The sequence below is a fragment of the Shewanella sp. 10B genome (genome assembly GCF_023475885.1).
GTDB lineage: Bacteria > Pseudomonadota > Gammaproteobacteria > Enterobacterales > Shewanellaceae > Shewanella > Shewanella mangrovisoli.
In genome coordinates this window covers 115,343-173,013 of sequence record NZ_JAMDJO010000005.1, presented here as the reverse complement: position 1 = coordinate 173,013, position 57,671 = coordinate 115,343, and the positions used below count along the sequence as shown (strand labels likewise).

The window sequence follows — 57,671 nt, the reverse complement described above, 5'->3', positions numbered from 1 at the left end:
TAGCGCGAATAGCGACACTCGGTTAAGGGTAAATCCCCACGCCCAGGAGGCGAACAGGGTGATCGCCAAGGTGATAATAATGGCGACACCGACCACCAGTGACTCGCGGGCGCCCATGGTTAAAAATACCAATACGACAACGGCGCTGGTGGCAAAAATCAGCTTAAGAATAAGGGTGTTAGATTTATCCGCCGCCGTTTCACCATAGTTGCGCGAAACAGTCACTTCGACATTGCTTGGGATCAACACATTCTTGACCTTAGCAATGCGCGCGAGGGTCGCATCGGCAATATCGACGGCGTTTTGTCCCGGCTGCTTACCAATGGCTATGGTTACTGCGGGGTAAATATCCGTCTTGTCGCTATGCCAAACGCTTTGGGTGGGAATATCACTCTTTAAACTGATGTCGGCAATATCGGCCAAATAAACGGGGATAGGTTTACCCTGTTTATCCAGAGAAATACTCACTACCAGCTGTTTTACATCGTCGATGGATTGTAAGAACTGGCCAGCTTGAACCTTAATCTCTTGATTACCTTGCACTAAAGACGTAGGCATCGAGATGTGATTATTGTCATTTAGGCTCTGTCTCAACTTGTCGTAGGTGAGATTGAAGCTGTTCATCTTGGCGGGATCGATACGTACATTGGCTACCATCTCATGCTGGCCAACGGTGTAAATCTCCCGCGTACCCGGGATCCGCTTGATTTCGGTTTCAAGTCCTAACGCCACATGGGTCAACTGTTCGGCCGAGACCTGTTTGTCCTTGGACCAGAGTGTTAGGCTGACAATCGGCACATCATCGATACCGCGTGGTTTAATCAATGGCTCACCGACACCCGCGCCCTGCGGCAGTTTATCCATATTGGAATAAATTTGGTTGTAGAGACTGACAATGGCATCGTTGCGGGTTACGCCGACCTTAAAGATCACAATGATCATCGCGCCATCGGGCTGGGAGAAAGAATAGAGCGTGTCTATCCCTTTGAGCTCTGAAATCACTTGCTCTGCGGGCAGGGTGACTAAGTTCTCGACTTCGGTCGGGGTCGCGCCGGGGAAAGGGATAAAGACGTCGGCAAAGGTGACGTCAATCTGCGGTTCTTCTTCCTTTGGGGTCACCAAGATGGCAAATAAGCCGAGTAACAAGCCCAGCAGTGCCAGCAGTGGCGTAATGGCACTGTTTTGAAATGCGGCCGCAATCCGGCCTGAAATGCCAAGTGACGTCGAAGATTCAGTAGCGTGTTTCATTCAACAACCTCATCAAGTTGATATCGCTAGGGAATTTATTGCTTTTGTTCAAGCAACACTTGGTAAGCATCCATGGCGACAATATCACCAGTTCGCAGTCCCGCGAGGACTTCTACTTCACCACCGACGGGCTCAGAGACGCGCACCTGGGTGAGCACAAATTGCTCGCCTTTTTTCAGGTAGACACTGCTAAGTTCATTCATGGTGATAAGCGTCGAGGTCGGCAGTTGGATTTTTTCCCGCTCGCCATTTTTAAACAGCGCCTTGGCCCAAGTACCGGGTTGCAGGTTGGGTTCATCCTTTGGCAGGTTAATCCGTACCTGATAGCTGTGGCTCACTGGGTCGGCAAAGCTAAAGATGGTGAGGTCCTTGGAGGTGAGTTCACGGCCATCACTTAAGCGCACCATAAACTCAGGCGCGTTTTTCAGTTGCTGGATATAGCGCTGTGGCACTTGGGTGATAGCGCGCATTTGGCTCGGTGAAAACCCCGATAGCAGTGGCTGACCGACACTCACGGTTTCACCCAACTCAACTAAACGCTCGGTAACAATGCCGCTAAACGGCGCCGATACCACAGTATATTTGAGGGATTCAGTGGCTTTGATGACCCGGGCTTTGGCGGCACTCACGGCTTGCTCGGCGGCCTTGGCATTGGCGGTCGCTTCATCCATGGCACCTTTTGAAATCGCGCCTTGTGGGAAGAGTTCTTTATAGCGTTTGTATTGGGCCTGCGCCTCCACATTCAGGGCTGTGGCTTTGGCGAGATCGGCCTCGAAGCTTGCCAGTTCTGCGCCTTGCTCTTTGCTGGTGATCTCGAGTAATGCCGCGCCTTCTGGCACAACATCATTAACGTCGTAGTTGAGCTTAACGATACGCCCTGAGGTTTGCGCCGAGACAGTAGCCGCTTTGACGGCCTCGATACTGGCGTCTAAGGTCACCCAATTCGCGTACGGTTTGCTCATCACCTCGAGGGTCGCCAAGGGCGCAGCCTGGGTGGCGAAGGGGGAAAAAACGAATAATGTGAATAGAGTACGTGAGATTGCAGCCATACCAAATCATCCCAAAAATAATTCATGAGTAAATTCTAATGGAGTTGTTTTGATTAGGCAATCAATATTTATTAGAAAAATTTAATGTAATCGGTTTCGCTAATATAGGGAAACGGCGAATGAATCTTCCCTTACATCAATCGCCATGTCATCACTCTTAGGTCCTTGTCCTGCTTTAAATATCAGTCGTTTAAATAATAGGTCAGCGTAGACACAATGCGAATTTGTTTTATGTAAGGCGTGCTGCTGTCACGATCGGAAATCGTAAACTGGCCTTGGCTGGCACTCTTAATCTTACCCAGACGCGATTGTGAGTCCTTGGCAAACTTTTCGGCCACTTCCCGCGCATTTTGCGTCGCTTCCTGCACCATGGTCGGTTTCACATCATTGAGCGCCGTAAATAAAAACTCGGTGCGGTTTTCATAATCTTGGCTACCGATGGCAATGCCTTCTTTAACCAAATTTATCATTTGCTTACGCGTGCTGAGCATTAAATCAATCTGTGGGGTATAGACAGAAAGATTCACCTTAGCCGAGTAACGATACCTCACGTTCGGGTCGACGTAGCCTTGGGCCTGCCTGTCTTCTATCGTCGGCAGTGATACTGTAATTTCGTTGTCGCTAAACCCCTGTTCCTTGAGAAAGGCAACCACTCTGTCGGTTTTTTGTTGCACTGTGTCGTAGAGTTTAGGCAGGTTATTGTCGACTTCGGTGAAGTTAATCGGCCAGATGGCGATATTGGCTTTCACCTCCTTTTCGGCCAGCCCTTTAACTGTGACTGTGCGCTCTAGGGCTTTCATCTCTAACAGCGCCGAGCTGGCGCTTTGTCCTACATAGACCATGCCTGCACATAAAAAACCGCCAAGCACGAGGGCGGGGAGTAAGTAACTCTTTTGCATAACTGATTCTCTCGATGGGATGCCTTTCGCTACCATACTGCAATTAGATGATTTTGGGCATAGGCGAAGGCGCAAAGCTGAGCGCTTAATACTAAATGCTCAGCTGCTATTCAGGATTGAAAAGCTGTTGTTGCAAAGTGGCTTATAACTGAACAGCTTAATTCGCGGGCGGCGTTGGACTTGGCTGCCATAATTCGACTTTATTGCCATCGGGGTCGATAAACCAACCGAAACGGCCAAATTCCGAGTCTTCAATCTCCCCAATCTGTTTACCGCCGCCCTGAGAGACTTGCTGTAGGGCCTGCTCCAGATCGTCAACGATAAAATTGACCATAAAGCTCTTATCCGTCGGGGCAAAATAGCTAGTGTTATGGTCGAAAGGGGTCCACACATGGTAACCGGGGGTCGGTTTATCGTTGTGATAAAAGGCGGCGCCGCCCCAGTTTTCAATTGGTATTTGCAGATGGTTTTGATACCAAGTGGCTAACGCGACGGGATCAGTACTTTTAAAGAAAATACCACCAAGTCCAATGACTTTTGCCATAAGGGTGACAGTTTAAGTGGGGGATGGATTAACTTTAGGCAATAAATACGTAAGATACAAAAAAGCCGCAAAAATGCGGCTTTTTTGAGTTCGAAACAGCTTAGAACTGGTAGCTGTACTGTACTGAGTAGTACATACCGCTTGATTCAGTTACCGCGTTCACAGGGCCTGTGATTGCGCTGTTTTCGATCAGGTGAACTTCTTCACCTTTAATGTATGCGATACCGAAGTCAACGGTGTTTTGTGGATTGAGGTGGTAGCTCATACCCGCTGTGAACCAGTTACGGTCAGAGTCTGGGAATGAAATCGAGCTGATTTCGTCCACAACGCCTTGGTCATGCATGTAACCCGCACGAACGGTGAATTGTTCGTTAATGGTGTAAGTACCACCTAGGCTGAATAACCATGAATCTTTCCATTGGTATTCTTTCAGTGCGACATCACCAGCTTGCAGTTGAGTACCAGCACCCGTTTGGCCTGGCATGATAGTGGCAACGCCATCTTTGGCAGTGATTTGATCAAAGTTGCCCCATTGGGTGTACTGCGCAGTGTAGTGCAGTGCAAACTTAGGCGTGATCTGATGGAAGCCTGCAACTTGGAAAATATCCGCTAACGGTACATCTAAGCTATCAAAGCTTGTAGCGAGCATCGTTTTTGAACCTAAACCAACAGCAGATAAATCTTTCGTGGTGATAGTATTGATGTCGCCTTTAACGTTAACCGTTGGGCTGAAACGGTAGCTGATACCGAAACGGTTATCTTTATCTAATTCAACAGTGGCACCCACGATACCACCAAACGCCCAACCATCAGCGTCTACGTCAACCAGAGGCGTAGTGCCCATATTACGGGTTAAGCGGCCTTCGCCATAGACGGCATCCAGACCCGCACCGATACTGAACATATCGTTGATGCGGTATGACACGCTGGCGTTGAAGTTAACTGTAGTGACTTCAGTTTCACCAAGTAGGTCATAAGGTGCTGGTGAGCCTGCTGGCAAATTCTTCGAAAGTGAGCTGGCATCGGTACCTGTGCCGAAGTTAGAGAATGCCGCAAAACCTACGGCGAATTTATCGTCGATTGGATGAATGTAGAAAATGTTCGGGATAACTTTAGAGCTACCCGCATCGTCGATGCTGCCTAAGTCATAGGCGCCACCAGCAAAGTTAACGTCTTTAACGTCAACAGTAATATCGGCATAGGTTAGGCCAAAAGAGATTGCATCTTTATCAAAGAGTGCCATTGCTGCTGGGTTACGAGATAACACAGAGGCGTTATCGGCGATGACTGCATCACCAGCAAAAGCACGGCCCATACCTGTGGCTGATTGGCTGTTTAATTGGAAACCTGATGCGAATGTTTGTGAACTCGCCAGTGCAACGGCAACGGCAAGCAGTGTCTTGTTGAATGATTTCATTATTATTCTCTCATTATTTTGGTATTGGATTTTGTTCGGTCCTAGTTGCCAGAACAAGGCGCAAATCCTTTTATAATCTTCGGCATGGTAGGGATTGTGTGTAACCTCAACAAGTCCGACCAGATTTGAAATTTGTTAATTAACAGTTAATTAAAACAGGGTCGCACTTTAGCATGAACGAATGGTCGGGCCAGATGCTTGGTATCTTTGGTTTTTATTGGGGAAGGAAGTTTTAATTGAGGTTAATATTTTGTAACGAGGAGGAGGTTAATAAATTTAAACAATTTGTAAAAAGCGTACACATGTACGCTTTTTACAATTAGGGACAGAAAATTAGCTGTTATAACGAGGATTTAAATTGCTCAAATTCTGCGGTAATGGCTTCGGCAGGGCGTGACATTTTACTGACGATGACACCAGCAATAATCGCAAACACAAATCCGGGTAAAATTTCGTACAGGTTGAAGATCCCGCCAGACAGTTGTTTCCAAATTACCACGGTTAATGCGCCGACAATAATGGTCGCAATCGCTCCGTTACGGCTGTACTGCTTCCAGAAGAGTGATAGCAGTACGACAGGGCCGAAGGCGGCACCAAAACCTGCCCACGCATAACTGACTAGACTTAATACACTGCTTTCAGGATTCAGGGCAATGATCCCCGCGATCACGGCAATGGCCAGCACGCCCATACGACCTACCATCATCAGCTCGCGATCGTCGGCTTGAGGGCGCAACCACTTGCGGTAAAAGTCCTCGGTGATCACGCTCGAACACACCAACAACTGCGAATCAATGGTACTCATAATGGCCGACAGAATTGCGGCGATCAGTAATCCGCCAATCCAAGGGTTAAAGGCGGCTTGGGCTAAATGAATAAACACGGTTTCGGCATTGGCCAAGGGTTGATTGGCAAAATACAGTGAACCCGCTAAGCCTGTGGCTAACGCGCCGATGAGAGATAACATCATCCAGCTCATGGCGATACGGCGTGACAGCGGCAGTGCATCGGCGCTGCCAATGGCCATAAAGCGCGACAAAATATGGGGCTGACCGAAATAACCCAGTCCCCATGCGAGCAGTGATAACAAGCCAATCACTGTGGTTTTATCACTGATCAGTGCCAACATGGCTGGATCGATAGAATCGATTCCCGCATGGCTCTCAGGGTGCGAGAACACCGCAAAGGGGATGATCAGCAGGGCTATTAGCATTAAACAGCCTTGGAAGAAGTCGGTCCAACTCACGGCAAAAAAACCGCCAATAAAGGTGTAACCCACAATGATGGCCGAGCCAATCACTAAGGCAACGTTATAATCGAGGCCGAAGACTTTTTCGAACAGAATGGCGCCTCCCACCATGCCGGAGGAAGCATAGAAGGTGAAAAACACCAGAATCGTGACCGCAGAGACGAGTTTGAGATAACCCTGTTTATCGTGAAAACGCTTCTCGAAGAAGTCGGGCAGGGTGAGGGCGTTGTCTGCTAATTGGGTGTAAATGCGCAGGCGTTTAGCCACAAACAACCAGTTCAGCCAAGCGCCGACCACTAAGCCAATCCCAATCCATGCTTCGCCTAAGCCGCCTAAGTAAACGGCGCCAGGTAAGCCTAAGAGCAACCAGCCTGACATATCGGAAGCGCCCACGCTGAGCGCGGTTACGGCGGGGCCCATTTTACGGCCGCCTAAAATATAATCATCAACAGTATCGGTGGCACGGTAAGCCCAAAATCCTATGCCCATCATCAATACTAAATAGCCAACAAATGTGATTAAAATCGGGGTTTCAATCGTCATATTGTCTTTATCCCATCTTGTTATTATTCAAAGTGGCAAGCATGCTACCAGATGTTTGAGCAAGAACCCATTAGTAGATAAAGATGTGATCGAAATCCGACCTCCGAGCATGAGAAAAGATCGGAGGTCGTTAAAAGAAAGGATTTACTATTAATAGGTTAGATAAAGGTGTTCTTGATTTCGTCTTTTACGAAGCTAAGGTCAGTCTGATCTTCACCCACAAGCAAAATGTATGCATCACCGGCCTCAAAGCCCATGCCCTGATATTTACCATCGGCAAAGGTGTTATCCAGCACCATGCGTTTTTCGATGGGCACAATAAACAGAGTCACTTTCCCCTTTTCAGCTTGCAGCACTAAGTGCAGACTCTTAACCCCTTGAAAATCGCAGTAAGAGGTGTAGTAGACCTTACCGGGCTGCTCAGTAAATTTAGCGTGGCCGAGGTTTTTTAAGGAAGCGAGCTGCGCGTTCACTTGGCTAAAGTTGACATTTTGGTCTACCTGCAAGGCTACGCCTTCATGGTAAACATGGGCTAAGGCATGCTCGGCTAAATCGACAGGACCTAAGCGCAATAAACTGAAACTGATCCCCACAATAAAGGCAATCGACGCGGCCATGGCGACTAAAAAGCCCGTTTGTCGGCGCTGTTTATGGTGCTGCTGCAATTGTTGGCGCAGAATAAGTTTGTCGGCCAAGTCCTCTGGCACATCCACTTTTAACGCATGAGTGATTTTGGCATCGAGGCCCTTAAGCTCTGCGACGAACGCCTGATATTCGGCATTCTCTTGCATTTGCGCAACAAACTCGGGATCTTGATTATGAGGATCTTCATAAGCTTGACGCCTAAATTTAAGCTCATCCATTGGATTGACCTCTCACATCGGTTTTCTCAAGTAGTTCTTTCAATTGGTTCCTCGCCCGAAATAAGCGCGTCATGACAGTGTTGCGGTTTAAGTCCAACAGTTGGGCGATTTCATCACCGCTAAAGCCACCGATTAACTGCAGCAATAGGGGCTCCCGATATTCAATATCCAGCTTAGCGATTTGTCGCCTTAACCAGTACTGCTCGGTTTGCTCTTCCGTGCTGGAGGCAATGTGATCTTCTAAGCTGTCTTGTTCGACATCGGCGTAATCAAATTGTTTGCGCTCGAATCGACGGGCATTTTCGCGCCTCAGAATCGTGATCAGCCAAGCCTTCGCCGCTTTATCATCCTGTAGGGAATCTAAAGAGCGCCATGCCCGCAAGAAGGTTTCTTGGGTGATGTCTTCTGCCACCTGCTTATCGCCGCATAACCAAAAGGCATAGCGGAAGATATCGGCGTGCAGCGCCTTGACTAGGCTGTTGTATCGTCGTTGTTTGCTCAGCATGTCAGAAGAGACCGCAGGCTCGACGGATTTCTTTCGCCAGTTAGCAAACATTTTTTCGATATTTTCTTTTTATTTTACGATTCAAAAGATTACACCTTACTTATTCGATTAAGCCGTGCGTCGATTTGTCCGTCGAGTTTAACCATTAGGATTCAACGGGCGTAATGGCGTGGATTGCTGCGCCATGGGGTGTAACTTGCCGCTTTTCACCGCGCTTAACAATGCTTTTACCGCGCTTGCCAGTTGGGCATCGCTATTGGCTTTACCGCCGTAGGCTAAGGCTTGCAACTGACGAATCGCCTCTGCTAACTCGCTCGACTGCGCGGCAATTTTATCGAGTGTCATAGGGCGAGCGGCCTGCTCACTACAGTATTGCTGCAATTGCTGCAAAATATCACTGACATTACCTTTAGCACAGGCTTGCTCTAACCCCTTAAGGCCAGTACTAAGAACGAGCGGTTGCGCTGTGACTTGTGTATTGACCGTTGCTTGGCGCTTAAGCGCGCGTCGCCAAGCGACAAAAGTGACGGCCCAAGCAACTAATGTCACCAGCCACAGCAGGGCGAACAGATTCGCGCTCCAATGACTTTCACTGTTCGTGCTGGTATTTGCCTGCCAGTTGGGTTCGATGGGGGTATCGACCACGGCGCCACCTTTTACTTGAATGGTGCGGGCGGGTAGGGTCGCTATTTCTTGGCGTTTAAGATGCGGATTCCACCAAGGCACTTTCACTTCGGGTAAGATAAAAGTGCCCGCCTTACTGGGGACTATGGCCGAGGTAATGCTGTACTGTGACACTATCTGCGCGTCGCGCACAAAGCTCTGGCGCTGGGGTTTTTCGGGATAGGATTTGAGCTCAGGCGGCAAGTTTTGCACGATATCCGGCAAGCTATTTTCATCGGCATTGGAGGCCAATAACGTAAGCGTGCGGGTGATGGGGCTACCGACGGTAAACTCTTTTACATCCTCAGGAAAACTTTCTTTTAAGGCCACTAAATCGGCCACAAGCCATTGGCCTTGGAAGCTCGTTGGCGCAGGTTCGACTTGAATGCTTAAGGAAGGCGCGCCAGCCTGCATTGGCCGGCTCTCGTTAAAGCCAAACATACCGCCACGGCGTTGGGATTCCACTAATACATCGCCAGAAAAGGTCGCGCCTTTGATGTTCACTTGGCCGGGTAAGTCGGGAATGATGCCATAGGTGCGCTCAATCACGCGGTAACGACGGCCTTCGATGATCTCTGAGCCGTCTTTGTCTTCGCCAATTTGCTTAATCTGCGCGCCTTCGATAACGGGGGCATTGAGCACACCGCGTTGCAGTTCGACCGCAAGATAAAGCTTTACTTTATAGGTGATAAGTTGGCCGACGTAGGCCTCATCGGTCGAGACTTTGGCATCGATAAACAGATTCTTGGCCTGCTCAGGTTGTGCGCCCGCTTCGACGACCTTGAGGGGGATTTCGGCGGAGCTGACGCCATCAATGCTAAAGGATGGAATCGTGAGTTGGCCCTTTTGCTTTGGGGCAAGCAGTACTTGCCAGCGGGTCTCTTTAACCGCATCGAAGTTCATTATCTGGGTGCTGCGACTCACACTGGTGCGACCCACGATGAAATCCTTAAGCAGGATAGAGGTATCGAGTTTACCCGTGTCGACTTCATCGTCAGCACTGACATTGAGCACAAAGTACTCTCCTTCCATCACCGGATTACGATCGACCGACGCCTCGAGTTTGCTCAGAGCAAAGGCGGGCTGAATGACCGCGATGTAAAGCGTGAGGAGGATAAAAAATTGTCTGATCACCACTGTTCGTTATCCCTTGATATTTGGCCATTTTGACGGCGTTTTTGATATTCGAGTTGCATCTTGTTACGCAACAACACCTGTGGATCTTCGCTCACGCCCCGCAGTGCTCGCTGCATTTCCGCGGGCAAAGGCTCGCTGTTGCTCGGCGGCGCTTCAACAGACTCAACAGCGGTGTCTGGGTTGTTATCCGCCTGTGACTGTTTCTCTTTATCCGCTTTTGACGCTACGGCCTGTTGCTGTTCTTGCTTGGCTTTGGACTTATCATCCTCGACCTGTGCCTGCATTTTGGCCTCGTTGCTGGCTGGATCTTCTTTATCTTCAGCATTGTTATCGGCGCGGTTTTGCTGATTGGCTTGTTGCTCGGCCTGCTGTTGTTCCTGCTGTGCATCTTGCTGTTCTTGCTTGGCTTTATCATCACTCGCTTGCTGTTTATCCTGTGCGTCTTGCTCAGGATTATTCTGCTCGGGTGAAGACTCTTGCTCCTGCGACGGTTTTTCGTCTGCTTGGTCAGGATTATTTTGCTGTTGGGACTGCTGCTCTTGAGACTGATCTTGAGCTTGGTCGTGTTGCGAGGATTGTTGCTCTCCCTGCTGCTGGTTTTGCCCCTGCTGCTGATCGTTCTGGTTCTGTCCCTGTTGGTTTTTATCGCCCTGAGACTGCTTATCTTGATTGTCAGCATTTTGCTGCGATTGTTGCTGGTTCAGCAATTTCTCTGCTAACTCAAGGTTGGCTTTGGCCTGTGGGAACTCGGGCTGCTTGTCGAGTGCGGCCTGATAACGCTCCTTGGCTTTATCGGGTTTGCCGAGTTGCATCAGCGCGTTGCCTTGGTTGTACAGGCCATTAGCAGAGCTATCTTGCTCAAAGCTTTTTAGCGCCTGTTCGTACTCGCCCGCCTTGTACTGCGCAGCGCCTTGCCATTGTGGCGTTTCGAATTGTTGAGCGGCATTGGCGTAATCCTCGGCTTGATAGGCCTGCATCGCCTGTTGCTCTTGGGTGTGCCAGAGCGAGTCCCATGCGCTGGCATGGGCATTCTGCGGCGCAGCACCGAGCACTAGGCCAGTCAATCCCATCAGTAGCCAGTTGGCGAGCATGCCTTGCCTAAAGCTCAGCAGGGTAGGGATGAGTAAGAGTAAGGTGAGGTAAGGGCCGAGATCCTGCCAGGTTTCCCCATCGAGATCCGTGGCCTTGGCATCGCCACTGTCGCTTAACCAATGTTGCAACTGCACTAGATCCTGACCATCGGCACGATTGGGGATCATGATGCCATTATGGTTATCGGCTAATTTTCGCAGTAAGCCAAAGTCGGTTTTGGCGACTACCACTTCATTGCTGCTGTCCCGCTGTAATTGGCCATCGGGTAAGCGGATTGGTGCGCCTTGGGGGCTACCAAATCCCATAATCGCGAGCCGATATTGGCTACCAGCTAAGGCTGAGTTAGCCTCATCGAATTGCCTCGGGGTAATGCCATCTGTCATCACAATAATATCACCCCGTAAGTGCCCGCCCTGTGCCAGTAGATTCTTGGCTTGGGTTAGGGCTGTCGCTAGGTTTGAGCCCAACACGGGCATAATCTCAGGGCTTAAGGTGGGCAATAAATTAAGCAGCGTGCCCGTGTCTCGAGTGAGCGGGCTTATAGTAAAGGCATCGCCAGCGAAGGCGATAAGGCCGGTTTCGCCTTCTTTTAAGCCGCGGAGCAAATCCGTCGCTCGAAACTTGGTTTGGGTTAAGCGGTTGGGCGCCAGATCGGTGGCAAACATGGAGATAGACATATCCATCACCAACACTCGACCTTGCTCGGCGGCAAAAACGGGCAAAATTTGCTTATTGAGGGCGGGGCCCGCTAAGGCCAAGGTGGCAATCACCCAAGTGAAAGCCAAGATATGCAGTGGTCGACGGGATTTTTGCGTGCCCTCTGTGACCAATATTTTGGCCAAATGTGGCGCAATATAGCGGTTCCAAGCACTGTTACTCTGGTGTTGACGCCATAGCCCCCACAGTATGATGGTGAGTGGCAACAGGGCGAGTAACCATTCTGGACGAATAAAATGTAGGCTCATTAACGAACATCCCCCCGTGGTGTTGCTGATGGAACAGGGTTTTTAGTCCGCGAAAACAGTGATAACTGACCCAAGGCTATCCAAATACTGGTGAGCAGCGCGAGGGCGAGTGGCCAATAGAATAGCTCCGCTTGAGGACGATAGCTGAGTTGATCGCGACTCACGGGCTCCAGTTTGTCAATTTCTTGATAAATCTGTTCCAGCTCTTGGCTATTACGGGCGCGGAAATAGCGGCCATGGGTAACATCGGCAATATGCTTGAGTTGGTTTTCATCGAGATCCATCGACGGATTGACGCGCTCACGACCAAACAGGGTACGTCTTTCCATGACATCGGCACCCACGCCCACGGTATAAATCGTCACTTTGCGATTAGCGGCGATTTGGGCTGCTTGCTCAGGATCGATATTACCGGCGTTATTTGATCCGTCAGTCAATAAAATCAATACTCTGTTACTCTCATCCATTTTGTCGAAGCGCTTGACCGCGAGCGCAATCGACTCGCCGATCGCCGTTTGTTTACCGACAAGGCCAATCTGCGCCTCCTTTAAAAACTGGGCGACAGAGCGTCTATCTTGGGTGAGTGGTGCCTGTAGATAGGCGTGATCGGCAAATAAAATCAAACCGATACGATCACCTTTGCGACGCTCAATAAACTCACTGACCACGTGTTGGATCAGGGTAAAACGGTCGACCACTTTGCCGTTAATCACCATATCTTCAATCTGCATACTGCCGGATAAATCCACCGCTAGCATCAGATCCCGCCCTTGGCTTGGCAGTTCAACCGGATCGCCGAGCCATTGTGGGCGGGCGATAGCAAGCACTAACAAGCTCCACATTAACCAATAACGTTTGCGGCTTTGGCGACTGTGGCTAGTGATATTGGCCTTGCCCGTTTGACTAATACCGGGCAATTGCAGGCGGCCACCTTCGGCTTGCACCGTTTGGCGACGCCAAAAAATAAAAGGTAAAGGCAGTAAAATCAATGCCAAAGGCCATGCGACTGTTAACATTGCTCCTCCGCAGGCTTAGCTGGAGTCGGTGTTATTGCTGCTGACGGCGTCGGGTTTTGGTTTGCAGCAGTGTGCATTATCGGTGCGCTTAATTTGGCTTTTGAGGCAAACCAGCTGCGGGCCAGGGCCTGTAACTCAAGGGCCTCCCCGGCGCTTAATGGTTTCGCTTGGTGGCGTTTATCTAATAAAGGCCCAATGCGGCCACGCTGCTTTGCGGGCAAATGGCTATCTAACCAAGTTGCCCACGCGGAGCCGTCGAGTTTCGCTATCACTTCCCTTGGCAGATAACTTAAGGCGGTGCGCTTTAACAGCTGATTCACGTCAGAGGGATACTGGTTCGAATGAGGATCAAGTGCTGAAAATAAACCTTGGGCGGCTTTTTTAGGCGCTAAGTAGGCGGCACGTTTTTTGAGCCAAAGAATCGCAGCAATCAACAAAACTAACAGTATAGCGAGTGCTAACCAATAACCTATGGCCCATGGCCAAGCCCCAATCGGGTCGGGGAGAATAATATCTTGTAAATCCGCCAAAGCGGGATTTGGCGTGGCAGCCTTATCCAAGGCTGGATTTAGAGTTTGTGGGTTCACGCTTTGGACTCACTTATGCTTTATGTTGCACTGTCTACTATTACTCACTTATTTGCCGTGCTGTTATTGCAGTAAGGCTAACTGCTGCGCGAGGGGTAAACCCGCGTCGATAAATTGGGTACGCACCTTTAGCTTTTGCATCATGGCGATAAAGTCATTCTGCTGCTGTTGTTGCTGCCCAAGCCATGCTTGATAACTGTCGCGAGTCAGCACTCGATCTTGGTCTCCTTCGCGAACGGGCAAACTAAACTGCTTGGGTAAGTTGAGGTTGCCCTGCCTGAGTGGGTCGGTCACCAGATAGGCGCCAATATCACAATGGCGCTTAAGTTCTGTCAGCGGCGCGATACATTGCGGCGTAAAATGGCTGCCATCTGTGATAATCCAAATCAATGAGCCCGGTTTCGCGATACGTTGCAAGCGCTGGCAGGCGCGCAGGATATGATCAGGATCCCGAGGATGACTGCCGAGCTGATTGAGTTGTTGCTCGTGCACTCGGCGCAATCCTGAAATGAGCTGCAATATCCCTTGGCGGCGACTGCGGGGTTTTAACTCTAGATGTTCAGATTCGCAGGCGATTAAGGCGCCGAGTCTGTCACCGTGGTTGATGGCATTCCAACCTAGCGTGGTCGCTAAATGCCCCGCTTGTACCGACTGTAATAATAAACTCGAGCCAAAATACAGGCTCTGGCTTAAATCGAGCAGTAACAGAATAGGGCGCTCGCGCTCTTCAATAAATAGCTTAGTGTGGGTTTGCCCAGTGCGGGCGGTCACGCGCCAGTCTATGGTGCGAACATCGTCGCCCTGTTGATAGTGACGCACTTCGGCAAATTCCATCCCGCGGCCTTTGATTAAACTGCTGCGATGCCCCGCCATATTGGCACGTGCTCGGCTGTGACGCTCAGGTATCGCCCGCGCAATCGTCTGGCAAGCGAGCAGTTCTTTCTCGGTTAAATGCAGCCCGTCGGCAAACAATGGCAAGCCATGTAGATTGCCATCACTGTGTTGGGATGCGTTTAGCGCACTGTTATTCATTCAAAGCTACTCATACAAAGCGATTCAGTTACCAAGGATTTATCAGCCAGTGTATTCAGACCAGCCATGCGATTAAGGGACGGCCACCTGAGTCAAAATATGGTTGACCACTTGGTCGCGGCTGACACCTTCGGCCTGCGCTTGATAACTCAGCAGCAGTCTGTGTCTTAACACATTGGGCGCAACGGCTTGAATATCCTCGGGAGAGACAAAATCGCGCTCGTGTAACCAGGCTCTGGCACGGGCGCAGCGCTCAAGCGAAATTGTCGCGCGAGGGCTCACACCGTACTCTAACCATTTTGCCAGCTCGTCACTGTAACGCGCGGGTTGGCGGGTCGCCATAATGATTTCGACTATGTATTTTTCTAGCGGTTCGGCGAGATAAATCTCCATCGCTTCGTCACGGGCGGCAAAAATATCGGCCTGGGCAATCGGCTCCGCAGTCGGCAACTCATGGGTGAGCGCTTCTTGACGGGATTGGCGCAGAATTTCGATTTCAGTGTCACCGCTTGGATAATCTAAATTCAGGTGCATTAAAAAGCGGTCGAGCTGGGCTTCTGGCAACGGATAAGTGCCTTCGTTTTCTAAGGGGTTTTGTGTTGCCATCACGAGGAAGAGCGGCGGCAACTTATAACTATTTTTCCCAACGGTCACTTGACCTTCTGCCATGGCCTCTAATAACGCCGACTGCACCTTAGCGGGGGCGCGGTTGATTTCATCGGCGAGGATCAGATTGTGGAAAATCGGGCCAGCCTCAAATTCAAAGGTGCCAGTTTGTGAGCGATAGATATCCGTACCCGTAAGGTCGGCGGGCAGCAGGTCAGGGGTAAATTGGATCCGGTGAAAATCCCCTTCCACACCGTCGCAGAGGGCTTTAACTGCACGGGTTTTAGCAAGACCTGGTGGGCCTTCTACTAATAAATGGCCATTGGCAATGAGGGCAATGAGCAGGTTTTCGGTCAAAACTGGCTGCCCTAAAACAACCTTATTGAGGTAAGTGCGTAATGCGTGGAAGCGACTCAAAGGCATGATGCTACTCGTTTTTTAGGTTGAAAATATCGATTGAAAATACGTGTGTGGGCTATAGACAACGAATATGGTAAAGAATTCCCTAAGGGTTTGGCTAGTGTTAAAAAAACAAACAGGTGTTTAAAACTTGCTGACAAGAAGTTAGAATCAGATCACACTTTAATGGTCAGACCTGTTATTGGGCTTTTTTTTGTGCCAAACAGCAGGGCAAACATGGAAATCGATAGCGCCGCCTGAAATCTCTCAGCGATAGCGCACATAAAGAGGGTGACAAATGAGTGATAGACAACAGGTAACTAACGCAAAGGGTGAGCGTATCGCCATTGTGGCTGGCTTAAGAACGCCATTTGCGAAACAGGCGACCGCATTCCACGGTGTGTCGGCGCTCGATATGGGCAAAATGGTCGTTAACGAGCTGCTGGCCCGTAGCGAACTGGATCCTAAATTGATTGAGCAACTGGTGTATGGCCAGGTGGTACAAATGCCAGCGGCACCCAACATTGCCCGTGAAATCGTGTTAGGAACTGGCATGGATGTGTCAACCGATGCCTACAGCGTGACCCGCGCCTGTGCGACCAGTTTTCAATCTGCGGTGAATGTGGCCGAGTCAATCATGAAGGGCAATATCGAGATTGGTATTGCCGGCGGCGCAGACTCCTCATCGGTATTGCCTATTGGCGTATCTAAAAAGCTTGCCCATGCCTTAGTCGATCTGAATAAAGCCCGCAGCTTTGGCCAAAAACTACAAATTTTCCGCCGTTTAGGCATTAAAGATTTATTGCCTGTGCCACCTGCCGTTGCTGAGTATTCTACGGGATTGTCCATGGGGCAAACCGCTGAACAAATGGCCAAGACGTATAATATCAGCCGTGCTGACCAAGATGAGCTGGCACACCGCTCCCACACGTTGGCGAGTGAAACGTGGGCTTCAGGTCACCTACGTGACGAAGTGATGGTGGCCCATGTTCCACCTTATAAACAGTTTATCGATCGCGATAATAACATTCGTGAAAACTCCGATTTAAGCTCTTACGCTAAACTGCGTCCTGCTTTCGATAGAAAACATGGCAGCGTGACAGCCGCTAACAGTACGCCGCTAACCGATGGTGCCTCCGCGATCATTTTGATGAGCGAAGGTCGTGCTAAAGCCTTAGGTTATCAACCTATTGGTTACATTAAGAGCTACGCATTTACCGCGATTGATGTCTGGCAAGACATGCTAATGGGGCCGTCCTATGCAACGCCATTGGCATTAAAACGCGCAGGCATGGAATTAGAAGATTTAACTCTTATCGAAATGCATGAAGCCTTTGCGGCACAAACCTTAGCCAACATGCAGATGTTTGCCTCAAAGAAATTTGCCGAAGAAAAACTAGGGCGTAATCGTGCCATTGGTGAAATCGATATGAGCAAATTTAACGTGCTCGGTGGCTCTTTAGCTTACGGTCATCCTTTTGCGGCCACAGGTACGCGTTTAATCACTCAGGTTTGTCGTGAGCTTAAACGTCGTGGTGGCGGAACGGGCCTGGCAACGGCCTGTGCTGCGGGTGGTTTAGGGGCTGCAATGATTGTGGAAGTGGAGTAATGGCGATGGAAAAGACATTTAATTTAACCCGCCGTGAAGACGGTATCGCCATTCTAACGATGGACGTACCCGGCGAAACCATGAATACCCTCAAGGCAGAGTTTGGCCCAGAGATCAGTGAGATCCTGTCTGAGATTAAAGGCGATAGCAGTATCCGTGGCCTAGTGCTGATTTCGGGTAAAAAAGATTCCTTCGTAGCAGGGGCGGATATTTCTATGCTCGACGCTTGCCAAACGGCCGGCGATGCGAAAGCCTTATCCCAACAAGGGCATGTGGTGTTTAACGAGTTAGAAGCCTTGAATATCCCTGTGGTTGCCGCGATACATGGCGCCTGTTTAGGGGGCGGTTTAGAGCTTGCACTCGCCTGCCATCAACGTGTCTGTAGTGATGATGGCAAGACCATGCTGGGCGTACCCGAAGTGCAACTCGGTTTATTACCCGGTGGCGGCGGTACTCAGCGTTTACCTCGTTTAGTGGGGATTACCACTGCGCTAGATATGATGTTGACGGGTAAGCAAATTCGCCCGAAACAAGCGTTAAAGATGGGCTTAGTTAACGATGTAGTACCACAGACGATTTTACTGCAAACCGCAGTGGAAATGGCGCTCGCGGGTAAACGCGCGGCGAAACCGGTTAAAAAATCGCTGGTTAATCAATTACTCGAAGGCACAGGGTTCGGTCGTAACATTATTTTCGATCAAGCCGCCAAGCAAGTCGCTAAGAAAACCCAAGGCAACTATCCTGCGCCGGCAAAAATTATTGATTGCGTGCGCCAAGGTATGGCGAAGGGAATGCAAAAAGGGCTTGAGGTGGAAGCCAGCCATTTTGCAGAGCTGGTGGTGTCGAAAGAATCTGAGGCGCTGCGCAGTATTTTCTTTGCCACTACAGAGATGAAGAAAGAAACTGGCGCCGAAGGGGCGACACCACGTAAAGTCAAAAAAGCCGTGATCTTAGGTGGCGGTTTGATGGGCGGTGGTATTGCTTCGGTCACGACGACTAAGGCTAAAATTCCTGCGCGGGTAAAAGACATTAACGAAAAGGGCTTAAGCAACGCGCTTTCTTACGCCTATAAGTTATTGGATAAAGGTGTTAAACGTCGTCATATGACGCCGGCCGTTCGCGACAATTTAATGGCACTGATGACAACGACGACCGAATATAAAGGCGTTAAGGACGCTGACATTGTTGTTGAAGCCGTATTTGAGGATTTAGCGCTTAAACATCAGATGGTTAAAGATATTGAGCGTGAATGCGGCGAGCACACGATTTTTGCATCTAACACCTCATCTTTACCCATTGGCCAAATTGCACAAGCGGCCAGCCGTCCTGAAAATGTGATTGGCTTACATTATTTCTCACCAGTAGAAAAAATGCCGCTGGTGGAAGTGATTGCCCATGCGAAAACGTCTCCTGAGACGATTGCTACCACAGTGGCCTTTGCTCGCAAACAGGGTAAAACGCCAATCGTGGTACAAGACGGTGCCGGTTTTTATGTTAACCGTATCCTCGCGCTGTATATGAACGAAGCAGCACAATTACTGCTGGAAGGCCAGAGTATTGAGCACTTAGACAAAGCCTTAGTGAAGTTCGGTTTCCCCGTTGGCCCTATCACTTTGCTCGATGAAGTGGGTATCGATGTCGGTGCTAAAATCGCTCCAATCCTTGAAAAAGAACTGGGCGAGCGCTTTAAAGCCCCAGCAGCCTTCGATAAGTTACTGAGCGATGATAGAAAAGGCCGTAAAAATGGCAAAGGTTTCTATCAATATGCTGCTGGCAATAAAGCGTCGAGCAAGAAGAAAGCCGTGGATGAAAGTGTTTACGCAGTACTTGGCATCAAGCCAGGTATGGACAAAGACTTAAGTGCTGTGGCCGAGCGTTGTGTGGTGCAAATGCTCAATGAAGCAGTACGTTGTTTAGATGACGGCATTATTGCTTCCCCGCGTGATGGTGATATTGGCGCCATTTTCGGTATTGGTTTCCCACCATTCTTAGGTGGCCCATTCCACTATATTGATACCCTAGGTGCCGATAACTTGGTCAACATACTGGAACGTTATCAAGCTCAATACGGCGACCGATTTGAGCCATGCCCACGTCTTAAGGCGATGGCGGCAGAAAAGGCTCGTTTCTTCTAAGTGCACAAATAGAGGCTGATTAAAAAAGCGGCAATATGATGCCGCTTTTTTATTGCCTCAAGGCTAATTTTTGCCTAAAAAATGTTCACATTTGTTTGAGTGATCTTGTATTATGGCGTCCCTATTTACGGCAGTTGTGCCGTGACACCGTCTGTGTAGATGTTGCTTAGTGCTGATAAATAGCCTCGCTCAGAGTCTATTTATATTGAGAACGGCTATTTTTTGATTTGCACATAATGGCTTAGCCGATAAAGAGGTTGCTGTGGGATTCATGTTTTATGTGGTTGTCGCCTTATCGGTGAGTTGTTCCTGGTGTTTTGGTGTTGCGGCTTTTAGAGTAGGACTTTCGGTAAGCTATTGGGCTGTAATGGGATTTATACTGGGGCCTTTAGCGTTTCCACTGTTTTCCTCCCATAAACGTATTGCGCTAAGCAGAATGCGCCGGACTTCTGACGCTAGTCTAACCGCTTAATGTTGATATGATTTGTCGTAAATGTGGCTAATAAAAAGGAGCATTTAGCTCCTTTTTTATTGACCTAGGCCACGCGCTAGCAAATGGCTCTAAGCTTTGCGAACGGTATATTTCCGCCTGAAGGTGAAATTAATTCCACCAACCCTTTGCAGGGATCACTTCAAGGTGGTTTAAGCCTTCTGGTAATTTCACTTTTTTACGAACAGGCTTTGCGAAACCAAGTGCTTTTTTGATTGAATTTAACATAGACACTCTCCTTCACCTGATTAATGTTATGCGATTTCTGTGTTAATGAACTTAACGCATGGATGTCCAGCGACTTCAAATGGCTTGAATTTAACTGCAGGATGTCCAGCGACTTCAAATGGCTTGAATTTGACTGCAGGATGTCCCGCAACTTCAACGGATTTAAATTTCACTGCAGGATGTCCAGCGACTTCAAATGGCTTGAATTTAACTGCAGGATGTCCCGCAACTTCAACGGATTTAAATTTCACTGCAGGATGTCCAGCGACTTCAAAGGGCTTGAATTTAACAGCTGGATGTCCTGCAACTTCAACTGATTTAAATTTCACTGCGGGATGTCCAGCGACTTCAAAGGGCTTGAATTTGACAGCAGGATGTCCGGCAACTTCAACAGATTTAAATTTGACAGCAGGATGTCCGGCAACTTCAACAGATTTGAATTTGACAGCAGGATGACCAGCTACTTCTGGATTAACGTCTTTAGTCGCTTCGGATGATACAACAGTTTGAGAAAGGCTTTTCTCTACAGTTGTTTCAATGGCGGCGGCTGTTGTTACAAAGCCGATTGTAGACAGTAATGCTGCTGCAGTTAGAATTCCTTTCATCATTTTATCTCTCAGGGTAGTTGATAATGTTTTATTTTTTGACACTGGACACCTTAATGCAGATGTTGTGCCAATGTATCAAACTACCGATTGAGAGATAATTTTATGATCAAATAATCTTGTGGTGGGGCATGAATTTACTCCGATCCTCTTGGAGCAACTGAGTAAATTCGGTTTCATTTATCGCTTTGCTAAAGATATAACCTTGTATTTCTTCGCAGTTAAGGGCCCGAAGGATATTTAGCTGCGCGGCTTGCTCTACACCTTCACCGACAACCGACAGACCCATATTGTGGGCGATGGTAATGATCGAATCGACCATCTTCAAATCCCGGTCTGATTTATCAATATCATCGACAAAGGCTTTATCGATTTTGAGCGTATGAATTGGGAACCGTTTTAAGTAAGAAAGCGAGGAATAACCCGTACCGAAGTCATCTAACGCTAGGCTCACTCCCATCTTAGCTAATTGCTGCATAACGGTTATAGCCATTTCTGGCTGCTTAATAACCGTCCCTTCAGTGATTTCAAGTTCCAGGTGAGAGGCCGGTAATTGCGTTAAGCGTAAAATAGATTCTATGCGTTGCTGTAGATCGGGTAGGGCAAACTGACGTGACGATAAATTGACGGCGACTCTTCCTTTGAAGAGCCCTTGTTCACGCCATTTCTGCGCCGCAAAACAGGCTTTTCTAAGTACAATTTCACCGATTTCAATAATAAGGCCATTTTCTTCCGCAAGGGGAATAAAATCATTCGGTGGGATCAGTCCACGGGTGGGATGATTTAAACGGACTAAGGCTTCCATCCCCGCGACGTGACCACTTTTAAGATCGACTTTGGGTTGATAATACACCTCAAATAAATCTTCTTTTAATCCTTCACGAATGAGGTTTTCAATTTCTAATTGTTTAATCGCGTGTTGGTTAAGTGATTCTGAGTAAAATTGGTAACAATTTCCGCCGGCAGATTTAGCATGATACATGGCAATATCGGCTTTTCTCAGAAGTGCCTGTTCACTTTGTTCATCCTCAGGGTAGAAAACAATACCAATACTCACGCCCAAAACCAGCTGCTCATTACCGATTTCAAACATGGTTTTAAAGGCTTCAATTACTCGTCCTGCAATAGCGGCACAGGCACTAATGTCAGATGTTTTATCGAGTACAATCGCAAACTCATCGCCACCTAGGCGATATATACTGGTGTTTTTAGGGAGAATAGACTTAATTCTGACGGACACTAGCTTGAGTAACTGATCACCAATTTGATGACCTAATGAGTCATTGATACGCTTAAAATTGTCGAGGTCGAGTACCATTAAGGCATGGGTAATTTCTTTATTAACCAAGTTTCCTAATGTGACTTGCAAGTTTGAGCGATTGGGCAGCCCCGTTAATAGGTCATTGTTGGTGAGTTTACGAAGTTCTTCTTCTTGCTGTTTACGTCTCGATATATCAGAAAATACCCCTACGTAATGCGATAATTCACCTAATTCATCGTAAATGGCGTCAATAGTCAGTTCCATATGGAAATGACTATTGTCACCACGGCTGGCTTCGACTTCGCTGGCCCAGCGACCTTGTTGTTTTAACATGGTACGAATTTGATTAGAAAAGGACTCCGGATACAAATCGAAGGTGAGCAGATTACCTATAAAATCAGTGCGATTACGCTGAGATATTCTACAGCACGCTTCGTTCACCTCAACAAATCGATATTCGCTGTCGAGAATAAACATACCTTCGGAAATATTTTCAATGGCTTTTTCGAACAGTTTTAATTGTTCTTCCTTTTGTTTGAATTGGCTGATGTTTTTAATTGTGCCCGTCATCCGCAGCGCATTGTCTTTATCATCTCTTTCTACAATTTTTGCTCGGTCTAAGATCCAGATCCAGCTATCATCTTTGCCTTTAACTCTGTATGCCGCTTCAAAATGATCGGTTTCACCGTAGAAGTGTTTGTTAAGCGCTTCCCTTACACGTTCTTGATCCATTGGATGAATATTACTCTCCTCATCACTATGACCAGAACGTTGACCATCCTTCGGAAATTCCAATGCTCCCCAAATATTTGAGCGGAAAATGTGACCCGTTTCTATATCCCAGTCCCACATTTCATCGCCGCTTCCCCATAAAGAAAGTTTTAAGCGTTCTTCGCTTAAAGCTATTTGCCGCTGAATTTCTCTTTTTCTTAATATTGCTTTAAATATAAAAACAGCGATGAACATTGATATAACAAAGTAAAATATTTTAGCTTGAGTTGAGGACCACCAAGGAGGTGTGATAATTACTGAAACTTCTTTTATTGCAGATTTTTTACCTGAAAGTGAATTGATAGCATATACTTGAAAATTGTATTTCCCAGGAGATAAATTCGTATATGTTGCTGAGTTGGTTCCATTTGCCGATATCCATGTATCAGAAAGACCATACATTCTATAGTTATAATTAGTGGATGAGTCTTCCGACATAGGGGAGATAAAGTTGAAGGAAAATGGATAATCTGAATACTTTAAGGTTATTTCGTTAATAGCTGAATTTTTGTTATTAAAGAAAGTGCTATCATTTTCTTGTGAAACATTAAACACAAGGAAATCAGATATTTCTGTTTGGCTTATTTCTTTGCTTTTAATATAGTTTATGACATTTTGGGGGTGTAAAATGCTGACACCGTTTATTCCAGCAAGTAAGACATAACCATTCACATCTATTGCACTTGGCGAATTGTATTCATACTGACTTCCGTTAGCAGTCTTTAAAGTATATGTTTTTTTGCTTTCTTTTTCATATATTACGACTTCACCTAATGATGCTGCGGTTATATAGTTTTCATCATTAATGATTGAATAAACTTCTTTTTTATTGGAGAATATCTTAGAAATGTTATTATCGCGCCTATCGAAAAACATTAAAGATGTAGATGTCCCAAAATAAATTCCATTATTTTCCTGCATTATACTGTATGTTATTTCCTCGCCTAAGCTGGATAATCGTCCATTATCATACTTTTTAAAACCACCCTGACCAGCTATATAGATCAAATCTCGTGAGTAAAATTCAATATCAAAAATCGGTTCGCTATTTTTCGTATCGATAACATCAATAATTTCAGTGTTATTGATGATTAACACCTTACCATCAGATGTTCCAGCTGTTATTATGGAGTTGTCACTATTACTAGACAATGAAGATATTGATTTGTCACTAATCATTATTAAACTTTTCTCAGTCTTTAAAAATAATCCTGAATTAGTTCCAAAATAAAGACCTTCTTCATTTAATATTGCGTATTTGTATCCTTGGGTTTCAGTGTTAAATCTGTTTATTAGATTAAAGTTATTGTCGAAAAGGTCTATATTTTCTGATTCAGATGATACTATAAACCCTTGTGTGTTTTTTGTTAGATGCCATGTGTTGTTTTTCGATAAATCAGTTTGCTGTACTAAATTGTTAAGTTTTTTTACAATAACAAAGCCTTTGTCAATAGTGCCTAATATAAACATATCTTTCGTTACAACAAATGAAGATATTTTATCTACCTGGTCTGGAGGAAGAGTTCCTATTATGATGTTTTTTGAGATGTTAACAATTTTTCCGTTGGTGAATCCATAAATGGTATTATTGTACTTTGCGAGTTGAGAGAATGGTCGAGAGTCCGTTTTTACTATTTCGTTGCCATTATATTGATATAACCCATGGTTGAATGATATTGAAATTTCATTATCATTCGTTTCATCTAAATCTATTGTGCCATGAGCGATTTCTTTTAACTCATTATTTACTAACTTAAATAGTTTTCCTGAGTAATCTCTTATATAATAATTATCACCAACTTTTATAGCTTTTTTTATTTCACTTAATCCTTTACTGGACAGTTCGTATTTTTTTTCTTGGTTGCTTATATCGATAATGGATTTATCAGTACCAACTATGAGGCTGTTATTTTTTGAGTTGATACTCCAGACGGGAGTATTTTTTACTGATAGGCCATAAGGAGAAAATGAGTCTTGAAGTTTATCGTAAACAACTAGACCGCTGTCTGTTCCAACATATAACACTCCTTGATCATCAACGAGTAAACTTCTAATAAAAGAACTAGGAAGCCCTGTTCTGGCATCATTAGCATAAAAGTGCTTGAAGTTTTTTCCATCAAACCGATTGAGCCCATTAAAGGTTCCAATCCATAGATATCCATCGTGATCCTGAACTATCGACGTAACGGTACTTTGGGAAAGTCCTTCTGGCACACCATACGATTGCGACTGGAGAATAATAGGTGATTTATTTGAAAAGGGAGATGCGTTTACGTCTTCTAATGCAAGGATGCCAAAAAAAGCGATTAAGACGATTTTTAAGAGTATTTTCGGCATAGTGTAGTTCTTAGTATTGTCCGAGGATGCCATGAAACAATTGTGTTACATCACTTTTCCAGAAATAGAAGCTTTTGTCAAAAGCCAGAATGTAAAAAATCCTTTTAATAGCATATAGATGGACTAATTTTGTACTTTGTCTTGACGCATTGACATTGATCTACCAACTTTTCCATCAGTTTTTTGCTTACTGACAATAGATACAACTATAGATTTACGTGCATTTAGCGATTTTGTTTGTTGGTTACCCATACGACATGAATACCATTACGTAAGTGCTAACTTGTCAAAAATTGAACTTTTCAGTGTTTTGTTTAAAGAGTTTAAGATCGGTAATCATATTGCCTGATTCAAGCTCTGACTGCGCCGCATGGGCAGAGCCTGTGCTAAAAAGCACTAGTCTATCGCTATGCTTAGTGCGCATTTTTCGCATCATAAACTTAATAAGATCTGGGCGAGTGAGTTTGTTGATTTCCGCGACCACTAATTCACGCTGATTAAACTGGTAATCACGGTTGCCCACGCTCACCCAATAACGCTGGCCTCGGGTTTTGAGGTTAGCATCATGTTCCATCACTTGATTGATGAGTCCCTGTTTAGTGCTTTCCCATTCTTCATTGGTAATTTGCATCACGGCATAATTAAAGTCCGCGATAAACTCATCAATTGCCTCTAATAAATGCAGTGGTCCCGTTGTCGGGGATTGAATATAGAAAATGAGTCCCGGATGGCGATTGAGTGGCAGATAACCTGTGCCGACCATGTAGCCTAATTGTTTTTCGGTCCGTAACTCATGGAAGAAGGTCGAAGACATAGTGTGGTTGAGTAAGCTAAACAGCGCCATTTTTTCTGGTGTGGCAATAGCTGATTGATAATAAACAATAATCGCACTGTCTTGATGGTCGATAGCCAATTCCCGAAGCAGGGTGCCTTGCCCGGTTAAGTTGATTAATTCACGGGTCGACTCCGCGCTTGGGCTAGAGACGAGGGATAATATATGTTCCAGTCGTTTTCCTAAGGCTTGCGCCTCTGATACAAGCCAATCGCCATAAATCAGCCCTTCGAGGTAAATCTTCTCGTAAAAGGCACGTACATGGTTATGCAGATCATTTAAGGTGATATTTTCAAGCATCTGAGCCATACGAGCCGGCTCATAGCTGCGTTTTTGCAGCGTGGCGGTCAGGCTAGTGAATAGCTGCGAAATCGGTTTGGCTTGCGCGAGGTTTTGCCAGCTACGTAGCAGTTGAGATTTTATTAACGCAAACCGTTCTTCGGTGAAATTACGTTCTCTCGCTTTTTGGATCAGCAGGGCTAACAGCGTTTCTTGATTCCCCGTAAAACCAGATAGATGCAGTGTGATCCCACCCTGATGGGGGTAAATGTTATAGCTAAGCCCTGCGACTTCCGCTTGGTAAGTGGGCTCAGTCAAGTAATCGAGCAGCATCTCAACGTATAAGCGGGTGAGGGCAGCATGTTTTGGGGTTTTACTCGCCTGCTCCGAATCGAGGGATAGATACATGTGGCCTTTGGGGACATTAAACTCATCGTCTTTTTTATGCCAAATTCGGTATCCCGTTGATTCCGCGACAATCACGGGTACGGCGACTTCACTTTTATCGGGCCGAGCAATGGAATCGGCCACGATAAAGGGATTGGCAGCAGGCAATTGCAACTCTGGGCGAATGTGTGTCACTTGCCAACGGGCAAGGGATTCGGGTTTTATCGGTAAGACTTTATAGGGCGTATGATACCAATTGGCTTTGCGGTCGGTCTTAACGGACTGTGCTATGAGTTGCAAGCGCATATTTTGCGGCGTCATTAAGCGCAATAGTTCAAGGGTTTCATCAATATCTAAGCCATCCATGCGATAGTCACCAAAGACTAAGTCTTCCACTTCGTAGTGGTGCATATTGATGCTTAAGTGGCTGGCTAAATCGAGGGATTTCACCTGCTCCTGATAGCGAAACGCCATTTTGAGCAGATTCGCTCGTTCTAAATAGCGCCAATCCTCAAGGCCTTGGTTTTTTATCAGCTCAATGTACTCAAAGCAGCTGCATACAATATCGTCAATATTGGCCACGCCTTTGTCGGTCAGTTGTAGACCTATGCTGTAGTCCTTAAAGTTATAGCCATTGACTCCGCCGCCTGCGGAGAGATTATTCACTAAACCTTGTTCTTTAAGATACGACAGCAGGCTGCCTTTACTCTCATTGCCGAGGATATGGCTAATGTAGGTCAGCGGCTTGCGTTTGTAGTAGTGATCGATACCTGGAAAGTTAAAACTAATACTTAAACGCTTTTGTTCCTTTAAGGGGATTATATTGATTTGCTTAAGCAGTTCATTTTCTGAAAACAGTGGCACATCAGGATACTGTTTGACGAGATTTAAGTTGCTGACAGCACTGAAATATTGGGCCGCGAGCGCCTGCAAATCATCTAACGGCATAGGGGCGACTAAACAGAGCGTCATTAAATTGGCACTGTAATGGCTTTGATAAAACGCCAATAGCTCGCTTCTGACCTGCGCCTGTTCTCCGCCTAGCGTGACTAAATTGCCCACGGAAAACTTTGAAAACGGATGCTGTTGATTAACAGTTTCTTTAAGCACTTGATAGGTGCGGCGGATATCGTCCTTCAGCTTTAAACTAAATTCAGATTCAATCGCTTGGCGCTCCCTATCAACTAGATCAAGGTCAAATTTGGGGGCGATAAAGAATTGGCTAAATCTGTCTAGGGAGTCGGCAAATACGTCGGCATTGATGGTAAAAAAGAAATTGGTGTGCTCTGTGCCGGTCCAAGCATTGTTACTGCCGCCGTGCTGATTGATAAAGGCATGATATTCGCCGGAGTCGGGGAATTTTTCCGTGCCTAAAAAGAGCATATGCTCTAAAAAATGTGCCATACCGGGTCTATCAACAGGATCATCAAAATGTCCTACGGCCACCGCCATGGAAGCGGCGGCTTGGCTGGCGTCCAAATCTTCGACCAATAATACCCGCAGGGCATTATCTAACACGAGATAGCGGTACTGACGATGATCGTTTGGACTTTTGTAAATAGACTGAGAGGCTTGCAAAGAGACACTCCGGTAACGATGGCTTGTTATATATTGATAGTCTTAATGGTTTTTGGCAAATATCTCTTGTGTTTATCGACTAAAGATTAACCCTTACAAGGTTTGTTGAAATCCATTTTAGGGCTACAATTGGGATAAAACAAAAACAAGTGTGGGTAGCGAGAGAAGTATGCAGCTATTTTTGATGCGACATGGTGACGCTGGATTTAATGCTCAGTCGGATAGGGACAGAACGCTTACCGATTTAGGAAGACACCATACTGTCTTAATGAGTAACTGGTTAGCCCGAAGTGTCAGCGATTTTGATCTTGTTTTGGTCAGCCCTTATCTACGTGCGCAGCAAACTTGGCAAGAATTGAGTCAGCATTTTCCCGAGCCTCGCAAATGGCTTGTCGTGGATGATTTAGTACCTTCTGGCGATCCCGCCAATGTGGCCGCCTTAATTGTTGCCTATGCCGAATTGTACAAGGCCGATAAAGTGCTGGTGATTTCCCATATGCCGCTCTTAGGCTATTTGGTCAGCGAGCTAGTTGCGGGTGTTGAGCCGCCCCTATTTGCCACCTCAGGAATTACTCTGATAGATAAACATGCCGAGCAGGCCTGCATTGTTTGGCAACATGCGCCCCACAGCATTAGTTAATGTCTTCGATAAAACAAAGGGCTCACATTAGTGGGCCCTTTGTTTTTAGAGGATAAATATGTCCATTAACGTCGATGTGGTTGGTCGCCAATATCGATAAGCACCAGCAGCGCCGCATCGCCACCCCATTCTTTAGGGGCCTGATGAAACGCTTTTACCATCGGATGTTGCACCAACCACATAGGCACCTGCTGTTTTAGTATGCCAGTGCCGTAACCGTGCATCACACAACAACATTGGCTTTGCTGTTTTACGGAGGCTTGAATGAGCGCCGCGAGCTCGAGTTTTGCCTCGGATTGGCGGTAACCATGTAAGTCCAGCAATAAATCCGGTTGGTAATCGCCGCGTCTCAAGCGTTTAAGCTCGAGACTGTCGACACCCTCATCGAGCCAACGCATTGGCCCCTGAACGGGTAGCAGAGGTTGATAAGTATCTGAGAAATAACTGTCAGCATGCAGTTGCTGCTCTTTCAGTTCAATTTCCTGTTTGGTTTTTAGGGGCGTGCGAAAATGCCGCTTATCTTGGGCGATAGGTTTTATCCCCTCGATCAGCGCCGAAAACATCGCCATGCCTTCTTTATCATCGTCTTTATTCATGGCGGGTATTCTATTGAATCCTATGGTTTCTGAATAGAGTTCAGTTACAATGTTTGAGAACAAACAAGCGGGAGAGCGTTTTGGATAAGATCTTTGTAGATGAAGCTGTAACAGAGTTACGCACCATAGGTGACATGTTGCGTTGGGCGGTGAGCCGCTTTAATGATGCCAATGTGTACTATGGCCACGGGACGGATAACGCGTGGGACGAGGCTATCGCCTTAGTATTTCATGCGCTGCATTTGCCCGAAGAAATCGGCCAACAGGTGATTTTAAGTAACTTAACCAGCAGCGAAAAACACAAAATCGTTGAGCTGATCATTCGCCGCGTACGTGAACGTTTACCTGTGCCTTATTTAACCAATAAAGCGCGCTTTGCAGGGCTAGAGTTCTATGTGGATGAGCGCGTATTGGTGCCACGTTCACCTATCGCCGAGATGATTGCCAATCGCTTTGGCCCTTGGTTATACGGCAAACCTGTTAATCGTATTTTAGATTTATGTACCGGCAGTGGTTGTATCGCAATTGCCTGTGCCTACGAATTTGATGAAGCCGAGGTCGATGCGCTGGATATCAGCGAAGATGCTCTCGATGTGGCGCAAATCAACGTTGAAACCTTAGGGGTAATGGACAGAGTGTTCCCGATGCAATCTGATCTGTTTTCAGCCATTCCTGAAGGTCCACAATATGATTTGATTGTCTCTAATCCGCCCTATGTGGATGAAGAAGATATCGGCGATATGCCAGATGAATACCACCATGAGCCAGCTATTGGTTTAGCCTCGGGTCGCGATGGCCTCGATTTAACCAAACGCATTTTAGCGAATGCGGCCCAATACCTGACACCAACGGGGATTTTAGTGGTTGAGGTGGGTAACTCTATGGTGCATCTGATGGAGCAATTCCCTGAAGTGCCTTTTACTTGGGTGAGTTTTGAACACGGCGGAGACGGTGTGTTTGTGTTGACACGCGATCAACTGGTCGAACATCAATCGCTTTTTGCTATTTATCGCGACGCGCAATAATCACAATAAGAATAAATTAGGTTGAGTCTTTTCCCGCTGCCAGTTAGGCTTGCAGCGGGAAAAAGAATTGTCCAGCCATTGCTGGGCGCGGAGCGATAAGCAAATCATTTAAGGTGTAAAAAGCGGATGTCTGGAAACAGTATTGGTCAAAATTTTGTGGTGACTACCTTTGGTGAAAGTCACGGTGTGGCGCTCGGGTGTATTATTGATGGTTGCCCACCAGGGCTCGAACTCACTGAAGCCGATATGCAACATGATTTAGACCGCCGTCGTCCTGGCACATCCCGTTATACCACCGCGCGCCGTGAGCCTGATGAAGTACGGATCTTATCCGGTGTGTTTGAAGGCAAAACCACAGGCACCTCCATTGGGCTTCTGATCGAAAACACCGATCAGCGCAGCCAAGATTACTCCAATATCAAAGATTTATTCCGCCCAGGGCATGCCGATTATACCTATCAGCAAAAGTATGGCCTGCGTGATTACCGTGGCGGTGGCCGCTCATCGGCCCGCGAAACCGCTATGCGGGTTGCGGCGGGCGCTGTGGCGAAAAAGTATTTAAAACAAGTGCATGGCATTAGTATCCAAGGTTATATGTCGCAACTTGGGCCGATTAGTGCCGAGACCCTCGATTTTAGTCAAATCGAGCAGAACGCCTTTTTCTTCCCCGATGCGAGTAAGCTCGAGGCGCTGGATGAGTATATGCGCGAGCTGAAAAAATCCGGTGATTCCATAGGCGCCAAAATCTCTGTAGTGGCGACTGGTGTTCCCGTGGGACTGGGCGAACCCGTATTCGACAGGCTCGATGCCGATATCGCCCATGCCTTAATGGGCATCAACGCGGTAAAAGGCGTTGAAATCGGCGATGGTTTTGGTGTTGTCACGCAAAAGGGCTCGGAAGGGCGCGATTTAATGTCGCCACTGGGTTTTGAATCAAATCATGCCGGTGGCATACTTGGCGGCATTTCATCGGGTCAACCCATTGTTGCCCATATTGCACTAAAACCGACCTCGAGTATCAGTGTGCCGGGCCAAAGCATGACGGCCCAAGGTGAAATGGCGGAAGTGGTGACTAAAGGTCGTCACGACCCCTGTGTCGGGATCCGTGCGGTACCGATCGCCGAAGCTATGCTGGCGATTGTGTTGATGGATCATCTGTTAAGACACAGAGCTCAAAATCAGGATGTTCGCAGTCATACACCGATCCTCGGCATGAGATAGGTGCGATGAATGAGACCGTCTGCATGGAATAAAGATGCATAGCGGCTGTGTAATAAATGGAATGCGTTAATGCCAACAATCTCTAGCACAAGCCAGCAGTTACGCTGGCTATGTGCCTGTTATTTTTTCTTCTTTTCAATTCTCGGCACTATGATCCCTTACCTTGGGGTCTTCTTCGAAAACCGTGGATTTAACCCTCAAGAAATCGGTTTTTTGCTCGCGATTTTAATGGCGACCCGTATCGTGGCACCCAATGTGTGGGCTAAGGTGGCCGATCGCACTGGCATGCGCTCCGAATTGGTGAAGATGGGCGCGGGCGCCGCAATGCTGGCGTATTTGAGTTTCTTCTACCACGGTGGCTTTGTGTATATGGCGCTCAGCCTCGCGCTGTATACCTTCTTCTGGAACGCGATTTTGGCGCAGCTTGAGGTGATCACCCTCGAAACTTTAGGTGAAAATGCCAGCCGCTATGGGCAAATCCGCAGTTTTGGCAGTATTGGCTATATCTGCTTAGTGGTTGGAGCTGGTTTTGCCATCGGCCAATGGGGCACCGAGGTGTTGCCTTATATTGGTTTAGCCTTGTTTACTGGGATGCTGGTCAGCGCCTTGCCGTTGCCAGCTAATCGTGCCGTACGTCCTCAAGGGCTGGAGCGCCAGCCGCTCAAATGGACTAAACCCATTCTGTGGTTCATGGTGTCGGCGATGTTATTACAGATGAGCGCTGGGCCTTTTTACGGTTTTTTTGTGCTTTATCTTAAGCAGGCGGGATACACCGAAGCGGCCGCGGGGATTTTTGTCGCCCTCGGTGCAATGGCCGAAATCGTAATGTTTATGTTTGCGCCTCGCTTACTTGGACGTTATGGCGTCAATACCTTGCTTGTTGTCAGTATCGCCATGACCGCCGTGCGCTGGTTGCTGGTGGCCTTTGGCGTTGAGAGCATGTTATTACTGGGTTTGAGCCAAGTGCTGCATGCGTTCACCTTCGGTTTGACCCATGCGGCCTCGATTCAGTTTGTGCATCGAAATTTTGATGCCAGTCATCGCAGCCAAGGGCAAGCCCTGTATGCCAGCTTAAGCTTTGGGGTTGGCGGCGCGCTCGGGACTTGGATTTGCGGTTATATCTGGGGTGATGGTAGCGGCGCTGTATGGTCTTGGGTATTTGCGGCGGCCTGTGCTTTTGCGGCCATGTTAGCGGTATTTTTGATCCCTAAGGATAGGGCGCAAGCGGTTGCGGCATAAGCTGATATTGATTGTGAAAAATAACTCATTGTAAAAACTAAAATAATGAACAAGAGAGGTTAAGGTGATCCGGTTTCGTTTAGGCTTAGTCATCAATCCACTGGCAGGTTTAGGTGGAAGTGTTGGACTCAAAGGCAGCGATGGCGTGGCCGATCAGGCACTCGCCTTAGGTGCCAAGCCCAAGGCGATAAAACGCATGATGCAAGCCTTAGAGGTGATTGTTCCTTTTGCTAATGATATCGAAATCATTACCGCCTCCGGTGTGATGGGGGAAGACGCCGCCAACGCCTTAGGTTTTAACACCCGTGTGGTGTATCAAACTCCGGAGAAAACCCTGGCCGTCGACACGCAAGCCGTTGTGCGTACTTTGCTGAACGAACCGTTAGATTTATTACTGTTTGCGGGAGGCGATGGCACGGCGCGCGATGTATATAGTGTGTTTGAGCAAGCGGTTATCGACGATAAATTACCCGTGCTTGGTGTGCCGGCTGGGGTAAAAATCCATTCGGGCGTTTATGGCATCACCCCCCATGCTGCGGGCATGGTGGTGAAAATGCTGCTCGAGGGTGAGTTAGTCAGCCTGATGAGCGCGGATGTGATGGATATTGATGAAGCTGCCTTTCGCCAAGGCACTGTGCGCGCCAAACGCTTTGGTGAGTTGTTAGTGCCTGCAGAACCCCGTTATGTGCAAGCGGTGAAGATGGGCGGAAAAGAAGTCGATGAACTCGTGCTCGCCGACATTGCCGCCGATGTTATCCAGCAGATGGAAGACGAGCTGTACATTATGGGCTCGGGCAGTACGGTCGCCTTTGTGATGGAAGAGCTTGGGCTCGATAATACCCTATTGGGGGTTGATCTAATCCAAGATAAAACCTTAGTAGCGAGTGATTTAACCGCTATGCAGTTGCTCGACCTTACTCAAGATAAGCCGGCAAAACTGATTATTACCTTGATTGGCGGGCAGGGGCATATTCTCGGCCGTGGCAACCAACAGTTGTCGCCAGAGCTTATCCGCCGCCTCGGTAAGGACAATATTATTATCCTCGCCACAAAAACTAAACTAAAAGCACTTGAAGGACGTCCCTTAATTGTGGATAGTGGCGACCCTCAATTAGATCGTGAGCTTTGTGGCTATTACAAAGTTACGACGGGTTACCATGATTATGTAATGTATCAGGTGGCCAACCCCGACTATTCAGATTTATAGCACCGAGGGGCCAGCGGCCATTTGGGCGAAATACGAAATACGTTATTGGAGAGTTTGACCCGATGTTAGAGCAGTATGAAGAAGCACTAGAACAGTGGATTGAGTCGGTAGTGAACCATGGTGATGACGATGCCTTATTTGCCTGCGGTTATCTGCAAGGCCATGTGGCGGTGGTGTTATCGCAACTCGAAGACGAAGGCGAGAGCACGCTAGAAGCTTTGCTTGAAAAAATGACCGACTGTTTAGCCCTCGCGCGCCAAGAATTGAACGATGCCGATTTTGCCCTAGTGGAAGCGGCATGGGCACAATTGCATGGCAAGATTGTTAGTCATTTAGCGGCGTAATTGATGAGTTCATCCACGACGACTTCGGTTGAGACCATGGCAACACCTGAGGCGCAGCAAGCGGTTTATATCGGTCTAGTCAATCCGAAAACCCCGACCAATGTGGGCGGTATTATGCGCGCTTCGGGCTGTTATGGTGTCGATGCGGTGTTCTACACCGGCAAACGCTATGAATATGCCGCCCGTGGGCCGCAGCAATATAACGCCGATACCCAGAGCGCCGCCGAGCGCATTCCGCTAACTGGGGTGGCCTCCTTACTCGATGCGCTCCCCTCTGACACTAAGCTGGTGTGCGTGGATTTAGTCCTAGGGGCGACCCCCTTGCCTGAGTTTGTGCATCCTGAGAAAGCCTTTTATGTGTTTGGCCCAGAGGATGGCACCATTGGCCAAGATATTATCGATAGAGCCGATGCAGTAGTGTATGTGCCAACTGTGGGATGCATGAATCTGGCGGCCTCGGTGAACGTACTACTTTACGATAGATTGGCGAAAGCCCATCGCGAGCAGGTATCTGCTCAGACCGAGTTTGATGGTGATGCCTTGATCCGCCAAAGTCGCGACAATAATAATCGTACCCGAGTAAAAACCACTAAACAGGGTTCTTCGACCTAGGGTTAACGCTCAACGGTTCATGTTTGATAGTTAATGCAAAAAGGATTAAGCACTGCTTAATCCTTTTTTGTTTTGGGCTGCCAATTATTGGGGCGTTAAGATATAAGCCTGATTAACACTCAACGATAAGCCTTGTTTTTAATTACACAGGTTTTCACTTAAACCGCTCTTTACTAAAGCGCTTTACCCTTTAGTAATTTGCGTAACCACATCCGATTGGGGTTGAGTTTATTTAAGGTAGGCCAATCCAGTGGCAGCGGCTCTCCGGTTAACTGTGCCGCCAAGCATTCGGCCACCAAGGGGCCTGAACTTAATCCCCGCGACCCTAAACCACCCAAAATATAAAGGCCATCGAGGATAGGCGCGGGGGTCGTTTGCCAATAATGCTTGCTTTGTTCGGCCTGCTGTTGATTGAGTTGATGCTGTTCATAGCGCGCCAATATTTCAGCCACATCGGGCGCACAGCCCATCATGGGGAAATGATCCCGCGTTACCATCCGCACGCCGACACGAGCGCTATTGCCGCTGATGTCGATATCGTCAACCCAGGCTTGGTTGGGATAGCTTTCTTGCATTTTCCCTAGATTTTCCCGTTGCTCCTGCGGGCAAAAATCAAAGTGCTCTGCTGCTTTCACATAACTGGCACCGAGGCAATGCAAGCCTTGATGACTCGGCGTGAGGTAACCGTTCGCGCATAACACGGTCGCCAATTGGCTCAGCTGAAATTGGGCGGGGACATGGCTCACTTGGCCGCGAAACGGACTTATCTGTAACCGCTCACTGGCCGAAAATTGAGTGAGCTGTGCGCCATTGGCGAGCACGACTTGGCTGTAGGGCCCAAAACGCTGGCCTTGGTTGTGGAGATACCAAGCCTGCGTATCACATTCAATTTCGGTGATCTCGGTATTGAAATGGCACTGCACATTGGCAAGTTGCGAGGCCTTGTCCACCGCAGCCTTGGCGTATTCAAAAGGGCATACCCAGCCACCAAGGGGATAAAAAAATCCAGCCTTATCAATGCCTATTAGGGCTATCTCGTTGGCTTCATTCGCATCAACGGCGTAGGCGATTTCCGCAGGCCAGTCCTGACTTTGGATGATTTTATCCAACCGTTGTTGGCTGCGCTCATCATGACCCGTTTGCAGTACCCCACAAAAATCATGGGAAATCGCGGTAATATTAGGGGCGGCGTCTGTCTCCATCATCGACGTATGGCTTAGCGCCTCAATACGGCGGCGGCTGAACAAAAATGCCTGTTGGAAAAAACGGCTAAGCTCATCATTTTCAGGCGTGAGTAGGGGGTAAATTGCCCCCTGGCGATTGCCTGATGCGCCTTGACCTAACTCATTATCCTTACAAAACAATATGCTACTCTGGCCTCGTTCGGCGAGGGATAGCATTAGATTTGCCGATGCCAGTCCGCCACCGACGATGGCAACAGGGTGATCTATAGCCGCGAGCGCTGCAGGTTTTGGGGTAAATGCTTGAGCCGTATCGGCTTGCTGGCGCAGCAGTTTGCGCTCATGGAGCAAAATCTCATCGGTGATAATCTGACTTGCGTCGTTTGCATCAGCATTCAAGGCATCTTGGCTGACATTAAGTGTGCTAAAGCCACTGCTGTGGGCAAACTGCTGCACGGTTTCTGCCAAATTTGCCCCAATCAACTGGGCATCATCGGCACTCAAACGCGCCATTTGCCAGACTAGTTTGCCGCTTAACTGCGATGCCAAATGCGGTAAAACCAGCCATTGCTGAATAGGATGAGCAGGGCTGTGGGGCAGTTGACTAAGTGCTGTATGTAGGTCGCCAAAATGCAAATCGACCGTGATGCGGCCGTCATCAAAGATTAATCTCTGGCACCCTATAATGCGTGCAGGTTTTGCCTTAAGTATTGCATCGGCAAGCGGTTGTAAATGAGGCGTGGAAATTAAGCTTTGCGATTGATCCCAAAGTAATTTAAGTTCGTAATCGTTAATGGGATTGGGTTCAAACACTTTGACTAACAGCCGTGTGTTGCTTTGAGTCTGGGTTTGCCAGTGTTGTAGTAGAGAGAGCAGCTCGAGTCCATCGCCCAATCCCCATTGCCCCATGACGCACAGTCCTTGACCGAGTTGGGCTGATGGCGTCGTTAAACGAGAGCGTTGAAGGCGAGTTAAATTGTCCAGAGACTGTGCAGTAGTCAACGCGCATGGGGGATAAAGGTTGATCAATTGCGGGTAATCACGCTTAAATTGGCAAGATTTTTGGGGCTTAGCAGTCAAAGAAATATACTCTCGGTCTCATATTGGGCATTATTTTACCCGCCTTTATGGAAAGCTGACCACTTAATTGAAGCAAAACAGATACTATTGGCTCAGCAAAAAGTAGGTACTGACATGTACACAATGGATAGCAATAAAATGAAAAGAGTCGTGATCACCGGAATGGGTGTTGTTTCAAGTATCGGTAATAACAAGCAAGAAGTGACTGAGTCACTTAAAGCGGGCCGTAGTGGTATTACACATTCCGCTCAGTTTGAAGAAATGCAACTACGCAGTCATGTATGGGGCAATATCAAATTAGATCCTTCTGAGCTGATTGACCGTAAAGCGCTGCGTTTTATGGGCGATGCTGCGGCATATGCTTACATTGCAATGCAAGAAGCCATTAAGGATGCTCAGTTAACTGAAGAGCAGTATTCAAATCCTCGCGTAGGTTTGATTGTAGGCACAGGCGGCGCTTCGTCTTCTAACCAAGTTCAAGCGGCGGATATTCTGCGCGAAAAAGGCGTAAAACGCGTGGGTCCTTATATCGTGCCACGCATTATGTCGAGCACAGCCAGCGCGTGTTTGGCGACCCCCTTCAAAATCAAAGGCATGAACTACTCTATCAGCTCAGCCTGTGCGACCAGTGCTCACTGTATCGGTCACGCCGTTGAACTTATCCAAATGGGTAAGCAAGATATGGTGTTTGCGGGCGGTTCAGAAGAAGTGGATTGGACCCTGACCATGGGCTTCGATGCGATGGGTGCACTGTCGACTAAATACAACGACACTCCAGAAAAAGCCTCTCGTACCTATGATGCGGACCGTGACGGTTTCGTGATCTCCGGTGGCGGCGGTATCTTAATCGTTGAAGAGTTAGAGCACGCTCTGGCTCGTGGCGCGAAGATTTACGCTGAAGTGATTGGTTATGGCGCATCATCAGACGGTTACGACATGGTTGCTCCGTCTGGCGAAGGTGCGGTGCGTTGTATGCAAATGGCTCTGGCCGGTGTGGACACGCCAATTGATTACATCAACACCCACGGTACTTCTACCCCAGTTGGTGACGTGCGTGAGTTAGAAGCTCTTCGTGAAGTCTTTAAAGACAAGTGCCCACCAGTTGCATCGACTAAGTCTATGACTGGCCATGCCTTAGGCGCGGCGGGTGTACACGAAGCCATCTACAGCTTGATCATGATGGAAAACAGCTTTATTGCTCCTAGCATCAACATCGATAACTTAGATGAAGCCGCGAAGGACATGCCAATCGTGCGTGAATACCGCGATGCAGAGCTAAACACTGTGATGAGCAACAGCTTTGGTTTTGGTGGCACTAACGCAACATTAGTGATGCGTAAATATAAGTAAGCCATTATTTTCGTTAAAAAAGGAAGCCTAAGCTTCCTTTTTTATTGGCTGAAATTGAGCAATACCAATCACATTAAATATCTAATCAGTTCAGAGCCTCACTGGCATTTCAATCCAAGGCGCATTGATGCAGATATGCTTATTCCCTTTTAAGTCGATGTAACGCGGGAATGGGATGCCTGTGTGGCTCCCGCTGAATGAACAGATATTTAATACGATTGGCATAATGCGACTTAGAGATTGGGTTTATGATCAGAGTCTTGCTAGAATCCTTGGCTACTCATTCTCTAGCCCATTTTTATCAGAAAGGTCCCCATGAAGATTGTTGTCGATGAAAATATGCCCTATGTCGAACCCTTATTTGGGGCGTTAGGCGAGATAATCCCAGTCAATGGCCGCACGCTGACGCCTGAGCTGGTGCAAGATGCCGATGTGCTGCTGGTGCGCTCGGTCACCCGAGTGAATGCCGCACTGTTAGATGCCAATTCAAAACTTAAGTTTGTCGGCAGTGCCACCATAGGGACGGATCATGTGGATCTGGGCTACCTTGCAGGGCGTGGCATCCCCTTTTCGAATGCGCCCGGCTGTAATGCGACCGCAGTCGGGGAGTTTGCTTTTATTGCGATGTTAGAACTGGCGGCGCGGTTTAATTCGCCGCTCAAGGGCAAAGTCGTGGGGATTGTCGGTGCGGGTAATACTGGTAGCGCAACGGCCAAATGCCTCGAAGCCTACGGCATTAAGGTATTACTCAATGACCCCATCAAAGCGGCCGAAGGCGATCCCCGCCATTTTGTGAGCCTTGAAACTCTATTAAATGAAGCAGATATCGTCAGCCTACATGTGCCCATCACTCGCACTGGCGAGCATAAGACGCTGCATCTTTTCGATGAAGCGCGCCTGATGAGTCTTAAATCCAATACCTGGCTTGTGAACTGTTGCCGCGGTGATGTGATTGATAATCGAGCCTTAATTAAGGTTAAGCAGCAAAGGGATGACCTTAAATTGGTGCTCGATGTATGGGAAGGGGAGCCAAATCCCATGCCGGAGCTGGTGCCTTTTGCTGAGTTTGCGACCCCGCATATCGCCGGTTACAGCTTAGAGGGTAAGGCCCGCGGCACTTTTATGCTGTACCAAAAGTTGTGTGAGTTGTTAGCCATTCCGGCCACTAAACGCTTATCTGAGCTCCTGCCTCCATTTCATTTTAAGGCGGTTGAACTCGAACAAGCCCCCGATGAAAAAGCCTTATTACAGCTGGCGAGATTCGTCTACGACCTGCGTGATGACGATGCCGTATTCCGAAATGGCTTTGTAAAGGAGAATGGCTTCGACACTATGAGAAAAAATCACAAACATAGACGCGAATTTAGTGCATTGGCGCTGGCTTATCACGGCCAATCTGAGGTAGATTGGTTGTCCAATTTAGGTTTTTCAGGAGTCGGTCGGTAATTATGTCGCAGGAATTTAATGTTGTCGTTTTAGGTGCATCGGGTGCAGTGGGTCAAACAATGATTGAGATCCTCGAAGAGCGTAACTTCCCGGTTGCGAACTTATATCCTTTAGCCAGTAGCCGTAGCGCCGGTGAAACGGTCAGCTTCCATGGCAAACAAGTTACCATTTTGGACGTCGAAACCTTCGATTGGAGTCAAGCACAAATCGGTTTCTTCTCTGCCGGTGGCGATGTCTCGGCCAAGTGGGCGCCTATCGCCGCTGAAGCGGGTTGTGTGGTGATCGATAACACCTCTCACTTCCGCTACGACATTGATATTCCACTGGTTGTGCCTGAGGTTAACCCCCATGCGATTGCCGATTTCCGCAACCGTAATATCATTGCAAACCCGAACTGCTCGACCATTCAAATGCTGGTGGCTCTAAAACCGATTTACGACACTTACGGTATCAGCCGTATTAACGTCGCGACCTATCAGTCAGTCTCTGGAACAGGTAAGAAGGCGATTGAAGAACTGGCAAAACAATGTACTAAGCTGCTGCAAGGTCTGCCTGCTGACGCTGAAGTTTATCCAAAGCAAATCGCATTTAACGTATTGCCGCAAATCGATAAATTTATGGATAACGGCTACACCAAAGAAGAAATGAAGATGGTCTGGGAAACCCAGAAGATTTTCGGTGATGACGAAATCCTCGTTAACGCAACGGCCGTGCGTGTACCAGTCTTCTATGGTCACTCTGAAGCCGTACATATTGAGACGCGCCAACCTGCGGATGCAGAAGATATTAAAGCTTTACTGCGCGATGCCGAAGGAGTGGTATTGTTCGAATCCGATGACGAATATCCAACAGCTGTAACCCATGCAGCAGGTACCGATCCTGTTTATGTGGGCCGTGTGCGTAAGGATATTTCCCATTCTCACGGTATTAACCTTTGGGTGGTGTCGGACAATATTCGTAAAGGCGCAGCCTTAAACAGTGTGCAAATTGCCGAGATTTTAGTGAGAGACTATTACTAACTCTTAAGTGGCGATTGATGCCCAGTGAAAAAGCCTGCTGCCAGCAGGCTTTTTTTGTTTTACAATTGTGAACAGTAGCAGGGCTGGGATTTCTAGTTTATAGTAATCTCAATAAATACAATTGCCTAAAGCCTGTTATCAGCGAGATAACTTAAATAGCGCTTCAAAGGGAAGGATTGATGAAATTTCGCACTTCGTATCTTGTGGGCCTGATGGCCACCGTTTTAGCTGTTTCTTCCACGACCTCTTTTATTGATCCTGCGATAGCTGCTGATACTCCCAAAATAAAACCTTTAAAAATCATGGGCCCAGACGGACAGATCCGTCAGGTCAATCATCAATATGGACCAACGACCTCTAAGGACACTTTCTGGAGCATTGCGCAAAAAGTCCGCCCCGATGCTAGTGTCAGCGTTTATCAGGTGATGGCCGCGGTATTTGATGCTAACCCCCATGCGTTTAACTCCGACAGTTATAACAGCCTCGAACGTGGCATGATTTTGCTGATCCCTTCGAAAGAAGTGATGCTCGCCATTCCCAATAGTCTGGCCATTGCCCGCGCCGAGCGCAGCGATAAGCAGGCTCGTTCTGGCGCTAAAGCCACGCCTAGGGTAGAAACCAAACCTGCGACTAAGCCAGCGGCACCGACTCAGACAGTTGCACAGCCTAAACCTAAGGTGGAGACGCCCCCTAAGGCCGAGGTGAAGCCCGAAGCGGCGACAGCGACCAAAGCGGAAGTGGCAGCGACACCAACCGCGCCTAAGATGGTGAGTTCGGATATCAATGCACGCCTCGAAGCAGCGGAGAGCAAGAATTTATCCCTGACTGACGAGTTAGCCAGAGCGCAAGATCAACTCGCGGTGAGAAATACCGATGTTGAGACACTCAAAGCCAAGGTTGAAGAATTAAATCAACAGATTGCGGTATTAGAAGAAACTCTGCAGGCCAGCAAGAAGCAAAACCTTGCCCTTAAAGCCGAGGTCGAGGCCGCACAAACACCAGAAGCGGCTACGACTGATGAGCCTGCCATGCCCGCAGAGCCCGATGATCTGTGGCGTAACCTGATGAGTAATCCGCTACTCCTTGTGGCGGCGGCGGTGATCCCCGCATTATTGCTACTGGTCCTCGTCTTCTGGCTATTACGCCGTAAACGCAATAAAGAGCGCCGCGAGCTAGAAGCGCAGCAGGCGGCTATGATGGCCGCGGGTGCGGCTGGCGTGGCGAGTGCGTCTGTGCTGGCGATGGACGATGACGATCTTAGCGACATCGCGGTGCATTTAGATACTGACCATGCCGATTCTATCGACAGCTTACTCGATGTCGGCAGTGTCGACCTGCAACCCGAGCAGGAAATGACCGATAGCCATGAACAGATGGACATGGCATCAGAAATGTTTATTGACCCAGGTGTTAGCACTGAACCTGAACCTCAGTTTGAAGAGGAAGAAGGCCAGTCTCTAGACGATCTCTGGGCTGAGGCCATGGGTGATCAAGAGGAAGCCGAAGCTTTAGCCGAAGAGAAAGCGGCATCCGGCAATATTCTGGAGGAAGAAGATCTCGATGCACTGCTGGCCGGATTGGGCTCTGAAGAAGAGACTCCTCAGGAGGCTCAAGCCACAGCTGCAGGGCTGGACACACTCGACGAATTAGCCGGTTTCGATTTACCTGCTGAACCAGAGCCCGCCGCTGAGGATGAAGATTTAGCCGCCGCGATTGCCGCCGAACTCGATTCTGAGCTTGAAAACGACGCAGCGCCAGCCGACGATGATATCGATGCGTTACTCGCAGGCTTTAACCAGCCCGAGGTTAACGAGCCTGCCACAGCGGCCGATGAGGATCTTGATGCCTTACTGACCGATGATGCTCAGGCACCAGCAGAAGCAGCTGACGATCTCGGCGATGAAATTGCCGCCGAGTTGGATGATGACTTAGCCGAGTTAGGCGTCGCGCAAACCGATGATATTGATGCTTTGCTGGCAGATTTTGATAAACCCGCCGCGCCCGAACCCGATTTAAGCGATGAAATTGCCGCCGAGCTCGATGATGACTTAACTGATATAGGCGTAAGCGAATCCGATGATATCGATGCGCTTCTTGCCAGCTTTGATGCTCCCGCGCAGCCCGATCCTGAAGTCGCCGCGGCGATTGCTGCCGAGTTGGATGATGAACTCGCTCCCGACTTACCAACGAGCGATGAAGACCTCGACCAGTTATTGGCAGGCTTTAACACGCAAGAAGCGCTCGTCGAAGAGGCTATTGTCGACGATGCAGAGGCCGAGGATATGGCTCAAGCAGAAGCCGCCCTTGAGCGCGATGACATCGCCACCGAACTCGAAGCCGCATTACCTGAAGACCTGTCGACGGCTGATGACGACCTCGATTCACTCTTAGCCGAGTTCGATGTGCCAGAACAAGCCGAGGCTGATGCCGACGACTTTAACTTCGACTTAGAAACCACCCATGTCGAGCCAGAAGAAAAAGACGAGGAAGAAGATTTACTCAAGGGAATTGGTGCCGCCCATGCCATTGATGGCACAGACGATACTTTCGAGCTGAGCGAAGAGATTGCGGATAACCAAGACAGTGCGGATAACGCTGCCGCAGAACCTAAGTTTACAGGCTTTGATGAAGATACTGACGATATCGCGCCGGCACTGGCGGGTGCCGCTGTCGCCGCATCAGTAGCGGCTGCAGCAAGTGCGAAAGAAAAAGAGTCATCTTTCTTCAATGACTTAAAGGCCAATAAGACTAAAGATCCCCATGTGCTCGATTGGGATACCGAACTGAATTTTGCGCCTACGCCTAAGGCGGAAACGCTGGTCAAACCGGAAACCGATTTGCCTTTAGATCCTGTACCAGTGCAGGGCACTAAACGTCAACCGCTGGAGTTTGCGCCAGATGCGAAACCAGAGGTTGATGCCAAAAATACAGCTGCGAGCACTGAGTTTAACCTCGACGATGAGCTGGATTTGGGCCGCGAGTTTGATTTAAAAGACGATACAGATGACGTTGATTTAAGCGATGACAGCGTGCTTGCCGCCTTTAGCACCAATACCGAACCCGAAGAGGAAGAGGTATTAACGCCTGAGGATAGCTTTGCCCTCGATGATGAGCATACGCTCACCGTCGATGAGGCCTTAGCCGCCCTCGATGCGCAGGAATCCCGCAAGTCGAAGAAGTTTGTTCCAGAGCATGATTTAACTAACTTCCAAAACGAGCACGGTTATATCGATATCGAAAAACTGCTTAACGATGCCGAGCAGGACAACACTGAGACAGATCTTTATCCCGAAATGGATGTGGAGATGAGCGATGTCGGCGCCCTGATTGGCGATGCCGCCATGATCGACGTGGACGACGAGGAAAACTCAGTCAATGCCAAGCTCGATTTAGCCCGTGCCTACATCGAAATCGATGACAGCGACAGTGCTAAAGCCTTGCTACGGGAAGTCCAAATCGACGGTAACGAGCGTCAGCAAGAAGAAGCGGCCCGTTTACTTAAAGAGATGGGTTAATCCTTAAAGGGCTTGATTTCACACTAACGGCGCGCAGAGCGCCGTTTTTTTTGTGGGCTGCTGTGATAAAATGCGCCGCTAAATCAACTGTGAGGATGTGTGGATGCGGATTGCATTAGGTATTGAATATGACGGAAGTGGTTATTTCGGTTGGCAGCGTCAGGCCGAAGTCGATTCAGTACAAGGGCAATTAGAACAAGCCTTATCTAAGGTGGCGAACGAACCTATCAGCTTGTTCTGTGCGGGGCGAACCGATGCCGGCGTTCATGCAACGGGGCAGGTGGTGCATTTCGAGACTAATGCCATACGTAACGAAGGCGCGTGGACCTTAGGAGTGAATGCCAATTTGCCCGATAATATCGCCGTTCGCTGGGCAAAAGAGGTGGATGATACTTTCCATGCCCGCTTTTCAGCCACGGCCAGACGTTACCGCTATGTGATTTACAATCATAATTTTCGCCCCGGGATCCTACGTCACGGCGTGAGCCATTACCACGGTGATATCGACGCCGATAAAATGCATGTTGCGGCGCAGGCGTTGCTGGGTGAGCAGGACTTTACCAGTTTTCGCGCTATTCAATGTCAATCGAAAACCCCGTTTCGCAATGTGCACAGCGTTAAAGTGACGCGTCAGGGGATGTATGTGATTGTCGATATTTCTGCTAACGCCTTCTTGCACCATATGGTGCGTAACATTGTGGGCTCCCTGCTGGAAATCGGCCTAGGCAACCAACCATTGACCTGGATGGCGGATTTACTGGCCCTTAAAGACAGAAATCAAGCGGCGGCCACCGCCAAACCCAATGGGCTCTATTTAGTCGATGTGACGTATCCCGAGCAATATCAACTGCCTAAGTTGGCTTTAGGGCCATTGTTTATGCTGGATTAATCGCCGTTTTGCTCGTTAAGTGAAGCGCGTATCGAAGGAAGGAAAGAACAGATGACCACAGCCCCTACTGAACAGACAACCTTAACTGTGCCGAGTGCCAATGCGCCACTGGCACAATGGCTAGATTATTTATTATCGATTCACCCAACCGAAATCGATATGGGATTAACCCGGGTTTCAGAGGTTGCCGCGCGCCTGCATTTATTGGATCTTGGGCCCAGCAAAGTGGTCACTGTAGGGGGCACCAATGGCAAAGGCACCACCTGCGCTATGCTCGAGAATATCCTGCGTTTATCAGGGCTGACGGTGGGCGTCTACAGCTCGCCCCATATGCTCAAGTACAACGAAAGGGTGCGCATTAACGGTCAGGACGCCAGCGATGAAGCCTTTGTTGTTGCCTTTGAACAAATTGAGGCTGCGCGCGGCGAGATTTCGCTGACCTTCTTCGAATATGCCACCTTGGCGGGCTTAATTCTGTTTAAAGCGGCCAAGTTGGATGTGGTGATCTTAGAAGTCGGTCTTGGCGGCCGTTTGGATGCCACCAACATGATTGATGCTGATATCAGCGTGGTGACGTCCATCGATTTAGATCACGAGGCCTATTTGGGCAATACCCGCGAACTGGTCGGCCGTGAAAAGGCGGGCATTTTTCGCCAAGGTCGCCCTGCGATTGTCGGCGAGCCAAACTTACCCCATACGGTCAATGATGTCGCCCAAGATGTTGGCGCCAAGCTCTATCGTGTGGGCGAGGAGTTTAGTTACCAGCAAGATGGCCAGACGTGGGATTACCAAGGCCAAGTATTCACCCTTAAGCAGCTGACTTTGCCGACACTGCCATTGCCGAACGCCGCGACTGTGATTGCGATTGTTGAGCATGGCTGGCCGCATATTGCTGCCGATATCATTGCCAAAGGTATCAGCAGTGCGCGCTTAACCGGGCGTTTAGAGCAAGTTAACGAGCAGCCGCTGATTTTACTCGATGTGGCCCACAATCCCCATGCGGCGCGCTTTTTAGTCAAGCAGCTCACGCCTATGGTGACGGGGAAGCGAGTGTTTGCCCTGTGCGGCATGCTAAAGGATAAGGATATTGCAGGCGTATTACCTGTGGTTTCGCCCTTAATCGATACTTGGTACTTAGTGAGTTTACAGGGTGAGCGCGGCGCAAATGCAAGCCTGCTGCGTCAAACCTTAGCGCAAGACACTAAGGCCCATGAGTTTGACGATATCGCCGCGGCATGGACGGCATTAAAAGCGCAAATTCAGCCCGATGATGTGGTAATTGTGTTTGGCTCCTTTTACACTGTGGCAGGTTTTAAGTCTCTCTTTAAGTAGGATAACCGTTTTGTCTAGCCAGTTTCATAATCGATTAGTCGGCACTGTGGTGCTGGTCGCCCTCGGGGTGATTTTTCTGCCGGATATTTTAGATGGTAAGAAGGATCGTCAAGAGGAACAATTTGCCGAAATTCCCCTGCGTCCTGCCGCGATAGCGCAGCAAAACGCCGATGATATGTTTGAGGTATTGTCTACTCAGGATGTGGATGGCGAAGGTGCCTTACCCGAAGAGTCTTCTCCTAATGATGAGGCGGCGTTAGCGCAGGCGGTCAATACTGACGTCAAAGACACGTCTGCGGCAAAAGTCGAGCCTAAATCGGACGCGGTGAAGGAGCAAGCCAAACCCCAGACGGCAAAAACGGAAACCAAGCCTGAGGTGAAAGCGCCGGTGAAAACCGAGACCGCTAAGGCCGAACCGAAGAAAGAGACGCCAAAGCCGACTCCCGCTAAAACTGAGACGAAAAAGCCAGAAACCAAGCCAACCGTAGTCGCGAAAACGGACAAACCTAAAGCCGAAACCGCGAAAACAGAATCTGCAAAACCTGCCAAAGACGATGGCATAAAAGTGGTCAGCCGCGATTCATTAAAACCTGGACTTACCCTGCAACTAGGCGCATTTAGCAATGCCGCCAACGTCAAAGCGCTGGTGGCGCAGTTACGTAAAAGTGGTTACAAGGCGTACACAATTCCAGACACGCCTAAGGATGGCATATTGACGAAAGTGTTTGTGGGGCCCGATGTTTCCGAATCTAAGCTGAAGAAAATGCAGGAAGAAATTGAAACTCTAACCCGTTTGAAAGGCCGAATTGTGCCTTTTAATCCCTTGGAATCTTAATGCCATTCAGCAGGGACTGAAATAATTTATTTACCTCGCTAGGGGTGAGAATCGTTTCAGTCTCTGGTAGAATCGCGCCGTCTTAAAGCCTATGCTGGAAAGCCATCTCAATGGTTTGGATTGATTACGCTATCATCTTCGTTATCGGGTTATCGACTCTTATCAGTCTGATCCGCGGATTTGCCAAAGAAGCCATGTCGTTAGTGGTATGGTTCGCGGCTTTCTTTGTTGCCAGCCAATTTTACCAAGATCTCGCCGTTCATCTCACGCAAATGAACGATGAGGTGCTACGCAATGGGGTCTCCATTGCTATTCTTTTTATCACCACCTTAATACTCGGCGCCCTCATCAATTACATCATTGGGCAATTAGTGGTTAAAACCGGATTATCTGGCACTGACAGACTCTTAGGTCTGTGTTTCGGTGCCATTAGGGGCGCGCTGATCGTCAGTGCGCTGCTGTTTTTTATGGATGCTTTTACAGGCTCACCCAACACCCAATGGTGGAAGGACTCTGTACTAGTGCCCGAATTTGGCGTTGTGATCCAATGGTTCTTTCACTATTTGGAAAACACCTCCAGCTTTGTACCCAAACTATAAAAAAGACAATAAATTTATCCTAAGTGATGGAGGATAAGTAAGGTTGAGCCCGAAGCCTAAGGCCACGGACTCAACACTGAGATGAAGCGCTTAAGCCGTATGGCTGGGGATTTACTTCGTCTTTTACTTATATTTCAACATGAAAGGGCATAGAACATCTTACAATGAGGAAGCTTACCCATGTGTGGTATCGTCGGAATAGTTGGCCAATCATCGGTTAATCAGACCATTTATGACGCACTGACCGTGCTTCAACACAGAGGTCAGGATGCGGCAGGTATTGTGACCGTTGATCGTGGTGCTTTCAGACTACGTAAAGCCAATGGTCTGGTCAAAGATGTATTTGAAGTCAAACACATGCAACGCCTACAGGGCAATGCAGGTATTGGCCACGTACGTTATCCTACTGCAGGCAGTTCCAGCGCGTCAGAAGCGCAGCCTTTCTATGTTAACTCGCCATTTGGGATTTCATTAGCCCATAACGGTAACTTAACCAACACGGTTGAATTAGCTGAAGGCCTGATCAAAAAACGTCGCCATGTGAACACCACATCCGACTCAGAAGTATTATTAAACCTGCTGGCCGATGAGCTGCAAAAAACCACTAGCTTAATGCTGACGCCTGACGAAGTGTTCGACACTATCGCCAAAGTGCACGAGCAAGCCCGAGGCGCCTATGCGGTTGTGGCCATGATTATCGGCCAAGGTCTGGTGGCATTTCGCGATCCTTTCGGTATTCGTCCACTGGTATTAGGTAAGCACGAAACCCCAACTGGTACTGAGTACATGGTGGCCTCTGAGAGCGTGGCGCTCGATGCCGTGGGTTTTGAAGTGATGCGCGATGTGGCACCAGGCGAAGCGATTTATATCTCTCTCGATGGTCAGCTTTACACTCGCCAATGCGCAAAAGAGCCAAGCTACTCACCTTGTATCTTCGAATTCGTGTATTTTGCGCGTCCTGATTCGACTATCGACAACGTCTCTGTTTACGCTAGCCGCGTAAACATGGGTGCTAAGCTCGGTGAAAAGATCAAAAAAGAATGGTACGACCATGATATCGACGTGGTGATCCCTATTCCTGAAACCTCATGCGATATCGCATTAGAAATCGCCCGTTGCATGGACTTACCTTACCGCCAAGGTTTTGTGAAGAACCGTTATATCGGCCGTACCTTTATTATGCCTGGTCAACAGGAGCGTAAAAAATCGGTACGCCGTAAACTCAATGCCATCAACACTGAGTTTAAAGGTAAGAACGTTTTGTTAGTCGATGACTCTATCGTGCGTGGTACCACGTCGGAGCAAATCATTGAGATGGCGCGTGAAGCGGGTGCTAAGAAAGTGTACTTTGCCTCGGCGGCACCAGAAATCCGTTTCCCGAACGTTTATGGTATCGATATGCCAACCTCGAATGAGCTGATTGCCCACGGTCGTGATGCCGATGAAATTGCTAAGCTGATTGGCGCCGATGGGATTATCTTCCAAAATCTGCCGGATCTGGTTGAAGCGGTGAGAATGGAAAACCCAGAGATCAAACGTTTCGAAACCTCAGTGTTCGACGGTCACTACATCACGAACGATGTTGATCAATCTTACCTCGACCACTTAACTCAGTTACGTAACGACGATGCCAAGGCCGACCGTAATAAAGACATTGGCACTAACTTAGAGTTACACAACGTTTGCCATCCATAAGACGAAATTCTTAAGATGGAAAGTGTGCTCGGCGTTAAGCGTCGGCGCACTTTAAAATGAACAACAAAAAAGCCAGTGATTATTCACTGGCTTTTTGTTAGTAGTTTCAATCCTTAAGAGATTTTGGGAGTCTCGCTGGATTGACTCTGCGCTAGTTCATCCTGCGCATTCTTGCGCTCAACCCAATAATCTGCATGGGGAATACCGAGCTTTTCAGGATCGAATAACGGCTCAACCCCTTGTTTCTGTTGCGACTCATAATCCTTCAGGCAAGTGAAGGCGATGCGTTGTAGCAGAATAATGGAGATAATGTTTAGCCACGCCATCAGTCCCACGCCAATGTCACCCATGCCCCAGGCCAAATCGGCGGTTTTCACCGTGCCATAAACAGTTGATGCCATCAGCACTACTTTCAGTACCACTGTGAGCCAAGGACGATTCGCCTTGCGATTGATATAGGCAATGTTGGTTTCGGCAATATAGTAGTAGGCCACAATGGTGGTGAAGGCGAAGAAGAACAGCGCGACGGCAACGAACATATTACCAAAGCCTGGCATCATGCTTTCCATTGCGGTTTGCACATAACCAGGGCCTGCTGCGACGCCCGCAATCCCAGTATACAGCGCGGCGCCATCTGGGCCTTGCACATTATACAAACCCGTGATCAGCAGCATAAAGCCGGTGGCTGAACAGACGAATAGGGTATCGACATACACTGAGAAGGCTTGCACTAAACCTTGTTTGGCAGGGTGGCTCACGGCGGCGGCAGAAGAAGCGTGTGGCCCAGTACCTTGGCCTGCTTCGTTTGAGTAAATACCGCGTTTTACCCCCCACATAATCGCAAGACCTAGAATCGCACCAAAGCCCGCATCGAGTCCGAAGGCACTTTTTAGGATCAACATAATAATATCGGGCAGCTGACCAATGTTAAGGGCAATAATCACGCAGGCGACAATGATATAACCCAGTGCCATAAAGGGCACTACGGTACTGGCGAAGTGGGCAATACGTTTTACGCCACCAAAGATAATGAAACCTAACAGCATAGCGAGGATGGCAGCGGTGACGTTAGGGTCGATATCGAAGGCGGTTTTTAGGCTCGAACCAATCGAGTTGGCTTGCACGCCAGGCAGTAAAATTCCGCAGGCAAAAATGGTCGCAATGGCAAATGTCCAAGCGTACCACTTCATGCCTAAGCCTTTTTCAATGTAAAAGGCGGGGCCGCCGCGATACTCTCCATTGATTTTTTCTTTGTAGACTTGGCCTAAGGTGGATTCGACGAATGCGGAGCTGGCGCCAAGAAACGCTACCATCCACATCCAAAACAATGCCCCCGGACCGCCGAAGGTAATCGCAGTGGCGACACCGGCAATGTTTCCGGTTCCCACACGACCTGCTAAAGTCATGGCTAAGGCTTGGAAGGAAGACACACCAGCATCAGTGCTCTTACCATCAAACATTAAACGGATCATTTCGGGTAAATGGCGTAACTGTAAGAAACGTGAGCGCAGGGAGAAAAAGAGTCCTACACCGAGGCAAAGATAAACGAGTGCGGGGCTCCAAACGATATTGTTGACCGCATTAACAATCTCATTCATATAATTCAACTCCAATATTCTGTTGTTTTTGCAGAGTTTTTAAGATATTTGCTTGTAAGTTTGGGTACTAAACGGCCAATTTGGCCTAAGGTTAAGACGTGTGCGCACGCCCAAGAGCTTCAACATAACGGCTTTTTGAGCCGCTTCATAGCTAAAGTTGTTAAATAATTGATAGTTTAACGTTCTTTATTTGGTGGCTTTACTGAGCAGGGATTTAGCGGTGCGTTAACTGACTAGATTACTAACTGAGTTTGACAGTCGGGATGTAGGAGAAAGGTGAGGCAAGGGTGTGGGTTGGCACTCTTTATTTTTGCCGAAGCGGATGTTCGTGTAAGTATCCACACAAGGCTTAAAAAACGGGGCTTACATTACCAGCCATAACAGCATCCATAGTCCGAATAGCCATGCCAGACTGCGGCGGCTAACCCTATGTTTTAATAGTAAAGACAGGCTTACTGCCACGGGTAAATACAGGATAAAAGCCCAAGAAAGGAAAGGCGCCTCAAATCCTAGCCTTTTAAGTCCCATTTCACAAAGTAGACTTAACGCCAGCAATAACAGGCTGTAGAAGATCACTAGTTGATTGAATCTTAAGGCAAGCGCTGGCTTAAAGACGGGGGTTATAGGGCTTGGCAAGGTCAGTGTATTCATCTCTTTTTCTCAATTCCTCGTAATGGATGCAAGGGATTTTAGTTTTAGATGAGAATTGTTCTCAACTAAATTTACACAGCTTTAGTGTTCCATCGCCATTCATCAAGTTCAATCGACCCTCGAGGCAAAACGGCGGTTTGCACTCTTGTCCGCTTTGGGCTAAATTACACTGTAATTATATCCAGTGTTTAATGTAGATATGATCCTCTATATTGCTGAAAAACCAAGCCTTGGGCGTGCAATTGCCGATGTGCTGCCTAAACCCCACAAAAAAGGTGACGGGTTTATTGAAGACGCCCAGGGCAACTGCGTGTCTTGGTGTGTGGGACACTTGCTCGAACAGGCCGAGCCCAATGCCTATAATCCCGAGTTTAAATCGTGGAAATTTGAGCATTTACCCATAGTACCCGAGAAATGGCAGCTTAAACCTAAGGCCGCGACCCGCAGCCAACTCACAGTGCTTAAAAAGCTGGTGAAACAGGCCGATACGCTAGTGAACGCTGGCGATCCCGACCGCGAAGGGCAGTTATTGGTTGATGAAGTGATCGCCTATTTGGGTGTGACTGGCGATAAATTACAGCAAACGCAGCGACTCCTTATTAGCGACTTAAACCCACAGGCGGTGAAACGTGCCCTGTCGCAGTTACGCAGTAACCGTGAGTTTATTCCTTTGTCGACCTCGGCGCTTGCCCGAAGCCGCGCCGATTGGCTCTATGGCATGAATATGACGCGGGCCTACACCATCCAAGGGAAAAAGGTCGGCTATCAGGGCGTACTATCAGTCGGTCGAGTACAGACACCACTGCTTGGGCTTATCGTGCGCCGCGATGAAGAAATCGCGAACTTCCAATCTAAGCCTTTTTATGAGGTTCTGGCTCACTTAGTGACGGACAAAGATCAGGCTTTCACGGCGAAGTGGCAACCCAGTGAAGCCTGCTTACCCTATATGGATGAAGAGGGGCGCGTGCTCGCTAAGGGTTTAGCGCAAAATGTGGTGCGCCGGATCACCGATAAACCCGCCAAAGTGACCCAGTTAAGCACTAAGGATAAGCAGCAGAATCCGCCTTTACCCTACAGTTTATCGGCGCTGCAAATCGATGCCGCCAAGCGCTTTGGTATGAGCGCGAAGGACGTGCTCGATACCTGCCAGAGCTTATACGAGCGCCATAAGCTAATCACCTATCCACGCTCAGACAGCCGTTATTTGCCCACGGAGCAGCATGGGCTTGCAAGCGGGGTATTAGCGGCCATCATGGGCGGTGCGCCCGAGTTAGTCGTACACGCTGAGGCGCCGAATCCTCGGCTTAAATCTAAGGCGTGGGATGATAAAAAAGTCGATGCCCATCACGCCATAATTCCAACGGAAAAACAGCCCAATCTAAGCGGTTTAAGCCAGCGGGAAAGACAGCTTTATCTGCATGTTGCTCGCCAGTATTTGGCACAATTTTACCCCGCCTATTGCTACAGTGAAACTGCGGTCGAGGTGACGATCGAAGGTGGCCTTTTTAAAACTAAGGCAAAACAGGATAAGTCCCTCGGTTGGAAACAACTGTTTGCCAGAGAAGAGAACGAACGAAAGGACGCATCATCCGCAGCGAGTTTTGCGCAAGGCGAAAAGGACGCAGAGGAAGGAGAATATGTTGGTCAACTACCGCCGCTTACCTTAGGGCAAGTGCTTCATTGTCACCACGGTGAATTAGTCGAGAAGCAAACTCAACCACCCAAGGCTTTTACCGATGCGACCTTGCTGAGCGCAATGACAGGGATTAACCGTTATGTGACAGATCCCGAGATCCGCAAAATTTTAAAGGAAACCGATGGCCTAGGTACGGAAGCAACTCGCGCAGGCATTATTGAGCTGCTGTTTAAGCGAGGCTTTATTCAGCGTCAGGGCAAGTCGATTGTAGCCACTGAGGTGGGCAAGGGCTTAATCAATAGTTTGCCCCTGAGCGCCACAACGCCCGATATGACGGCGCTGTGGGAGGCAAGCCTGAACGGTATCTGTCATAAAGAAATCTCTTATCAAGGATTTATGCAGCCACTGCTGGGGACGCTAAATAACTTAATCGAAAATGCAGGCGCTCAATTACCCTCAGCCCTCAATGGCTTAAAAGGGCAGGGTTTTAAGCGTGCCGCGACTAAAAAGTCCGGTTATCGAAAAGCCGGAGCCAGAGGCGCTGCTGGCGGGAAAAAAGCCGGAACGGGCGCTAAAAAAGGGAATGCTAGCAATTCAGCCGCAGCATCTTCTACCTCCACGACAGCTAAACCGACAGCCCCTAGACGGCGAGCGAGCAAAGCGGTCGCCCAAGCTTGATGACACATATGTGATCAAACTGTCGCTAAACCACGGGATTTGGTAACGATATTTAATTTATTCCGCGATATTTAATTACCGCCAATCACGATATTTCGTGATTGGCGGATCCACTTCTAAAAAACACCTTCAAATTCAGCTTTTCAGCGCCGTGGCATGCAAACTGCTGTGTGTTGGCTGGAGAATATAATAAGCCAATTAAATCATATGATTATATATGGTTTAGCTGAATTAAAAGGTGTAGATGATATGAAAAAGAAATTGCTAGCAGTGATGATCCCTGCGGTGCTGTTGTCTGGTACAACGCAAGCGGTCGAGCTGTATAACGATCAAACCAATAGCGTCAATATGATGGGCTGGCTAGGCTTTGCGGCGTTAAACGATGGCCACGAAACTTCAGTAATTGATAACTTTTCCCGCGTGGGATTTCGTTTCGACCGCCAAGAGAAAAATGGTTGGCGCTCCTTTGCCCATACCGAATGGGGCATTAACATGGTCACCAGTGACGATGGCCTGATCTATACCCAAGGTCAAGGTGGTGGTCAGTTATCGGCTTCAAAAACCTCAGATTTCCTCTTTAACCGTTTAGGTTATGTCGGCATGTCGCACGACAAATGGGGCTCGCTCACCTTTGGTAAGCAGTGGGGGGCTTATTACGATGTGGCTTACACCACAGACGTGCTCAATGCCTTTACCGGCTGGTCTGTCGGTGCTTATACCTTCGGTGATGGCGGCCTCACTGGTGCGGGTCGTGCCGATGCGGCGCTGCAATACCGCAATACCTTTGGCAATCTGCATATCGCGGTGCAATACGCTTCTAAGCAAAATAGCGATGTGGCGCTCTATGACAATTTAGGCAACACCTTAAAGGATGGTTCGGAGCTGAGTTTCGACCCTAGCTATGGCGCGAGTGCAACTTACTATTTCACCGACAAATTTAAGGTGTTAGCGGGCTTTAACCGTGGTGACTTCACTGGCAATCTTGCGGGTAAAGACGTCGATAATACCAATCAAATCATCGGTATCGGCGCCCAATACGGCAGCTTCTACCAATATGCGCCGGGTCGTGATGCCGACGGTCTGTATGTTGGTTTTAACGCCCATAAGAGTGAGCAAAACGAGTTAGTCGGTGGCGATCTCTACGATTCAACCGGTGCCGAATTTATTGTTGCTTACCACTACGATAACGGATTCGTACCTAGCTTATTGCTGACTTACCAAGATTTGGATACCGATGAAAACACCGTTATCCAAGGTAAATGGACCCGCCAATTTGCTGTGCTAGGCCTGCATTATCGCTATAGCCGCGACACTATTATGTATGCCGAAGCCAAAATTGATTTCAGTGATATGGACGATAAAGCCTACGAAGATCTACAGGATAACAACTATGCCGTTGGTATTCGTTATTTCTTCTAATTGGCCAATTAATTCGGCAAAATAAATCAAAGGCCACATATTGTGTTGTGGCCTTTTTCATAACTATCCACTCCTTATCAATGCATTACACAATCCCTAACTTCTTCATTTTACTGCGCAGGGTATTGGCATTGATATCCAGCAACTCGGCGGCGCCGCCCGGGCCATAGAGTTTACCCCCAGTAATCCTTAAGGCATGGCTGATATATTTTTTGGTCATCACCTCTAGCGGCACCAGCTTATTGCTGGCATGACTAGGGTCGATAATCACGGTTTGAATGGATGGGGTTTTAACGGCTTCGAGGCTCTGTGGCGCCAGAAAACTAAAATCCAGCGGTCCTGTAGGGTGCTGAATGATGGCGCGCTCGAGCACATTAATGAGTTCGCGCACATTCCCAGGCCAACCATATTGGTTGAGAATATTCAGTTGTTCTGGGGCGATTCTTGGCAACTGCGGTAAATTGAACTTGGCACTGAGCTGTTCGACAAAATGTTGCACTAACAGAGGTATATCTGTGCGTCTTTGTCTGAGCGATGGGATCTCGATGGGGAAAATCGCCAGCCGATACCAGAGATCCTCCCTAAACACTTCTCTGTGCACCATGGCCTGAAGGTTTCTGTGGGTTGCGGCCACAATACGAATATCGAGCTGTACCGCATCGTGGCCGCCAACGCGGGTGATACAACTATTTTGCAGTACCCTAAGTAGTCGAACTTGAGCCGAAAGCGGCAATTCCCCTATCTCATCTAAGAAAATGGTGCCGCCGTTGGCCTGCTCGAAGTAGCCAATTTTGCGCGAATCGGCGCCGGTAAATGCACCTTTTTCATAACCAAAGAGCTCGGAGTCAATCAAGGTATCTGGGATGGCGCCGCAGTTTACCTTGATAAAAGGCTTACCCGAGCGCTCCGACAATTCGTGAATGGCGTTGGCGATGACTTCCTTGCCGCAGCCCGTTTCCCCAAGCATTAACACTGTGGTGTTGATTTTGGCGATAGATTGCACCTGTTGCATGACCTGTTTCAGGCCCGAATTGGCGCCAACCACGCCATTTTGAATATCTAAGGTACGACGCAGACTCACGTTTTGCTTCGAGAGCGCTTCGTTCTCTTTGAGTAAGTTGCGATCCCTTAAATTCAGCGCCGTGATCAGTGCTAGGTTTTGCATATGCGGCGCGATTAAGTCGGCATGGCGGGGCCTAAACACTCCAGTGCTTTTGGCATAAAAGCCAACTATCCCAAGGTGGGTATTTTCTATCGACATTCGCAGAATAATCACCGAGCGAATGTCTTTAATCACCTGTGGTGCGACTAAAGAGGTGACAGGATCATGCTCTATGTCGTTAACAATTCTAACCCTTGGTCGCTCGGGATCTTCTAAGTATTGCGCCATCTTCTCAGGAATTTGGATGCGCTTATCTAACGTGCAGCAATGGCTATCATCAACATGGGCGATAAACTGTATATCATTAAATTGTTTGCGAAAAATATTCACAAATAGCCCGTCAATAGGCAGTTCATTCCGAATAAACTCGAAGTAA

42 protein-coding genes (2 of these 42 running past the window's edge) are annotated in these 57,671 nt (G+C 48.2%); 20 read left to right on the top strand and 22 right to left on the bottom strand.

What is annotated here, in order from left to right; translation table 11 throughout:
- From M0415_RS16905 to M0415_RS16840, 14 genes are all read right to left on the bottom strand, one after another.
- Positions 1–1,248, bottom strand: partial view of an efflux RND transporter permease subunit gene (locus M0415_RS16905; RefSeq protein ID WP_088212203.1) — the beginning only. Its footprint begins 2,001 nt before the window's first position; only the first 1,248 of its 3,249 coding nucleotides appear in the window; it begins with the start codon at positions 1,246–1,248; the stop codon falls past the left edge of the window.
- Between the two features lie 35 nt (positions 1,249–1,283).
- The gene (locus M0415_RS16900) at positions 1,284–2,297 is read right to left on the bottom strand and encodes an efflux RND transporter periplasmic adaptor subunit (protein WP_088212202.1); all 1,014 of its coding nucleotides are present in this window, start codon (positions 2,295–2,297) and stop codon (positions 1,284–1,286) included.
- Between the two features lie 182 nt (positions 2,298–2,479).
- Positions 2,480–3,196, bottom strand: coding sequence for an SIMPL domain-containing protein (locus M0415_RS16895; protein ID WP_088212201.1), 717 nt, complete (start codon positions 3,194–3,196; stop codon positions 2,480–2,482).
- Between the two features lie 157 nt (positions 3,197–3,353).
- Positions 3,354–3,740, bottom strand: a complete 387-nt coding sequence (locus tag M0415_RS16890) for a VOC family protein (RefSeq protein ID WP_088212200.1) — start codon at positions 3,738–3,740, stop codon at positions 3,354–3,356.
- A 100-nt stretch (positions 3,741–3,840) separates the two neighbouring features.
- Positions 3,841–5,157 (bottom strand): OmpP1/FadL family transporter, encoded by a 1,317-nt coding sequence (locus M0415_RS16885; protein ID WP_088212199.1) that lies wholly within the window; start codon positions 5,155–5,157, stop codon positions 3,841–3,843.
- Positions 5,158–5,497: 340 nt separating this feature from the next.
- Positions 5,498–6,949, bottom strand: a complete 1,452-nt coding sequence (gene putP / locus M0415_RS16880; RefSeq protein ID WP_088212198.1) for a sodium/proline symporter PutP — start codon at positions 6,947–6,949, stop codon at positions 5,498–5,500.
- 158 nt (positions 6,950–7,107) lie between these two features.
- On the bottom strand, positions 7,108–7,812 hold the full coding sequence (locus M0415_RS16875) for a DUF3379 domain-containing protein (RefSeq protein WP_088212197.1): 705 nt from the start codon (positions 7,810–7,812) through the stop codon (positions 7,108–7,110).
- A complete protein-coding gene (locus M0415_RS16870) occupies positions 7,805–8,368 on the bottom strand; it encodes a sigma-70 family RNA polymerase sigma factor (RefSeq protein ID WP_088212196.1) in 564 nt (187 codons plus the stop codon). Before M0415_RS16870 ends, M0415_RS16875 begins: the two co-directional genes overlap by 8 nt.
- A gap of 87 nt (positions 8,369–8,455) precedes the next feature.
- A complete protein-coding gene (locus tag M0415_RS16865) occupies positions 8,456–10,117 on the bottom strand; it encodes a BatD family protein (protein WP_088212195.1) in 1,662 nt (553 codons plus the stop codon).
- A complete protein-coding gene (locus M0415_RS16860) occupies positions 10,111–12,174 on the bottom strand; it encodes a VWA domain-containing protein (protein WP_088212194.1) in 2,064 nt (687 codons plus the stop codon). Before M0415_RS16860 ends, M0415_RS16865 begins: the two co-directional genes overlap by 7 nt.
- Positions 12,174–13,190, bottom strand: a complete 1,017-nt coding sequence (locus tag M0415_RS16855; protein ID WP_088212193.1) for a vWA domain-containing protein — start codon at positions 13,188–13,190, stop codon at positions 12,174–12,176. Before M0415_RS16855 ends, M0415_RS16860 begins: the two co-directional genes overlap by 1 nt.
- Positions 13,184–13,777, bottom strand: coding sequence for a DUF4381 domain-containing protein (locus M0415_RS16850; RefSeq protein WP_088212192.1), 594 nt, complete (start codon positions 13,775–13,777; stop codon positions 13,184–13,186). Before M0415_RS16850 ends, M0415_RS16855 begins: the two co-directional genes overlap by 7 nt.
- Positions 13,778–13,840: 63 nt before the next feature.
- Complete coding sequence (locus tag M0415_RS16845) at positions 13,841–14,809, bottom strand: DUF58 domain-containing protein (protein ID WP_088212191.1); 969 nt, start codon at positions 14,807–14,809, stop codon at positions 13,841–13,843.
- 72 nt (positions 14,810–14,881) lie between these two features.
- Positions 14,882–15,838, bottom strand: a complete 957-nt coding sequence (locus M0415_RS16840) for an AAA family ATPase (protein ID WP_088212190.1) — start codon at positions 15,836–15,838, stop codon at positions 14,882–14,884.
- 274 nt (positions 15,839–16,112) lie between these two features.
- Here M0415_RS16840 and fadI point away from each other — a divergent pair, with 274 nt between their 5' ends.
- Entirely contained in the window at positions 16,113–17,423 is a 1,311-nt protein-coding gene (gene fadI, locus M0415_RS16835) for an acetyl-CoA C-acyltransferase FadI (protein ID WP_088212188.1), read from the top strand.
- 5 nt (positions 17,424–17,428) lie between these two features.
- Positions 17,429–19,558 carry a fatty acid oxidation complex subunit alpha FadJ gene (gene fadJ / locus M0415_RS16830; protein ID WP_088212221.1) on the top strand — a complete coding sequence of 710 codons (2,130 nt, stop codon included), beginning with the start codon at positions 17,429–17,431 and terminating at the stop codon, positions 19,556–19,558.
- A gap of 744 nt (positions 19,559–20,302) precedes the next feature.
- Here the strand turns inward: fadJ and M0415_RS16825 are convergent.
- From M0415_RS16825 to M0415_RS16815, 3 genes are all read right to left on the bottom strand, one after another.
- Positions 20,303–20,926 carry a hypothetical protein gene (locus tag M0415_RS16825; RefSeq protein ID WP_425383218.1) on the bottom strand — a complete coding sequence of 208 codons (624 nt, stop codon included), beginning with the start codon at positions 20,924–20,926 and terminating at the stop codon, positions 20,303–20,305.
- A gap of 64 nt (positions 20,927–20,990) precedes the next feature.
- Positions 20,991–25,250 carry an EAL domain-containing protein gene (locus M0415_RS16820; RefSeq protein ID WP_249554650.1) on the bottom strand — a complete coding sequence of 1,420 codons (4,260 nt, stop codon included), beginning with the start codon at positions 25,248–25,250 and terminating at the stop codon, positions 20,991–20,993.
- A gap of 286 nt (positions 25,251–25,536) precedes the next feature.
- Positions 25,537–28,326, bottom strand: a complete 2,790-nt coding sequence (locus M0415_RS16815) for an insulinase family protein (RefSeq protein WP_088212186.1) — start codon at positions 28,324–28,326, stop codon at positions 25,537–25,539.
- Positions 28,327–28,495: 169 nt separating this feature from the next.
- Between M0415_RS16815 and sixA the strand changes: the two genes are divergently transcribed.
- On the top strand, positions 28,496–28,966 hold the full coding sequence (sixA, locus tag M0415_RS16810) for a phosphohistidine phosphatase SixA (protein ID WP_011625784.1): 471 nt from the start codon (positions 28,496–28,498) through the stop codon (positions 28,964–28,966).
- 65 nt (positions 28,967–29,031) lie between these two features.
- Here the strand turns inward: sixA and smrB are convergent, their stop codons facing one another.
- Positions 29,032–29,562, bottom strand: coding sequence for an endonuclease SmrB (smrB, locus tag M0415_RS16805; protein ID WP_088212185.1), 531 nt, complete (start codon positions 29,560–29,562; stop codon positions 29,032–29,034).
- 80 nt (positions 29,563–29,642) lie between these two features.
- Between smrB and prmB the strand changes: the two genes are divergently transcribed.
- The 6 genes from prmB (at position 29,643) to M0415_RS16775 (ending at position 35,210) form a co-directional block, all read left to right on the top strand.
- Positions 29,643–30,587 (top strand): 50S ribosomal protein L3 N(5)-glutamine methyltransferase, encoded by a 945-nt coding sequence (gene prmB, locus M0415_RS16800; protein WP_011716525.1) that lies wholly within the window; start codon positions 29,643–29,645, stop codon positions 30,585–30,587.
- 126 nt (positions 30,588–30,713) lie between these two features.
- Positions 30,714–31,808, top strand: coding sequence for a chorismate synthase (gene aroC / locus M0415_RS16795; protein ID WP_011716526.1), 1,095 nt, complete (start codon positions 30,714–30,716; stop codon positions 31,806–31,808).
- 69 nt (positions 31,809–31,877) lie between these two features.
- A complete protein-coding gene (locus M0415_RS16790) occupies positions 31,878–33,047 on the top strand; it encodes an MFS transporter (RefSeq protein ID WP_249554652.1) in 1,170 nt (389 codons plus the stop codon).
- A 64-nt stretch (positions 33,048–33,111) separates the two neighbouring features.
- On the top strand, positions 33,112–34,254 hold the full coding sequence (locus M0415_RS16785) for an ATP-NAD kinase family protein (RefSeq protein WP_249554654.1): 1,143 nt from the start codon (positions 33,112–33,114) through the stop codon (positions 34,252–34,254).
- 62 nt (positions 34,255–34,316) lie between these two features.
- Complete coding sequence (locus M0415_RS16780) at positions 34,317–34,598, top strand: YfcL family protein (RefSeq protein WP_220055148.1); 282 nt, start codon at positions 34,317–34,319, stop codon at positions 34,596–34,598.
- Positions 34,599–34,601: 3 nt separating this feature from the next.
- Entirely contained in the window at positions 34,602–35,210 is a 609-nt protein-coding gene (locus M0415_RS16775; protein WP_249554656.1) for an RNA methyltransferase, read from the top strand.
- 173 nt (positions 35,211–35,383) lie between these two features.
- On the opposite strand, the gene mnmC1 is transcribed toward M0415_RS16775, so the two are convergent.
- Positions 35,384–37,471, bottom strand: a complete 2,088-nt coding sequence (gene mnmC1 / locus M0415_RS16770; RefSeq protein WP_088212181.1) for an FAD-dependent 5-carboxymethylaminomethyl-2-thiouridine(34) oxidoreductase MnmC1 — start codon at positions 37,469–37,471, stop codon at positions 35,384–35,386.
- 138 nt (positions 37,472–37,609) lie between these two features.
- Here mnmC1 and fabB point away from each other — a divergent pair, with 138 nt between their 5' ends.
- The 9 genes from fabB (at position 37,610) to purF (ending at position 50,151) form a co-directional block, all read left to right on the top strand.
- Positions 37,610–38,821: a beta-ketoacyl-ACP synthase I gene (fabB, locus tag M0415_RS16765; protein ID WP_176399965.1), complete on the top strand. Its 1,212-nt coding sequence runs from the start codon at positions 37,610–37,612 to the stop codon at positions 38,819–38,821.
- A 315-nt stretch (positions 38,822–39,136) separates the two neighbouring features.
- Entirely contained in the window at positions 39,137–40,267 is a 1,131-nt protein-coding gene (locus tag M0415_RS16760) for a 4-phosphoerythronate dehydrogenase (protein ID WP_088212179.1), read from the top strand.
- Positions 40,268–40,269: 2 nt separating this feature from the next.
- Positions 40,270–41,286: an aspartate-semialdehyde dehydrogenase gene (locus M0415_RS16755; protein ID WP_011622207.1), complete on the top strand. Its 1,017-nt coding sequence runs from the start codon at positions 40,270–40,272 to the stop codon at positions 41,284–41,286.
- Positions 41,287–41,465: 179 nt separating this feature from the next.
- A complete protein-coding gene (locus M0415_RS16750; RefSeq protein ID WP_088212178.1) occupies positions 41,466–44,801 on the top strand; it encodes a FimV/HubP family polar landmark protein in 3,336 nt (1,111 codons plus the stop codon).
- Positions 44,802–44,904: 103 nt separating this feature from the next.
- Positions 44,905–45,690: a tRNA pseudouridine(38-40) synthase TruA gene (truA, locus tag M0415_RS16745; RefSeq protein WP_249554660.1), complete on the top strand. Its 786-nt coding sequence runs from the start codon at positions 44,905–44,907 to the stop codon at positions 45,688–45,690.
- Positions 45,691–45,741: 51 nt separating this feature from the next.
- Complete coding sequence (folC, locus tag M0415_RS16740) at positions 45,742–47,022, top strand: bifunctional tetrahydrofolate synthase/dihydrofolate synthase (protein ID WP_249554663.1); 1,281 nt, start codon at positions 45,742–45,744, stop codon at positions 47,020–47,022.
- A gap of 10 nt (positions 47,023–47,032) precedes the next feature.
- A complete protein-coding gene (dedD, locus tag M0415_RS16735; protein WP_088212175.1) occupies positions 47,033–47,857 on the top strand; it encodes a cell division protein DedD in 825 nt (274 codons plus the stop codon).
- A 110-nt stretch (positions 47,858–47,967) separates the two neighbouring features.
- Positions 47,968–48,456: a CvpA family protein gene (locus tag M0415_RS16730; RefSeq protein ID WP_023267711.1), complete on the top strand. Its 489-nt coding sequence runs from the start codon at positions 47,968–47,970 to the stop codon at positions 48,454–48,456.
- A gap of 180 nt (positions 48,457–48,636) precedes the next feature.
- The gene (gene purF, locus M0415_RS16725; protein ID WP_011716540.1) at positions 48,637–50,151 is read left to right on the top strand and encodes an amidophosphoribosyltransferase; all 1,515 of its coding nucleotides are present in this window, start codon (positions 48,637–48,639) and stop codon (positions 50,149–50,151) included.
- Positions 50,152–50,264: 113 nt separating this feature from the next.
- On the opposite strand, the gene M0415_RS16720 is transcribed toward purF, so the two are convergent.
- A complete protein-coding gene (locus M0415_RS16720) occupies positions 50,265–51,749 on the bottom strand; it encodes an alanine/glycine:cation symporter family protein (RefSeq protein WP_088212174.1) in 1,485 nt (494 codons plus the stop codon).
- Between the two features lie 363 nt (positions 51,750–52,112).
- Positions 52,113–52,400 (bottom strand): hypothetical protein, encoded by a 288-nt coding sequence (locus tag M0415_RS16715; protein ID WP_088212173.1) that lies wholly within the window; start codon positions 52,398–52,400, stop codon positions 52,113–52,115.
- A 199-nt stretch (positions 52,401–52,599) separates the two neighbouring features.
- Between M0415_RS16715 and M0415_RS16710 the strand changes: the two genes are divergently transcribed.
- Positions 52,600–54,714 (top strand): DNA topoisomerase III, encoded by a 2,115-nt coding sequence (locus M0415_RS16710; RefSeq protein WP_088212172.1) that lies wholly within the window; start codon positions 52,600–52,602, stop codon positions 54,712–54,714.
- Positions 54,715–54,963: 249 nt separating this feature from the next.
- Positions 54,964–56,133 carry a porin gene (locus M0415_RS16705; RefSeq protein WP_088212219.1) on the top strand — a complete coding sequence of 390 codons (1,170 nt, stop codon included), beginning with the start codon at positions 54,964–54,966 and terminating at the stop codon, positions 56,131–56,133.
- An 85-nt stretch (positions 56,134–56,218) separates the two neighbouring features.
- On the opposite strand, the gene M0415_RS16700 is transcribed toward M0415_RS16705, so the two are convergent.
- A protein-coding gene (locus M0415_RS16700) for a sigma-54 interaction domain-containing protein (protein ID WP_088212171.1) crosses the window boundary here: on the bottom strand, positions 56,219–57,671 show its 3' portion. 74 nt of this gene lie beyond the right edge of the window; 1,453 of the gene's 1,527 nt are visible here — the last part of the coding sequence; its start codon lies beyond the right edge, outside the window — the gene reads right to left on this strand; it ends in the stop codon at positions 56,219–56,221.

What these genes read in the sequence shown, in the direction of transcription:
- M0415_RS16900 (WP_088212202.1), bottom strand. Translation starts at nt 2,297, where the DNA reads ATGGCTGCAATCTCACGTACTCTATTCACATTATTCGTTTTTTCCCCC.
- M0415_RS16895 (WP_088212201.1), bottom strand. Translation starts at nt 3,196, where the DNA reads ATGCAAAAGAGTTACTTACTCCCCGCCCTCGTGCTTGGCGGTTTTTTA.
- M0415_RS16890 (WP_088212200.1), bottom strand. Translation starts at nt 3,740, where the DNA reads ATGGCAAAAGTCATTGGACTTGGTGGTATTTTCTTTAAAAGTACTGAT.
- M0415_RS16885 (WP_088212199.1), bottom strand. Translation starts at nt 5,157, where the DNA reads ATGAAATCATTCAACAAGACACTGCTTGCCGTTGCCGTTGCACTGGCG.
- putP (WP_088212198.1), bottom strand. Translation starts at nt 6,949, where the DNA reads ATGACGATTGAAACCCCGATTTTAATCACATTTGTTGGCTATTTAGTA.
- M0415_RS16875 (WP_088212197.1), bottom strand. Translation starts at nt 7,812, where the DNA reads ATGGATGAGCTTAAATTTAGGCGTCAAGCTTATGAAGATCCTCATAAT.
- M0415_RS16870 (WP_088212196.1), bottom strand. Translation starts at nt 8,368, where the DNA reads ATGTTTGCTAACTGGCGAAAGAAATCCGTCGAGCCTGCGGTCTCTTCT.
- M0415_RS16860 (WP_088212194.1), bottom strand. Translation starts at nt 12,174, where the DNA reads ATGAGCCTACATTTTATTCGTCCAGAATGGTTACTCGCCCTGTTGCCA.
- M0415_RS16855 (WP_088212193.1), bottom strand. Translation starts at nt 13,190, where the DNA reads ATGTTAACAGTCGCATGGCCTTTGGCATTGATTTTACTGCCTTTACCT.
- M0415_RS16845 (WP_088212191.1), bottom strand. Translation starts at nt 14,809, where the DNA reads ATGAATAACAGTGCGCTAAACGCATCCCAACACAGTGATGGCAATCTA.
- M0415_RS16840 (WP_088212190.1), bottom strand. Translation starts at nt 15,838, where the DNA reads ATGCCTTTGAGTCGCTTCCACGCATTACGCACTTACCTCAATAAGGTT.
- fadI (WP_088212188.1), top strand. Translation starts at nt 16,113, where the DNA reads ATGAGTGATAGACAACAGGTAACTAACGCAAAGGGTGAGCGTATCGCC.
- fadJ (WP_088212221.1), top strand. Translation starts at nt 17,429, where the DNA reads ATGGAAAAGACATTTAATTTAACCCGCCGTGAAGACGGTATCGCCATT.
- M0415_RS16820 (WP_249554650.1), bottom strand. Translation starts at nt 25,250, where the DNA reads ATGCCGAAAATACTCTTAAAAATCGTCTTAATCGCTTTTTTTGGCATC.
- sixA (WP_011625784.1), top strand. Translation starts at nt 28,496, where the DNA reads ATGCAGCTATTTTTGATGCGACATGGTGACGCTGGATTTAATGCTCAG.
- smrB (WP_088212185.1), bottom strand. Translation starts at nt 29,562, where the DNA reads ATGAATAAAGACGATGATAAAGAAGGCATGGCGATGTTTTCGGCGCTG.
- aroC (WP_011716526.1), top strand. Translation starts at nt 30,714, where the DNA reads ATGTCTGGAAACAGTATTGGTCAAAATTTTGTGGTGACTACCTTTGGT.
- M0415_RS16790 (WP_249554652.1), top strand. Translation starts at nt 31,878, where the DNA reads ATGCCAACAATCTCTAGCACAAGCCAGCAGTTACGCTGGCTATGTGCC.
- M0415_RS16780 (WP_220055148.1), top strand. Translation starts at nt 34,317, where the DNA reads ATGTTAGAGCAGTATGAAGAAGCACTAGAACAGTGGATTGAGTCGGTA.
- M0415_RS16775 (WP_249554656.1), top strand. Translation starts at nt 34,602, where the DNA reads ATGAGTTCATCCACGACGACTTCGGTTGAGACCATGGCAACACCTGAG.
- fabB (WP_176399965.1), top strand. Translation starts at nt 37,610, where the DNA reads ATGAAAAGAGTCGTGATCACCGGAATGGGTGTTGTTTCAAGTATCGGT.
- M0415_RS16760 (WP_088212179.1), top strand. Translation starts at nt 39,137, where the DNA reads ATGAAGATTGTTGTCGATGAAAATATGCCCTATGTCGAACCCTTATTT.
- M0415_RS16755 (WP_011622207.1), top strand. Translation starts at nt 40,270, where the DNA reads ATGTCGCAGGAATTTAATGTTGTCGTTTTAGGTGCATCGGGTGCAGTG.
- M0415_RS16750 (WP_088212178.1), top strand. Translation starts at nt 41,466, where the DNA reads ATGAAATTTCGCACTTCGTATCTTGTGGGCCTGATGGCCACCGTTTTA.
- truA (WP_249554660.1), top strand. Translation starts at nt 44,905, where the DNA reads ATGCGGATTGCATTAGGTATTGAATATGACGGAAGTGGTTATTTCGGT.
- folC (WP_249554663.1), top strand. Translation starts at nt 45,742, where the DNA reads ATGACCACAGCCCCTACTGAACAGACAACCTTAACTGTGCCGAGTGCC.
- M0415_RS16730 (WP_023267711.1), top strand. Translation starts at nt 47,968, where the DNA reads ATGGTTTGGATTGATTACGCTATCATCTTCGTTATCGGGTTATCGACT.
- purF (WP_011716540.1), top strand. Translation starts at nt 48,637, where the DNA reads ATGTGTGGTATCGTCGGAATAGTTGGCCAATCATCGGTTAATCAGACC.
- M0415_RS16720 (WP_088212174.1), bottom strand. Translation starts at nt 51,749, where the DNA reads ATGAATGAGATTGTTAATGCGGTCAACAATATCGTTTGGAGCCCCGCA.
- M0415_RS16715 (WP_088212173.1), bottom strand. Translation starts at nt 52,400, where the DNA reads ATGAATACACTGACCTTGCCAAGCCCTATAACCCCCGTCTTTAAGCCA.
- M0415_RS16710 (WP_088212172.1), top strand. Translation starts at nt 52,600, where the DNA reads ATGATCCTCTATATTGCTGAAAAACCAAGCCTTGGGCGTGCAATTGCC.
- M0415_RS16705 (WP_088212219.1), top strand. Translation starts at nt 54,964, where the DNA reads ATGAAAAAGAAATTGCTAGCAGTGATGATCCCTGCGGTGCTGTTGTCT.